General features: G+C 72.6%; 52 protein-coding genes and 1 tRNA gene (2 of these 53 running past the window's edge). 26 read left to right on the top strand and 27 right to left on the bottom strand.

Annotation, left to right across the window (positions count from 1 at the left end):
- The 5 genes from Sdi02f_RS21665 to Sdi02f_RS21645 form a co-directional block, all read left to right on the top strand.
- Positions 1 to 989, top strand: partial view of an MFS transporter gene (locus Sdi02f_RS21665; protein WP_108933859.1) — the 3' portion only. 277 nt of this gene lie to the left of the window's left edge; only the last 989 of its 1,266 coding nucleotides appear in the window; the start codon falls outside the window, past its left edge; the stop codon is at positions 987 to 989.
- Positions 986 to 1,186, top strand: a complete 201-nt coding sequence (locus Sdi02f_RS21660) for a hypothetical protein (RefSeq protein WP_108933858.1) — start codon at positions 986 to 988, stop codon at positions 1,184 to 1,186. Before Sdi02f_RS21665 ends, Sdi02f_RS21660 begins: the two co-directional genes overlap by 4 nt.
- Before the next feature lie 403 nt (positions 1,187 to 1,589).
- Positions 1,590 to 2,927, top strand: a complete 1,338-nt coding sequence (locus Sdi02f_RS21655) for an ABC transporter ATP-binding protein (protein WP_031084570.1) — start codon at positions 1,590 to 1,592, stop codon at positions 2,925 to 2,927.
- A 121-nt stretch (positions 2,928 to 3,048) separates the two neighbouring features.
- A complete protein-coding gene (locus Sdi02f_RS21650; protein WP_108933857.1) occupies positions 3,049 to 4,437 on the top strand; it encodes an aldehyde dehydrogenase family protein in 1,389 nt (462 codons plus the stop codon).
- Between the two features lie 34 nt (positions 4,438 to 4,471).
- A complete protein-coding gene (locus Sdi02f_RS21645) occupies positions 4,472 to 5,569 on the top strand; it encodes a Zn-dependent alcohol dehydrogenase (protein ID WP_031084566.1) in 1,098 nt (365 codons plus the stop codon).
- Between the two features lie 292 nt (positions 5,570 to 5,861).
- Here the strand turns inward: Sdi02f_RS21645 and Sdi02f_RS21640 are convergent, their stop codons facing one another.
- The 3 genes from Sdi02f_RS21640 to Sdi02f_RS21630 form a co-directional block, all read right to left on the bottom strand.
- A complete protein-coding gene (locus Sdi02f_RS21640; protein WP_108933856.1) occupies positions 5,862 to 6,836 on the bottom strand; it encodes a DMT family transporter in 975 nt (324 codons plus the stop codon).
- Between the two features lie 98 nt (positions 6,837 to 6,934).
- Positions 6,935 to 7,648 (bottom strand): ArsR/SmtB family transcription factor, encoded by a 714-nt coding sequence (locus tag Sdi02f_RS21635; protein ID WP_031084562.1) that lies wholly within the window; start codon positions 7,646 to 7,648, stop codon positions 6,935 to 6,937.
- Positions 7,649 to 7,694: 46 nt separating this feature from the next.
- Positions 7,695 to 8,336, bottom strand: coding sequence for a TetR/AcrR family transcriptional regulator (locus Sdi02f_RS21630; RefSeq protein WP_030402877.1), 642 nt, complete (start codon positions 8,334 to 8,336; stop codon positions 7,695 to 7,697).
- 98 nt (positions 8,337 to 8,434) lie between these two features.
- On the opposite strand from Sdi02f_RS21630, the gene Sdi02f_RS21625 reads away from it, so the two are divergent.
- The 3 genes from Sdi02f_RS21625 (at position 8,435) to Sdi02f_RS21615 (ending at position 10,667) form a co-directional block, all read left to right on the top strand.
- A complete protein-coding gene (locus tag Sdi02f_RS21625) occupies positions 8,435 to 9,586 on the top strand; it encodes an acyl-CoA dehydrogenase family protein (protein ID WP_055468341.1) in 1,152 nt (383 codons plus the stop codon).
- A gap of 61 nt (positions 9,587 to 9,647) precedes the next feature.
- Positions 9,648 to 9,962, top strand: a complete 315-nt coding sequence (locus Sdi02f_RS21620; protein WP_030402879.1) for a YiaA/YiaB family inner membrane protein — start codon at positions 9,648 to 9,650, stop codon at positions 9,960 to 9,962.
- Positions 9,963 to 10,022: 60 nt separating this feature from the next.
- Complete coding sequence (locus Sdi02f_RS21615) at positions 10,023 to 10,667, top strand: TetR/AcrR family transcriptional regulator (RefSeq protein WP_030402880.1); 645 nt, start codon at positions 10,023 to 10,025, stop codon at positions 10,665 to 10,667.
- On the opposite strand, the gene Sdi02f_RS21610 is transcribed toward Sdi02f_RS21615, so the two are convergent.
- Positions 10,658 to 11,119: a MaoC family dehydratase gene (locus tag Sdi02f_RS21610; RefSeq protein WP_030402881.1), complete on the bottom strand. Its 462-nt coding sequence runs from the start codon at positions 11,117 to 11,119 to the stop codon at positions 10,658 to 10,660. The two genes, Sdi02f_RS21615 and Sdi02f_RS21610, sit on opposite strands and share 10 nt — an antisense overlap.
- 110 nt (positions 11,120 to 11,229) lie before the next feature.
- Here Sdi02f_RS21610 and soxR point away from each other — a divergent pair, with 110 nt between their 5' ends.
- Complete coding sequence (soxR, locus tag Sdi02f_RS21605) at positions 11,230 to 11,751, top strand: redox-sensitive transcriptional activator SoxR (RefSeq protein WP_031084558.1); 522 nt, start codon at positions 11,230 to 11,232, stop codon at positions 11,749 to 11,751.
- A 257-nt stretch (positions 11,752 to 12,008) separates the two neighbouring features.
- On the opposite strand, the gene Sdi02f_RS21595 is transcribed toward soxR, so the two are convergent.
- Positions 12,009 to 12,746 carry a 3-keto-5-aminohexanoate cleavage protein gene (locus tag Sdi02f_RS21595; RefSeq protein WP_167458226.1) on the bottom strand — a complete coding sequence of 246 codons (738 nt, stop codon included), beginning with the start codon at positions 12,744 to 12,746 and terminating at the stop codon, positions 12,009 to 12,011.
- 95 nt (positions 12,747 to 12,841) lie between these two features.
- Positions 12,842 to 13,444 (bottom strand): hypothetical protein, encoded by a 603-nt coding sequence (locus tag Sdi02f_RS21590; protein ID WP_031084554.1) that lies wholly within the window; start codon positions 13,442 to 13,444, stop codon positions 12,842 to 12,844.
- 221 nt (positions 13,445 to 13,665) lie between these two features.
- On the opposite strand from Sdi02f_RS21590, the gene Sdi02f_RS21580 reads away from it, so the two are divergent.
- Positions 13,666 to 16,473, top strand: a complete 2,808-nt coding sequence (locus Sdi02f_RS21580) for a penicillin acylase family protein (protein ID WP_167458225.1) — start codon at positions 13,666 to 13,668, stop codon at positions 16,471 to 16,473.
- Positions 16,474 to 16,489: 16 nt separating this feature from the next.
- On the opposite strand, the gene Sdi02f_RS21575 is transcribed toward Sdi02f_RS21580, so the two are convergent.
- Entirely contained in the window at positions 16,490 to 17,755 is a 1,266-nt protein-coding gene (locus tag Sdi02f_RS21575; protein ID WP_174843377.1) for an exo-beta-N-acetylmuramidase NamZ family protein, read from the bottom strand.
- 170 nt (positions 17,756 to 17,925) lie between these two features.
- Between Sdi02f_RS21575 and Sdi02f_RS21570 the strand changes: the two genes are divergently transcribed.
- Positions 17,926 to 18,696: an SDR family oxidoreductase gene (locus Sdi02f_RS21570; RefSeq protein ID WP_055468338.1), complete on the top strand. Its 771-nt coding sequence runs from the start codon at positions 17,926 to 17,928 to the stop codon at positions 18,694 to 18,696.
- A gap of 149 nt (positions 18,697 to 18,845) precedes the next feature.
- Positions 18,846 to 19,439 carry a TetR/AcrR family transcriptional regulator gene (locus Sdi02f_RS21565; RefSeq protein ID WP_030402888.1) on the top strand — a complete coding sequence of 198 codons (594 nt, stop codon included), beginning with the start codon at positions 18,846 to 18,848 and terminating at the stop codon, positions 19,437 to 19,439.
- Here Sdi02f_RS21565 and Sdi02f_RS21560 read toward each other — a convergent pair.
- The 9 genes from Sdi02f_RS21560 to Sdi02f_RS21520 all read right to left on the bottom strand — a co-directional run bounded on the left by Sdi02f_RS21560 (position 19,378) and on the right by Sdi02f_RS21520 (position 27,790).
- Entirely contained in the window at positions 19,378 to 20,310 is a 933-nt protein-coding gene (locus Sdi02f_RS21560) for a LysR family transcriptional regulator (RefSeq protein WP_031084546.1), read from the bottom strand. The genes Sdi02f_RS21565 and Sdi02f_RS21560 overlap by 62 nt on opposite strands.
- Positions 20,311 to 20,512: 202 nt before the next feature.
- Positions 20,513 to 21,727: an acyl-CoA dehydrogenase family protein gene (locus Sdi02f_RS21555; RefSeq protein WP_030402890.1), complete on the bottom strand. Its 1,215-nt coding sequence runs from the start codon at positions 21,725 to 21,727 to the stop codon at positions 20,513 to 20,515.
- A gap of 6 nt (positions 21,728 to 21,733) precedes the next feature.
- The gene (locus Sdi02f_RS21550) at positions 21,734 to 22,759 is read right to left on the bottom strand and encodes a phosphotransferase family protein (RefSeq protein WP_108933853.1); all 1,026 of its coding nucleotides are present in this window, start codon (positions 22,757 to 22,759) and stop codon (positions 21,734 to 21,736) included.
- 98 nt (positions 22,760 to 22,857) lie between these two features.
- Positions 22,858 to 23,187, bottom strand: a complete 330-nt coding sequence (locus Sdi02f_RS21545) for a DUF202 domain-containing protein (RefSeq protein ID WP_053663087.1) — start codon at positions 23,185 to 23,187, stop codon at positions 22,858 to 22,860.
- A gap of 2 nt (positions 23,188 to 23,189) precedes the next feature.
- Positions 23,190 to 23,582, bottom strand: a complete 393-nt coding sequence (locus Sdi02f_RS21540; protein ID WP_030402893.1) for a YidH family protein — start codon at positions 23,580 to 23,582, stop codon at positions 23,190 to 23,192.
- A gap of 174 nt (positions 23,583 to 23,756) precedes the next feature.
- Positions 23,757 to 24,272, bottom strand: a complete 516-nt coding sequence (locus Sdi02f_RS21535; RefSeq protein ID WP_167458224.1) for an NUDIX hydrolase — start codon at positions 24,270 to 24,272, stop codon at positions 23,757 to 23,759.
- A 57-nt stretch (positions 24,273 to 24,329) separates the two neighbouring features.
- Positions 24,330 to 25,229, bottom strand: coding sequence for a DMT family transporter (locus tag Sdi02f_RS21530; RefSeq protein WP_030402895.1), 900 nt, complete (start codon positions 25,227 to 25,229; stop codon positions 24,330 to 24,332).
- A gap of 538 nt (positions 25,230 to 25,767) precedes the next feature.
- Positions 25,768 to 27,165, bottom strand: a complete 1,398-nt coding sequence (locus Sdi02f_RS21525; RefSeq protein ID WP_030402896.1) for a GntP family permease — start codon at positions 27,163 to 27,165, stop codon at positions 25,768 to 25,770.
- Positions 27,166 to 27,262: 97 nt separating this feature from the next.
- Complete coding sequence (locus tag Sdi02f_RS21520) at positions 27,263 to 27,790, bottom strand: gluconokinase (RefSeq protein WP_030402897.1); 528 nt, start codon at positions 27,788 to 27,790, stop codon at positions 27,263 to 27,265.
- A 137-nt stretch (positions 27,791 to 27,927) separates the two neighbouring features.
- Between Sdi02f_RS21520 and Sdi02f_RS21515 the strand changes: the two genes are divergently transcribed.
- Positions 27,928 to 28,629, top strand: a complete 702-nt coding sequence (locus Sdi02f_RS21515; RefSeq protein ID WP_030402898.1) for a FadR/GntR family transcriptional regulator — start codon at positions 27,928 to 27,930, stop codon at positions 28,627 to 28,629.
- Positions 28,630 to 28,682: 53 nt separating this feature from the next.
- Here Sdi02f_RS21515 and Sdi02f_RS21510 read toward each other — a convergent pair whose 3' ends face one another.
- Entirely contained in the window at positions 28,683 to 29,057 is a 375-nt protein-coding gene (locus Sdi02f_RS21510) for a YchJ family protein (RefSeq protein ID WP_030402899.1), read from the bottom strand.
- Positions 29,058 to 29,109: 52 nt separating this feature from the next.
- Positions 29,110 to 29,197 (bottom strand) — tRNA-Leu (locus Sdi02f_RS21505).
- A 173-nt stretch (positions 29,198 to 29,370) separates the two neighbouring features.
- Here Sdi02f_RS21505 and Sdi02f_RS21500 point away from each other — a divergent pair.
- From Sdi02f_RS21500 to Sdi02f_RS21490, 3 genes are all read left to right on the top strand, one after another.
- On the top strand, positions 29,371 to 30,696 hold the full coding sequence (locus Sdi02f_RS21500) for a M20/M25/M40 family metallo-hydrolase (protein WP_030402900.1): 1,326 nt from the start codon (positions 29,371 to 29,373) through the stop codon (positions 30,694 to 30,696).
- Positions 30,697 to 30,827: 131 nt separating this feature from the next.
- Positions 30,828 to 31,061 (top strand): chaplin ChpH, encoded by a 234-nt coding sequence (gene chpH, locus Sdi02f_RS21495; protein ID WP_019325258.1) that lies wholly within the window; start codon positions 30,828 to 30,830, stop codon positions 31,059 to 31,061.
- 176 nt (positions 31,062 to 31,237) lie between these two features.
- Complete coding sequence (locus tag Sdi02f_RS21490; protein WP_055468336.1) at positions 31,238 to 31,963, top strand: chaplin; 726 nt, start codon at positions 31,238 to 31,240, stop codon at positions 31,961 to 31,963.
- Positions 31,964 to 32,056: 93 nt separating this feature from the next.
- Here the strand turns inward: Sdi02f_RS21490 and Sdi02f_RS21485 are convergent, their stop codons facing one another.
- A complete protein-coding gene (locus Sdi02f_RS21485) occupies positions 32,057 to 32,245 on the bottom strand; it encodes a DUF5703 family protein (RefSeq protein ID WP_003977152.1) in 189 nt (62 codons plus the stop codon).
- 47 nt (positions 32,246 to 32,292) lie between these two features.
- Between Sdi02f_RS21485 and Sdi02f_RS21480 the strand changes: the two genes are divergently transcribed.
- Positions 32,293 to 33,045, top strand: a complete 753-nt coding sequence (locus Sdi02f_RS21480) for a hypothetical protein (protein WP_030402902.1) — start codon at positions 32,293 to 32,295, stop codon at positions 33,043 to 33,045.
- A 123-nt stretch (positions 33,046 to 33,168) separates the two neighbouring features.
- On the opposite strand, the gene Sdi02f_RS21475 is transcribed toward Sdi02f_RS21480, so the two are convergent.
- Complete coding sequence (locus Sdi02f_RS21475; protein WP_108933851.1) at positions 33,169 to 35,460, bottom strand: helix-hairpin-helix domain-containing protein; 2,292 nt, start codon at positions 35,458 to 35,460, stop codon at positions 33,169 to 33,171.
- Positions 35,457 to 36,443 (bottom strand): aldo/keto reductase, encoded by a 987-nt coding sequence (locus Sdi02f_RS21470; protein ID WP_053663101.1) that lies wholly within the window; start codon positions 36,441 to 36,443, stop codon positions 35,457 to 35,459. The genes Sdi02f_RS21475 and Sdi02f_RS21470 overlap by 4 nt, the downstream gene beginning before the upstream one ends.
- A 113-nt stretch (positions 36,444 to 36,556) precedes the next feature.
- Between Sdi02f_RS21470 and Sdi02f_RS21465 the strand changes: the two genes are divergently transcribed.
- Positions 36,557 to 37,612, top strand: a complete 1,056-nt coding sequence (locus tag Sdi02f_RS21465; RefSeq protein ID WP_030402905.1) for an LLM class F420-dependent oxidoreductase — start codon at positions 36,557 to 36,559, stop codon at positions 37,610 to 37,612.
- Positions 37,613 to 37,848: 236 nt separating this feature from the next.
- Positions 37,849 to 38,637: a hypothetical protein gene (locus Sdi02f_RS21460; protein WP_108933850.1), complete on the top strand. Its 789-nt coding sequence runs from the start codon at positions 37,849 to 37,851 to the stop codon at positions 38,635 to 38,637.
- A gap of 16 nt (positions 38,638 to 38,653) precedes the next feature.
- On the opposite strand, the gene Sdi02f_RS21455 is transcribed toward Sdi02f_RS21460, so the two are convergent.
- On the bottom strand, positions 38,654 to 39,649 hold the full coding sequence (locus Sdi02f_RS21455) for a magnesium and cobalt transport protein CorA (RefSeq protein WP_031185053.1): 996 nt from the start codon (positions 39,647 to 39,649) through the stop codon (positions 38,654 to 38,656).
- Between the two features lie 60 nt (positions 39,650 to 39,709).
- Between Sdi02f_RS21455 and Sdi02f_RS21450 the strand changes: the two genes are divergently transcribed.
- From Sdi02f_RS21450 to mshC, 4 genes are all read left to right on the top strand, one after another.
- Positions 39,710 to 40,396: a histidine phosphatase family protein gene (locus Sdi02f_RS21450; RefSeq protein WP_030402908.1), complete on the top strand. Its 687-nt coding sequence runs from the start codon at positions 39,710 to 39,712 to the stop codon at positions 40,394 to 40,396.
- An 85-nt stretch (positions 40,397 to 40,481) separates the two neighbouring features.
- Positions 40,482 to 41,072: a DUF3090 domain-containing protein gene (locus Sdi02f_RS21445; RefSeq protein ID WP_030187752.1), complete on the top strand. Its 591-nt coding sequence runs from the start codon at positions 40,482 to 40,484 to the stop codon at positions 41,070 to 41,072.
- Positions 41,036 to 41,866, top strand: a complete 831-nt coding sequence (locus tag Sdi02f_RS21440; RefSeq protein WP_051783534.1) for an SCO1664 family protein — start codon at positions 41,036 to 41,038, stop codon at positions 41,864 to 41,866. The genes Sdi02f_RS21445 and Sdi02f_RS21440 overlap by 37 nt, the downstream gene beginning before the upstream one ends.
- Positions 41,867 to 41,967: 101 nt before the next feature.
- Complete coding sequence (gene mshC, locus Sdi02f_RS21435) at positions 41,968 to 43,197, top strand: cysteine--1-D-myo-inosityl 2-amino-2-deoxy-alpha-D-glucopyranoside ligase (RefSeq protein WP_030402910.1); 1,230 nt, start codon at positions 41,968 to 41,970, stop codon at positions 43,195 to 43,197.
- Positions 43,198 to 43,290: 93 nt separating this feature from the next.
- Here mshC and parJ read toward each other — a convergent pair whose 3' ends face one another.
- The 5 genes from parJ to Sdi02f_RS21410 form a co-directional block, all read right to left on the bottom strand.
- Complete coding sequence (gene parJ, locus Sdi02f_RS21430; RefSeq protein WP_030402911.1) at positions 43,291 to 44,301, bottom strand: filament polymerization regulator ParJ; 1,011 nt, start codon at positions 44,299 to 44,301, stop codon at positions 43,291 to 43,293.
- Positions 44,302 to 44,448: 147 nt separating this feature from the next.
- A complete protein-coding gene (locus Sdi02f_RS21425) occupies positions 44,449 to 46,065 on the bottom strand; it encodes a glycerol-3-phosphate dehydrogenase/oxidase (protein WP_108933849.1) in 1,617 nt (538 codons plus the stop codon).
- An 8-nt stretch (positions 46,066 to 46,073) separates the two neighbouring features.
- Positions 46,074 to 47,612, bottom strand: coding sequence for a glycerol kinase GlpK (gene glpK, locus Sdi02f_RS21420; protein WP_030402913.1), 1,539 nt, complete (start codon positions 47,610 to 47,612; stop codon positions 46,074 to 46,076).
- An 84-nt stretch (positions 47,613 to 47,696) separates the two neighbouring features.
- Entirely contained in the window at positions 47,697 to 48,488 is a 792-nt protein-coding gene (locus tag Sdi02f_RS21415; RefSeq protein ID WP_030402914.1) for an MIP/aquaporin family protein, read from the bottom strand.
- Positions 48,489 to 48,871: 383 nt separating this feature from the next.
- The gene (locus Sdi02f_RS21410) at positions 48,872 to 49,636 is read right to left on the bottom strand and encodes an IclR family transcriptional regulator (RefSeq protein ID WP_030402915.1); all 765 of its coding nucleotides are present in this window, start codon (positions 49,634 to 49,636) and stop codon (positions 48,872 to 48,874) included.
- Between the two features lie 388 nt (positions 49,637 to 50,024).
- Here Sdi02f_RS21410 and metH point away from each other — a divergent pair, with 388 nt between their 5' ends.
- The 3 genes from metH to Sdi02f_RS21390 all read left to right on the top strand — a co-directional run.
- Positions 50,025 to 53,537 carry a methionine synthase gene (gene metH, locus Sdi02f_RS21405; protein WP_031084532.1) on the top strand — a complete coding sequence of 1,171 codons (3,513 nt, stop codon included), beginning with the start codon at positions 50,025 to 50,027 and terminating at the stop codon, positions 53,535 to 53,537.
- 127 nt (positions 53,538 to 53,664) lie between these two features.
- Positions 53,665 to 54,366, top strand: a complete 702-nt coding sequence (locus tag Sdi02f_RS21400; RefSeq protein WP_108933848.1) for an HAD family hydrolase — start codon at positions 53,665 to 53,667, stop codon at positions 54,364 to 54,366.
- Positions 54,367 to 54,811: 445 nt separating this feature from the next.
- On the top strand, positions 54,812 to 56,305 hold the 5' portion of the coding sequence (locus tag Sdi02f_RS21390) for an ABC transporter substrate-binding protein (protein WP_030404673.1). It continues 111 nt past the right edge of the window; 1,494 of the gene's 1,605 nt are visible here — the first part of the coding sequence; its start codon is at positions 54,812 to 54,814; the stop codon falls past the right edge of the window.

The raw sequence follows: 56,305 nt of genomic DNA, 5'->3' as shown, positions 1-56,305 counted from the left end.
CCGGATCGCTGTGGGCGATGGCCCTGTGGAGCGGCGTCATGGGCCTCGGGCACCTCTGCTTCGTCATCGGCGCCCAGTCCCTGGTCGCCCGCCAGTCCGCGCCGCACGAACAGGACCGCAACTTCGGCCACTTCACCATCGGCGCCTCGCTCGGCCAGCTCATCGGCCCCATCGCCGCGGGCGCGCTGATCGGGGGCCCCGACATGGCCGGCAGCAGCGCGCTCGCCCTGGTGGTGGCGGGCGCGGGCGCGGCGGTCGCCGTCACGTCCCTGTGGCGCATAGAGCACCCGACGGCGGGCGCCTCGCGCAGGGAACCGGGCCCGCGTGTGCCCGTGGGGAGCATCCTGCGGGCCCGGGGCGTGCCCGCGGGCATCCTGATCAGTCTCTCCGTGCTCTCCGCGACCGACATCCTCACCGCCTACCTGCCGGTGGTCGGCGAGCACCGGGGGATCTCCCCTGCCGTGATCGGCGTCCTGCTCAGCCTGCGGGCCGCCGCCACGATCGCCTGCCGGCTCGTGCTGACGCCCCTGCTGCGGCTGCTCGGCCGCACGGTGCTGCTCACCGTCACGTGTCTGCTGGCCGCCCTGCTGTGCGCCGGGGTCGCGCTGCCGGTGCCGGTGGGGGCGCTGGCAGCGATGCTGATCGTCCTCGGCTTCTGCCTGGGCGTCGGCCAGCCGCTGTCCATGACGACGGTCGTGCAGGCGGCCCCCGAGGAGGCGCGCTCCACCGCCCTCGCGCTGCGGCTGACCGGCAACCGTCTCGGCCAGGTCGCCGCACCCGCCGCCGCGGGCCTCGTCGCGGGCGTCGCGGGCGTGGCCGCACCCTTCGTGATGCTGGGCGGCCTCCTCCTGCTCTCCTCGGGCATCGCGCTGCGGGCCCCTTCGGCGGACGTGGCCGAGCGGGCGGCCGGCCACCGGCGCCCGGCGGTCGGGCAGGATGTCCCGGACCGGGCCGACGACCGCCGGCGGTGCCGGGAAACGAAGGGATGAGCATGGTCCTGCTCCTTCTGGCCGCGGTGCTGCTCCTCGCCGTGGGCGGCTGCGGCTGCGTCGTGTGGGCGGCCCGCGGCGGCCCGCCCTGGACGCGCGCGGTGGCCGCGGCGACCCTCGCGGCCGGCGAACTGGTGCGCGCGTCGGGCCGCTCCCGCGGCAACCGCACCGGCACGGCCGACGATACGGACGGCTGACCCGTCCGACCCGTCCGACCCGTCCGACCCGTCCGACCCGTCTGCCCCGGCTACCTGTCCGGCCTGTCTGCCCCGGCGTCTCGTCCGCCTGCTCTGTCCGGCGGCCTGTCTGCCTTGGCGTCCCGGTGGCCTGTCTGCCCGGTATGTCTCGGCGGCCGTCTGCCCCGGCGGTCCGTCCGCCCCGGCGTACGCTCCGGCGTGATCGCCTCGTGAGACGTCCCGCGCCCTGAATCCGGCCGTCCGCTTTCTCACCAGGTGGACACCCGCACCGAGATGCGGTCCGGTGTCTTCCCCCGCCCGGGCACGGTCCGTTAACTTCCGTGACTCACACGCCCCGTACGACCCGCACGAGGGCGTCCGACCGCGGAGCACCAGCGCTCAGTGAGTCCCCGGGGGCACCTCCATGACACGCGCCATCTCCCTGCACGACGTGAGCAAGACCTACGCGCGGGGCGTCCGCGTGGTGGACCGGCTGTCGCTGGACATCGCGCCGGGCGAGTTCCTCGTCCTGCTCGGGCCCTCCGGCTGCGGCAAGTCGACCGTGCTGCGCATGATCGCCGGGCTGGAGGAGATCACCGACGGGGAGCTGCTGCTGGACGGCGCCCACGCCAACGACCTGCTCCCCGCCGAACGGCGCATGGCGATGGTCTTCCAGAACTTCGCCCTGTACCCCAACATGACCACCCGCGGGAACATCGGCTTCCCGCTGCGCGTCGAGGACCCGCAGGCGGACCACACCGCGCGCGTGGACGCCACCGCCCGGATGCTGGGCATCGAGGACCTGCTCGACCGCCTCCCCGCCCAGCTCTCCGGCGGCGAACGCCAGCGGGTCGCCATGGGGCGGGCCATCTCCCGCCGTCCCACCGCCTTCCTGATGGACGAGCCCCTGTCCAACCTCGACGCCAAGCTCCGCAACCACCTGCGCGCCGAGATCACCCGCCTCACCAGGGAGCTGGGCGTCACCACGGTCTACGTCACCCACGACCAGTCCGAGGCCATGTCGCTGGGCGACCGCGTCGCCGTCCTGCGCGGCGGGGTCCTCCAGCAGGTGGACACCCCGCGCGCCGTCTACGCCCTGCCCCGCAACGTCTTCGTCGCCGCCTTCATCGGCACCCCGCGCATCAACCTGCTGCGCGGGCTCGTGCGCGCCCCGCTGGACGGCGCGATGACCATCAGCCTCGGCAAGCAGTACCTGCGCCTGCCCGAACCGCTCTGCCTGGACCACCAGTTGCTCCGCGTCCAGCAGGGCCGCGAGGTGATCGTGGGCCTGCGCTCGGAGGCCGTACGGATCGCGAAGCCCTCGTCCGCCCGCCCCGGCGAGGTACTGCTCACCGGGCTCGTGGAGCACGTCGAGTTCCAGGGCCACGAGGTCCTCGTGCACTTCAACACCGGTTCCCGGCCGGCCCTCGTGCCCGACCTGGAGGCCCCGCGCCCGGCCACCCGCCCGGTCGGGCGCCGGCGCCGCGACGGCACGGTCCTGGACCGGCTGAGGCACAGGGCGGGTGCCCTGCGCGCCGGACCGGTGGTCGTCATGGACGAACCCCCGGAGCCCGGGCCCCCGGTCGCCGCCCCCGACGGCCGCCTGCCCGGGGACCTGATCGTGCGGACCACCCCCGACATCGACCTCCGCCACGGCATGCAGGTCCCCCTCCTCGTCGACCTCGCCCACCTGTTCGTCTTCGACCAGCACGGCGACCGCATCTGCCCCGCTCCGGCCCGCCTGCCCGACCTGGAGGAGTGATCCCGCGCCGGTCCCGCACACCGGGAGCGTGAGCCGCGCCACCATCGGGGGAGCCCCTGGTGCCGTAAAACTATCGGCGCTAGTTTGGGGCTGACGACGAGGCCCGCCCGGAAGGAACGCGATGAAGGCACACGACGGCATGTACATCGACGGAGCCTGGCGCCCCGCCCACGGCCCGGACACGATCGACGTCGTGAACCCGGCCGACGAGCAGGTGATCGGCCGCGTCCCCGCGGGCAGCGCCCTGGACGTCGACGCCGCCGTACGGGCCGCCCGCGCCGCCCTGCCCGGCTGGGCCGCCACCCCGCCCGCCGAACGCGCCGCCCGCCTGGGCGCCCTGCGGGACGTGCTGGTGGCCCGCAAGGACGAGATCGCCGGGACGGTCACCGCCGAACTGGGCTCCCCGCTGAAGTTCTCGCAGGCCGTGCACGCCGCCGTCCCCATCGCGGTCGCCGGTTCCTACGCCGAGCTGGCGGCGACGCACGCCTTCGAGGAGAAGGTCGGCACGTCCGTCGTCCACCACGAACCGGTCGGCGTGGTCGGCGCCATCACCCCCTGGAACTACCCGCTCCACCAGATCGTCGCCAAGGTCGCCCCGGCGCTCGCCGCGGGCTGCACAATCGTGCTCAAGCCCGCCGAGGACACCCCGCTCACCGCCCAGCTCTTCGCCGAGGCGGTGCACGAGGCGGGCGTCCCGGCCGGTGTCTTCAACCTGGTCACCGGCCTCGGCCCGGTCGCGGGCCAGGCCCTGGCCGAACACCCCGGCGTCGACATGGTCTCCTTCACCGGCTCCACCGCCGTCGGCCGCCGCATCGGCGCCGCCGCGGGCGCCGCCGTCAAGCGGGTCGCCCTCGAACTCGGCGGCAAGTCCGCCAACGTCATCCTCCCGAGCGCCGACCTCGCCAAGGCCGTCAACGTCGGCGTCGCCAACGTCATGTCCAACTCCGGCCAGACGTGCAGCGCCTGGACCCGCATGCTCGTCCACCGCGACCAGTACGACGAGGCCGTGTCCCTCGCCGCCGAGGCCGCCGCAAAGTACGGCGACCGGATCGGACCCGTCGTCAACGCCAAGCAGCGGGACCGGGTGCGCGGTTACATCGACAAGGGCGTCGCCGAGGGCGCGCGCCTGGTCGCGGGCGGGCCCGAAGCCCCGCGCGAACAGGGGTACTTCGTCAGCCCCACGGTCTTCGCCGACGTGACCGAGGAGATGACGATCGCCCAGGAGGAGATCTTCGGGCCGGTCCTGTCCGTCCTGCGCTACGAGGACGAGGAAGACGCCCTGCGCATCGCCAACGGCACGGTCTACGGCCTCGCCGGCGCCGTCTGGGCCGGGGACGAGGCCGAGGCGGTCGCCTTCGCCCGCCGCATGGACACCGGGCAGGTCGACGTCAACGGCGGCCGGTTCAACCCGCTGGCGCCCTTCGGCGGCTACAAGCAGTCGGGCGTGGGCCGCGAGCTGGGCACCCACGGCCTCGCCGAGTACCTCCAGACCAAGTCCCTCCAGTTCTAGCCCGCTTCTGGCCCGTAGGGGAGCCGTCCACGTCATGAGCGTCCGTACCGCAGTCCGCGCCGCCGTCGTACCGGCCGTCGGGGCCCCGCTGGAGGTCACCGGCATCGAGCTGCCCGAGCCCGGCCCCGGCCGGGTCCGGGTGCGGCTCGCCGCCGCCGGGGTCTGCCACTCCGACCTGTCCCTGTCCAACGGCACCATGCGCGTGCCGCTGCCCGCCGTCCTCGGCCACGAGGGCGCCGGCACCGTCGTCGCCGTCGGCGAGGGCGTCACCCACGTCGCTCCCGGAGACGAGGTCGTCCTCAACTGGGCCCCGTCCTGCGGAGCCTGCCACGCCTGCTCGCTCGGCGAGGTCTGGCTGTGCGCGAACGCCCTGGCCGGCGCCGCCGACGTGCACGCCCGCCGCGCCGACGACGGCACCGACCTCCACCCCGGCCTGAACGTCGCCGCGTTCGCCGAGGAGACGGTCGTGTCCGCCTCGTGCCTCCTGCCCGCCCCCGAGGGCATCCCCCTCACCGAGGCCGCGCTCCTCGGCTGCGCCGTCCTCACCGGCTACGGCGCCGTCCACCACTCGGCGAAGGTCCGCCAGGGCGAGACGGTCGCGGTCTTCGGCGCCGGGGGAGTGGGCCTCGCCACCCTCCAGGCGGCCCGGATCGCGGGCGCGTCGAAGATCGTCGCGGTCGACGTGTCCCCCGAGAAGGAGCAACTGGCCCGCGCCGCGGGCGCCACCGACTACCTCCTCGCCTCCGACACCACCGCCCGCGAGATCCGCGCCCTCACCGGCAAGCAGGGCGTCGACGTCGCCGTCGAGTGCGTCGGCCGCGCGGCCACCATCCGCACGGCCTGGGAATCCACCCGGCGCGGCGGCCGCACCACGGTCGTCGGCATCGGCGGCAAGGACCAGCAGGTCACCTTCAACGCCCTGGAGATCTTCCACTGGGGCCGCACCCTGTCCGGCTGCGTCTTCGGCAACGCCGACCCCGCCCGCGACCTCCCGGCCCTCGCCGGACACGTCCGCGCCGGGCGCCTCGACCTCGGCGCACTGGTCACCGAACGCATCGCCCTGGACGGCATCCCGGCGGCCTTCGAGAACATGCTGGCAGGCAAGGGCGGAAGGGCGCTGGTGGTGTTCTAGCCGCCCGCTCCGGCGGCGCGGGGCCGGGGATGTCGTCCGGCTCGTGCCGTTGAGGCGTCCGGCCCGTGCCGGGGTGTCGTCCGGCTCGTGCCGCGGGCTCGTGGCCCCGGCAGGCAGGAGGTCTGCGGCGTGCCCGCCGGACGCCAAGTCCCACCCCCGCTCGGCTTCGCCCCGGCGGGTGACCCCTCACGTTGTCGCCCTCCACCGCCCCGCGGCTGCACGCACCAGGTCCCGTCCGGGTCGGCCGCAGCGCACCGTCGCCCGGGAGCCGCTCTGATCCGGTCGGCACTCCCTAGACCCGGCCGGCGTCCTCCGGCAGGGGTCCGGCGGCGGGTTCCGTGCGTCCCGGGGCCGTGGCGGTGCGCCGGCGCGAGCGGGACACCGCCACGCCCGCCAGACAGAGCGCGCCGCCCGCCAGGGTGAGCAGCCCCGGCACCTCGCCCAGCGCCAGCCACGACATCAGCACGACCAGCGCGGGCACGGCGTACGTGGTCGCGCCCATGCGTCCGGCGGTCGTACGGGCCAGGGCGTACGCCCACGTCGTGAACGCGAGCGCGGTCGGGAACACGCCCAGGTAGACCATGTTGAGCGTGGCGGAGACCGGCGCGCCGGCCGCCTCGTGCACGAGCCGCCCGGCGAACGGGAGGCACAGCACCGCTCCCACCAGGCAGCCGAACGTCGTCACCTGAAGGGCGCTCGCGTGCGCCAGCGCGGGCTTCTGCGCCACCACACCGCCCGCGTACGCCACCGCGGCCAGCAGGCACAGCACCACCCCGAACAGTGAGGACCCGCCCTCGCCCGACATGGACAGGCCCACGGTCACCGCCCCGGCGAACGACACCGCCATCCCCGTCAGCAGCCGCGGCGGCAGGGCGTCGCCCAGCAGCCGTGCGCCGAGCAGCGCGATGAGGATCGGGCCGACGTTCACCACGAGGGCGGCCGAACCGGCGTCGACCTGCTGTTCGCCCCAGTTCAGGACGACCATGTAGAACCCGAACCACAGCAGCCCCGATATCGCGATCCCCCGCCAGGCCGGGCGCGGCGGCAGCCCCTCCCGGCGCAGCAGCCAGATCGCCCCGAGCGCCAGGGTGCCCGACAGCAGCCGGCCGAGCGCCAGCGCGCCCGGCGAGTACACCTCGCCCGCGCTGCGGATCGACACGAAGGCGGACGCCCACAGCACGACGGTGACGGTGGCCGCGCCGGCCGCGAGCACTCCGGGACGACGGTGCCAGGGGGCGGGAGGGGAGGGGCGCGAGGTACTCATCATGCTCCTGAGGGTCGAGGGCGACGACGGATGTGTGCCGGCGGGTTTCGGACCATGTGCCGGTGCCGGTGCCGGTGCCGGTGCCGGCGCGGGAGCGGCGCTCAGCGCAGCGCCGCCGCTCGGATGCCCAGCAGTTCGGACAGCGCCCGCTCACCCGCCGGCGTCACCTTCACCGCCCGCTCCGAGCCGATGCGCACGCACCAGCCCGTGTCCAGGGCGTGCCGGCACAGGGCCGCGCCCGCCACGCCCGCGAGGTGCGGGCGGCGCTCCGTCCAGTCGAGGCAGGCCCGGGCCAGCGGCCGGCGACCGGTGGGCCGCAGCGGGATCCCGGCGGCCTCGAACCAGCCGAGCCCCGCGTCCGTGAGCGCGAAGCCGGTGTCCTGGCGCAGCAGCCCGCGCCCGGTGAGCGCGTCGGTCACCGCGATGCCGAGCCGCCCGGCGAGATGGTCGTAGCAGGTGCGCCCCCGGGCCATCGCGGACCCGGCGCTCGACGCCCGCAGGGTACGCGGACGCCGGGCGGCGGCCTCGGGCGCGACCTGGGCGGCCAGGTCCTCCACGAGCTGCGCGACCCGGTCGTCGGCCAGCCGCACGTACCGGTGCCGCCCCTGCCGTTCCTCGGCCAGCAGCCCGCCCGCGACGAGCTTGCCCAGGTGCTCGCTGAGCGTCGACGCGGCGACCCCGGCGTGCCGGGCCAGCTCACCGGCCGTCCACGCCCGGCCGTCCAGCAGGGCCAGCAGACAGGCGGCGCGCGTCTCGTCGGCGATCAGCCCGGCCAGCCGGGCGAGGCCGGATGCCTCGGCGTCCCTCTCGGTCATGCGTCCAGGATGCGCCACGGACACTTCGGCGGGCACCGAAGCATCCTCAGGTGCCCTGGGCGACCTGCGCGTACTGCTGCGCCAGCCCGTCCAGCAGCGCCGTCAGACCGGTCTCGAAGGCCCGCTCGTCGATCTTCTCCTGCTGCTCGGCCAGGAGATGGGCCTGCTGGAGGTGCGGGTAGTCGGCGGGATCGTAGGCACCGGCGTCGTCCACGAAGCCGCCGGCGAAGGAACCGAGCGCCGAGCCCATGATGAAGTACCGCATCAGCGCGCCGATGGACGTCGCCTGGGCCGGAGGCCAGCCCGCGCGGACCATCGCGCCGTAGACGGCGTCCGCGAGGTGCAGCGCGGCCGGGCGGCGGCCGGGGCCGTGCGCGAGGACCGGGACGATGTTGGGGTGGTCGCGCAGGGCCGCCCGGTACGAGACGGCCCAGTCGTGCAGCGCGGTCCGCCACTCCCGCCCGTCCTCGAACATCGACAGGTCGACCTGCGCGCTCACCGAGTCGGCGACGGCCTCCAGGATCTCGTCCTTGGTGCGGAAGTGGTTGTAGAGCGAGGGCCCGCTGACCCCCAGTTCCGCGGCGAGCCGGCGCGTGGAGACGGCCGCGAGGCCCTCCGCGTCCACCAGCGCGCGGGCCGTCTCGACGATCCGGTCGGTGCTGAGCAGGGGCTTGCGCGGTCGGGCCATGGCGCACATAGTAGGGCTGCACAGAAACTAGCAGTGCTAATTTAAATGTACGGCTTTCAAGATTCCGTCAAGATTCCTTTCCTGTGGGGTGACTCGGCATGAACCTGGAGCTCAGCGAGGAGCAGACCGCCGTACGGCGGCTCGCCCGGGACTTCGTGGCACGGGAGATCACCCCGCACGTCGTCGCGTGGGACCGCGCCGAGGAGGTGGACCGGTCGATCGTGAAGAAGCTCGGCGAGGTCGGCTTCCTCGGGCTCACCGTCGACGAGGAGTACGGCGGCAGCGGTGGCGACCACCTCGCGTACTGCCTGGTCACCGAGGAGCTGGGGCGCGGCGACAGCTCCGTGCGCGGCATCGTCTCGGTCTCCCTCGGCCTGGTCGCCAAGACCGTCGCGGCCTGGGGGAACGAGGAGCAGAAGCGGCGCTGGCTGCCCGGTCTGACCTCGGGCGCGTACGTCGGCTGCTTCGGCCTCACCGAGCCCGGCACCGGCTCGGACGCCGGCCACCTGTCCACCCGCGCGGTGCGCGACGGCGACGACTACGTGATCAACGGCACCAAGACGTTCATCACCAACGGCACCTGGGCCGACGTCGTCCTGCTCTTCGCCCGCTCCACCGACGCGCCCGGCCACAAGGGTGTCTCGGCCTTCCTTGTGCCCACCGACACGCCCGGCCTGACCCGTCGCACGATCCACGGCAAGCTCGGGCTGCGCGGCCAGGCCACCGCCGAACTGGTCCTGGAGGACGTCCGGGTCCCCGCCTCCGCGATGCTCGCGCCCGAGGGCAAGGGCTTCTCGGTCGCCATGTCGGCGCTCGCCAAGGGGCGGATGTCGGTCGCGGCGGGCTGCGTCGGCATAGCCCAGGCGGCCCTGGACGCGGCCGTCGCGTACGCGGGGGAGCGCGAGCAGTTCGGGAAGACGATCGCCCACCACCAACTGGTGCAGGAGCTGATCAGCGACATCGCCCTCGACGTGGACGCGGCCCGGTTGCTGACCTGGCGGGTCGCCGACCTGATCGACCGCGGGCAGCCCTTCGCCGTCGAGTCCTCCAAGGCCAAGCTCTTCGCCTCCGAGGCCGCCGTCCGCGCCGCCAACAACGCCCTCCAGGTCTTCGGGGGCTACGGCTACATCGACGAGTTCCCGGCCGGCAAACTGCTGCGCGACGCCCGCGTGATGACCCTCTACGAGGGCACCAGTCAGATCCAGAAGCTCGTCATCGGGCGTGCGCTGACCGGGGTTTCGGCGTTCTGAGTACGCGACCTGAGTATCTCGGCGGATGTGGCCGGCGCCACATCCGCCGACCCTTGTCCCCATGAGTGACACACCGGTCAAGCAGCAGAACACGGCCGCCTTCTACGGGCAGGCCGTCGCCTCCTTCTCCGTGGCCATGGCCGCCACCGCCATCGGCATCTACCGGCTCCAGGCGGACGCCTGGGTGCGGGCCTTCCTCGCCATCGCCGTCCTGTACCTCGTCACCTCGGCCTTCACGCTGGCCAAGATCATCCGGGACCGGCAGGAGGTCGGCCAGATCGTCAGCCGGGTGGACCAGGCCCGCCTCGACAAGATCCTCGTCGAGCACGACCCCTTCCAGAAGCCGGGCGGCACCCCCGCGGGCCAGCGCCCCTAAGCGATCGCTCACCTTCGGCGGTATGGTGGTGCTCCTGTCACCGAGAGGGGCGAACGAGCGATGAGTACGGCGGCCGAGACGACGGGCGGCGACATCGAGCCGTGGGAAGAGGTCACGCCTGACGCGGCCCGGCGGCTCCTGGTCGCCGCCGTGGAGGCGTTCGCCGAGCGCGGGTACCACGCGACCACGACCCGCGACATCGCCGGCCGGGCCGGGATGAGCCCGGCCGCGCTCTACATCCACTACAAGACCAAGGAGGAGCTGCTCCACCGCATCAGCCGCATCGGCCACACCCGGGCGGTGGACATCCTCCGCTCCGCGGCCCAGGGGGAGGGCGGTGCGACCGAGCGGCTCGCCGACGCCGTGAGCTCCTTCGTCCGCTGGCACGCCGGGCGGCGTACGACCGCGCGGGTCGTGCAGTACGAACTGGACGCGCTCGGTCCCGAGGCCCGCGAGGAGATCCTCGCGCTCCGCCGGCAGTGCGACGCCGCGGTGCGCGGCATCATCGACGACGGCGTGGCGACGGGCGAGTTCGACGTGCCGGACGTCAAGGGCACGACGCTGGCCGTGCTGTCGCTCTGCATCGACGTGGCCCGCTGGTTCAACGTGAACGGCCCCCGCACGCCCGACGAGATCGGCGCACTCTACGCCGACCTCGTGCTGCGCATGGTGGGAGCCGAACCCCCGGGGGCCGCTCAGAGGTAGTAGCGGGAGACCGACTCGGCGACGCACACCGGCTTGTCGCCGCCCTCGCGCTCCACGGTGAAGGCGACGCTGACCTGGATCCCGCCCGTGACCTCCTCGACGCCGGTGATCGTCGCCGTGGCGCGCAGGCGCGAGCCGACCGGCACGGGGGAGGGGAAACGGACCTTGTTGGTGCCGTAGTTGACGCCCATCTTCACGCCCTCGACCCGGATGAGCTGCGGTCCGAAGAGCGGGAGCAGCGACAGGGTCAGATAGCCGTGCGCGATCGTGCCGCCGAACGGGCCCGCGGCCGCCTTCTCCGGGTCCACGTGGATCCACTGGTGGTCCCCGGTCGCCTCGGCGAACAGGTCGATCCGCTTCTGGTCGACCTCCACCCAGTCGGTGTACCCGAGCTGCTCGCCCACCGCCGCCTTCACCTCGTCGGCGGACGCGAAGATCCTCGGCTCTGCCATGTCCCGGCCTCCCAAGTCGCACTGATTGACTAAGCGACTGCTTAGCATGGTGGGCCGTGGAGCCCCTGTCAACGGACCGGACGGGTGAGCGGGTCGGTAGGGTGCGAGGAGTGCCTCAGATTCCCGAGAAGATCCAAGAGCTCACGGTCGGCCAGCTCGCCGCGCGCAGCGGTGCCGCCGTCTCCGCCCTGCACTTCTACGAGTCCAAGGGCCTGATCCACAGCCGCCGCACCTCGGGCAACCAGCGTCGCTTCAGCCGTGACGCGCTGCGCCGGGTCGCCTTCGTCCGCGCGGCGCAGCGGGTCGGCATCCCGCTGGCCACGATCCGCGAGGCGCTCGCCGAACTGCCGGAGGGGCGCACCCCCACCGCGGACGACTGGGCCCGGCTCTCCGCGTCCTGGCGCTCCGAACTGGACGAGCGCATCCAGCAGCTCAACCGGCTGCGCGACCACCTCACCGACTGCATCGGCTGCGGCTGCCTGTCCCTGGAGACCTGCGTCCTGTCCAATCCCGACGACGTCTTCGGCGAACGCCGTGCCGGGTCCCGGCTGCTCGTGGAGCGTCGTGGCTCCACCGTCAGGGGCGGCCCGGGGGCGGTTTCGGCCCGGGAGTCCGGCTGTTGCGGCGACTGAGGTCCACTGGCCCGGGGCGGAGCCCGGGTCTCGGCGTCGTCCTGTCCGGCCGGAGTTGACTGGGGGATGCCTGTCCTGTCGTCGGCCGTGTTCTGTCGTATCCCCGACGGCGTCTTCGGTGGGCGCCGTGCCGGGTCCCGGCTGCTTGTGGAGCGTCGTGGCTCCACCGTCAGGGGTCGCCCGGGGGCGGTTTCGGCCCGGGAGTCCGGCTGTTGCGGCGACTGACGTCCCGGTGGCCCGGGACGCGGTCCGGGGCCTCAGTCGCTGCCCCGGCGGGCCGAACTCCACTCCCGCACCGCCGCCGTGACCAGATCGGCGTTCGAGGCGGCCCGGCTGCCGTCGGGAAGGTGCAGGGTGTCCTCCAGGCCGATCCGGGTCGCCAGGCCCAGCCGGCCGGCCAGCCGCAGCACCGGCCACGCCCCGCCGTCCTCGCCGTGCAGCAGGACGGGGCGGCCGTGAGCCGCGCCGAGCCCGGCCAGCAGGACGCGCGCGGAGCCGGGCGCGGTCGCCGGGTCGGTGTCCGTGACCTCCGCCAGGACACGCAGCACCTTCGGCGCGAGGGGCGAGCGCAGGAACCGGGCCGCCCCGTCCGTGCCGGACCAGATCCCCGCCTCCACCGCCACCCCGCGTTCGAGCAGCGCCGCGGCCGTCTCCTCGGCGCCCGGCTCGTGCCAGTTGACCGACGCGTGGTCGGGCAGGACCGTCCAGCCCCGGATCCGCGCCACCCGGGCCGCGGGGCCGGGTTCGGCCCAGGCGCCCGTGGTGACCCCGACGGGCACCCGGGCGGGCAGCCGGGCCCGTATCGCCTCCAGGACCGCCGCGAGGACGCGCGGCGACAACGTGTCCCGCCCGCACGGCGTCTTCGGGTGGACGTGGACGTCCGTGGCCCCGGCGGCGACCGCTTGGGCCGCCGACTCCGCCAGCGCGTCCGGCGACAGCGGCACCACCGCGCCGTCACCGCTCCCGCGCGCCCCGTTCACACACACCTGCACCATTGCCCCATGGTGCCCGGCACCACCGACAGCGCACCGCGGCCCGTGCCGTACCGGCCGCAGGGAGCGCGGCACCCCCGGCGCACTCCCGCGGCCGGCTACGCGGACATCAGCAGCCGGCCCCGCCGGGCGTCCGCCCGGGCGTCCGGGGTCAGGACGGGCCGCGGCACGAGGATCCCGCAGTCCGTGCAGACGGGGCCCGTCGAGGGCTCGTGGTCCAGGTCGTACTTCCAGACGAGGCGCTCCCCGTCGCACACCGGGCACACCGACCCCGGCTCGCGCTCCAGCGCCGAGATCAGCCGGCGCAGTACCTCCGCCAGCGGCCCGTCGGGGTGGACCCGGGGGTCGTCGCACCAGGCCACGCCGAACCCGCCCCAGGTCAGCCGGTGCCAGTCGTCCACGCTGCCCGGCCTGCGCAGCCCGTCGTGCTTCTCCTTCCTGCGCCGCTCGGCGAAGGCGACCTCGTAGGCCAGCCACACCGAACGCGCCTCCTCCAGCTCCTCCAGTGCGGCCACGAGCCGCGCTGGGTCGGGGGAGCGGTCCTCGGGACCGAACCCGGCCCGGGAGCAGAGATGGTCCCAGGTCGCCCTGTGCCCATAAGGGGCAAAACGCTCAAGGCACTTGCGCAGCGAATAGCGCCGCAGCGCCAGATCGCACCGTGGATCGCGGACCTGTCTCGCCAGACTTCGGAAACCGGCCATCGCCCTGCACCTCCGTCACACCTGCACCTGCACTCCGGTCACTTCGGCGTCGTCGTACGGACGTCGCCGAATAGACGTATCGACAACCGATTCGGCTCCATCCGATTTCCGATGCCTTCCATCAGCCGATCCGCCCGCTGGAAAAAGTGACGCACGTTCATCTTCCAAGTCGGGGATACCGGCGGTAACGTCCCGCCACACCCCCGTCGGGAGGAGCTGCCATGTCACGGCGCACCCCACGCAACGCCCTCGACAGACTGAGAACTCCCCGCGGTCTCCACGGGTTCCTGAAGACCGCATCCGTATGCGCGCTCATTGCCGGAGTTTTGTCACCGCTTTCCCCGGCCATGGCCGCCGGGACCGGGTCCGCCGAGGTCAAGGCCGCCCAAGCCGCCGCCAACGACCACTGCGGCGGGCAGTGTTCCGACATCCTGCCGCCCGGCCAGAACGGCAACGCCACCCTCGCCCAGATCCTCCTCAACCAGGCGTTCGGCACCCAGCCGTCGCACGCCGAGGACCAGCTCGGCCCCTACGCGAAGCTCGCCACCGGGTACCAGGGCCTGAGCAACGACAAGATCAACACCTTCTTCAACGACGCCTCCTTCGGCGTCCCGGACGGCCAGGCCGCCTCCACCGTCCGCCCCGCGGGACGCGACGACGTGACCATCGTCCGCGACAAGAAGACCGGCGTGCCGCACATCACCGGCACCACGCGCTACGGCACCGAGTTCGGCGCCGGGTACGCCGCCGCCCAGGACCGGCTGTGGCTCATGGACCTCTTCCGGCACGTCGGACGCGGCCAGTTGACCCCCTTCGCGGGCGGCGCCCCCGCCAACCAGGGCCTGGAGCAGCAGTTCTGGCGCAGCGCCCCCTACACCGAGGCCGACCTGGAGGCGCAGATCGAGAGCGCCGCCGCCAAGTCGGGCGAGCGCGGCAAGCTCGCCCTCGCCGACGTGGACGCCTACGTCGCCGGGGTCAACGCCTACATCGACGCCTCCGACAAGGGCCGCTACTTCCCCGGCGAGTACGTCCTGACCGGCCACAAGGACGCCATCACCAACGCCGGCACCATCGAGCGCTTCAAGCGCTCCGACCTCATCGCGCTGGCCTCCGTCATCGGTTCCCTCTTCGGCGCCGGAGGCGGCGGCGAGGTCAACAACGCGCTCTCCCTCCTCGCCGCCCAGGAGAAGTACGGCGTCGCCGAGGGCACCAAGGTCTGGGAGTCCTTCCGCCAGCGCAACGACCCCGAGGCCGTCCTCACCCAGCAGGACGGCAGCTTCCCGTACCTGCCCACCCCGGCCGACCCGCAGGGCCGCGCCCTGCCCGACGCCGGGTCGGTCCGGGCGGAGCCGCTGGTGTACGACCGTACGGGCAGCGCCGGGGCGGCGGGCGCGGCCGGTGCCTCCGCCAAGGCCGCGGACGCGGCGGTGACCTCGGCGCGGCGCGGCATGTCCAACGCCCTCGTCGTCAGCGGCGAGCACACCGCGAGCGGCCACCCCGTCGCCGTGTTCGGACCCCAGACCGGCTACTTCGCCCCGCAGTTGCTCATGCTCCAGGAGATCCAGGGCCCCGGCATCAGCGCCCGCGGCGCCTCCTTCGCGGGCCTGAGCATGTACGTCGAACTCGGCCGCGGCCAGGACTACGCCTGGAGCGCGACCACCTCGGGCCAGGACATCATCGACACCTACGCGGTCGAGCTGTGCCAGGACGACTACCACTACCTCTACCGCGGCACCTGCACGCCCATGGAGAAGGTCGAGCGGCGCAACGCCTGGAAGCCGACCGTCGCCGACCCCACCGCGGCCGGCTCCTACACGATGCGCGTCTGGCGCACCAAGTACGGCCCCGTCGAGTCCCGCGCCACGGTCGGCGGCAAGAAGGTCGCCTACACCACCCTGCGCTCCTCCTACCTCCACGAGGCCGACTCGATCATCGGCTTCCAGATGCTGAACGACCCGGACTACCTCAACGGTCCCGAGCGCTTCCAGGGCGCCGTCCAGCACATCAACTACACCTTCAACTGGTTCTACGCCGACTCCGAGCACACCGCGTACTACAACAGCGGCGACAACCCGGTGCGCGCGAGCGGCGTCGACGCCGAGTTCCCGGTCTGGGCGCGGCAGGCGTACGAATGGCAGGACTGGGACCCGGCCGCCAACACCGCCCGGTACACCGGCGCGTCCGCCCACCCGCAGTCGGTCGACCAGGGCTACTACGTCTCCTGGAACAACAAGCAGGCCAAGGACTACCCGGCCGCGTCCTGGGGCAACGGCTCCGTCCACCGCGGCGACCTGCTAGACGACCGGGTGAAGAAGCTGGTCGCCGAGGGCGGCGTCACCCGCACCGCGCTGGTCAAGGCCATGGCCGAGGCGGGCCTCGCCGACCTGCGTGCCGAGGACGTCCTGCCGGGCCTGCTGAAGGTGGTCGAGTCGGCGCCGGTGAGCGACCCGGCGGCGAAGACGGCCGTGGACGGGCTGAAGGCGTGGCTGTCGGCGGGCGGACTGCGCACGGAGACCTCGGCGGGCGCCAAGAAGTACGCGCACGCCGACGCGATCCGCACCCTGGACGCCTGGTGGCCGCTGCTGGTGAAGGCCGAGTTCGAACCGGGCCTCGGCAGCGACCTGTACACCGCCTTCACCCGCAACCTGCCCGTCGACGAGTCCCCGTCCGCCGCCCACGGCCCGACCGGCGCCCACGCCGGCAGCGCCTTCCAGTACGGCTGGTGGAGCTATGTCGACAAGGACATCCGGTCCGTGCTCGGCGAGTCCGTCAAGGGCCCGCTCGCGCACGCCTACTGCGGCGACGGCGACCTCACCGCCTGCCGGAACACCCTGGTGTCCACCCTGAAGGAGGCGGCGGGCCGCACGGCCGCCCAGGTCTACCCCGGCGACGAGAACTGTTCGGCGGGAGACCAGTGGTGCGCCGACTCGGTGATCCACCGCACCCTCGGCGGCATCAAGCACGGCGGCATCGGCTGGCAGAACCGGCCGACCTACCAGCAGGTCGTGGAGTTCACGTCCCACAGGTGACCGGCCGGCCCGACGGTCACCTGTAGAGCAGGTACTGGCGGCGCGTCCCGCGGAACGCCGCCAGTTCCCGCTCCCATCCGGCCACCACCTCGTCGGTGTCCGCGCCCGCGTCGATCATCGTGCGCACCCGTGCGGACCCGGTGAGCTTGTCGATCCAGTTGTCCGGCCGCCAGGCGAAACCGTCCCAGGTGCGCCTGGCGGTCACGAGGAGGGCGACACCGGTGCGCACCGGGTCGAACGCGGCCCGGTCGTGCACGTGGAGCTGCACGCCGCCGACCGTCCTCCCCTGGAACTTGGAGAAGGTGGGCGCGAAGTACGCCTCCCTGAACCGCACGCCCGGCAGACCGACGTCGTTCGCGGCGGCGGCCCAGCTCCCGTCGATCCCCTCCGCGCCGAGCAGTTCGAACGGGCGGGTCGTGCCGCGCCCCTCGGAGAGGTTCGTGCCCTCGAACAGACACGTCCCCGAGTACACCAGCGCGCACTCCGGCGTCGGCATGTTCGGGCTCGGCGGCACCCAGGGCAGCCCGGAGGCGTCGTAGAACTCCGACCGCTTCCAGCCCGTCATCGTCACCGTCTCCAGCGGTACCGGCGACGGGAGGAACTCGCCGTTGAAGAGCAGCGCCAGCTCGGCGACCGTCATGCCGTGGGCCTGCGCGATCGGCTCCCGGCCGACGAAGGTCGCGAACTCCTTGTGCAGGACCGGACCGAGGGCCGCCCGCCCGGTCACCGGGTTCGGCCGGTCCAGGACCACGAACCGCTTCCCCGCGAGCGAGGCCGCCTCCATGCAGTCGAAGAGCGTCCAGATGTACGTGTAGAAGCGCGCGCCCACGTCCTGGATGTCGAAGACGACGGTGTCCACGCCGGAGGCCGTGAACACGTCGGCGAGCGGCTGCCCGCTCTTCAGGTACGTGTCGTAGACCGGCAGCCCGGTCGCGGGGTCGTCGTAGCGCCCCTCGGAACCGCCCGCCTGCGCCGTGCCCCGGAAGCCGTGCTCGGGTCCGAAGACGGCGGTCAGGTTCACCCGGCCGTCGGCGTGCATGACGTCGACGATGTGGCGCACGTCCCGGGTGACGCCGGTCGGGTTGGTGACGACGCCGACCCTCTGCCCGTCGAGCCGGGCGTAGCCGTCGTCGGCGAGGCGCTCGAAGCCGGTGCGCAGCCGGCGGCCCCCGTTCCCCGCGGGCGCCGCGTGCGCCGTCCCCGCCGACGCGGCGGTGGTGGCGGTGGCCCCGGCCGCCACCGCGGCCGTCGTGGCGAGCAGATTCCGTCTGGACAGCGTCATGCGGTGACCTCCGTGATCGCGGCGGGTGTCATGCGCACGCACGCTAACCCGCACCGGGGCCGCAGGGAATGGAGTAGACCGCGGTTCACCTCTTCCGCCGCACATACCGACTGGTTAGTCTGGCGCTGCAACGGGGAGCGAGCCGTGCCGAGCCGTGTCGAAGGAGACCGATGGTGGAAGCCGTGCAGGATGCCGGAGTCGTCGTCACCGGGGCGGGAGGCGGCATCGGCGCCGCGCTGGCCCGGCGCTTCGCCGCCGAGGGGGCCCGGGTCGTCGTCAACGACCTGGACGCCGGACGGGCGAAGGCCGTCGCCGACGAGATCGGCGGCACCGCGGTCCCCGGCGACGCCTCGGCGGTCGTCGGCGAGGCCCGCGACGCGCTGGGCGGCACGGTCGACGTGTACTGCGCCAACGCGGGCGTCGGCTGCGCCGGTTCGGAGGCCGCCGAGGAGTCCGCCTGGGCGCTCGCCTGGGACGTCAACGTCATGGCCCACGTCCGCGCGGCCCACGAACTGCTCCCCGACTGGCTGGAGCGAGGCAGCGGCCGCTTCGTCTCCACCGTCTCCGCCGCCGGACTGCTCACCATGATCGGCGCCGCCCCCTACAGCGTCACGAAGCACGGCGCCTACGCCTTCGCCGAGTGGCTGTCCCTGACCTACCGCCACCGCGGGATCAAGGTCCACGCCATCTGCCCGCAGGGCGTGCGCACCGACATGCTGGCCGCCACCGGCAGCGCCGGCGACCTGGTGCTCCGGCCCACCGCGATCGAACCGCAGGACGTCGCCGACGCCCTGTTCCGGGGCATCGAGGAGGACCGCTTCCTCGTCCTGCCGCACCCCGAGGTCGCCGAGTACTACCGGGCGCGGGCCGCCGACCCCGACCGCTGGCTGCACGGCATGAACCGGCTCCAGCGGCAGTGGGAGGAGACAGCGGCCCGGTGACCGCCCGCCGGTGTCCGGAGCGCGCCGCGGCGCCCTGCCCGACGCGCCGGAGCCGGAGAGTGGGAAGATCCTCCGTCGGGAACGGCGTTCTGGTACCCGGCAGGACCCGACAGTGAACGGACAGTGAAACGGAAAGGCAGGTGACGGCAGTGCCCAGGACCACGGACGGGGACGGCACTCCGGTGCCGCAGCGGCTCCTGGCCGCCGCCACCCGGCTCTTCGCCGAGCAGGGCTACGACCGCACCTCGGTACAGGAGATCGTCGAGGCGGCAGGCGTCACCAAGGGGGCGCTGTACCACTACTTCGGATCCAAGGACGACCTCCTGCACGAGGTGTACGCGCGCGTGCTGCGCCTCCAGCAGGAGCGCCTGGACGCCTTCGCCGACGCCGACGATCCGGTCGAGAAGCGGGTCCGGGACGCGGCGGCCGACGTCGTCGTCACCACCATCGAGAACCTCGACGACGCGTCGATCTTCTTCCGCTCCATGCACCAGCTCAGCCCGGAGAAGAACAAGCAGGTGCGCGCGGAGCGCCGGCGCTACCACGAGCGCTTCCGCGCGCTCATCGAGGAGGGCCAGCGCACCGGCGTCTTCACCAGGCAGACCCCGGCCGACCTGGTGGTGGACTACCACTTCGGCTCCATCCACCACCTGTCCACCTGGTACCGCCCCGACGGCCCCCTCAGCCCGCAGGAAGTGGCCGATCACCTCGCCGACCTGCTGCTGCGGGCGCTGCGTCCGTGAGGCGCCCCGTGAGGTGACCGGCCAGGGCCGCCGCCGCGGGATTGCGCGGCCGCGGCCCGCGCCCGGCCAGCACGACGGTCCGGCCCGGCTCCGGCTGCCTGATCTCCACACACGGCAGGCCGGCGCGCTCACCGATCCGGCGCGGCACGAACGCCACGCCGATCCCCGCCCGCACCAGATCGACCAGCAGCCCGATCTGGGTCACGTCGCAGGTGATACGGCGCTCCAGACCGCAGTGGGCCGCCAGCCGCCGTACGGCGGTCTCCAGACCGGTACCCGCGCGGAAGTCGACGAACGGCTCCTCGGCGAGGTCGCTGACCAGCGTCCGCCCCGCCCGGGCGAGCCGATGGCCCTCGGCGGTGATGAGCACCAGCTCCTCCTGCCAGGACGCGTACGCGGTGAGTCCCTCGGGCAACGCCGCCGCGTCCGGCACGAGATACGCGAGGTCCAGCTCGCCCGCGCGCAGCGCGTCGGTCAGCTCACCGACCGGCGCGTCCCGCACCGACACCTGGACGCCCGGGAACCGGCGGTGGAAGGTGGCCAGTTCGGCGGGCAGGTCGACGCAGGTGAGCGTCTGGATGGTGCCGATGGCCACCCGTCCGGTGGCCAGGCCCGTCACCGCCGCGACCGCCTGCCGGGCCTCCTCGGCGCCGGCCAGCAGCGCGCGGGCCCGCGGCACCAGCGCCCGGCCCGCCTCGGTGAGCACGACCCGGCGGCCGGTGCGGTCGAACAGCTCGGCACCCAGCTCCCGTTCCAGGTTGCGGACCGACGAGCTGAGCGCCGACTGCACGATCAGCTCCCGGCGCGCTGCGGCGGTGAAGCCGCCCTCGGTGACGACGGCCATGAAGTGGCGGAGCTGGCGGATCTCCATCGGCCCACTCTAGAGCCCCGATCGATTTGGGAGATGGGACGCAGCGAAACCATCTGTTGGACCGCTGTCCGGTCCGCGGGCCAGCCTGGAGGCATGTCTCGCAGCCCCTCGCCCTGGACCCGCCTCGTCTCCTTCCTCCGCGCCCTCGCGCGCGCCGACCACCACTACTCGGGCGGCTACTAGCACTCCGCCGGCCGGGTGCTCAGAGGTACTTCTTGATCTCCCGGCGGGCCAGCGAGCGCTGGTGGACCTCGTCCGGACCGTCGGCGATCATCAGGGTCCGCGCGCCCGCGTACAGCTCCGCCAGCGGGAAGTCCTGGCTCACGCCGCCCGCGCCGTGCAACTGGATCGCCCGGTCGATGATGTCGACCACCGCGCGGGGCGTGGCGATCTTGATGGCCTGGATCTCGGTGTGCGCGCCCCGGTTGCCGACGGTGTCCATCAGCCAGGCGGTCTTCAGCACCAGCAGCCGGAGCTGCTCGACGGTGACCCGGGCGTCCGCGATCCAGTTGTGGACCACGCCCTGCTGGGCCAGCGCCTTGCCGAAGGCGTTGCGGGACACCGCGCGGCGGCACATCAGCTCGATCGCCCGCTCCGCCATGCCGATCAGCCGCATGCAGTGGTGGATCCGGCCGGGACCGAGCCGGGCCTGGGCGATGGCGAAGCCGCCGCCCTCCTCACCGATCAGATGGGTCACCGGCACGCGCGCGTGGTCGAAGGTCACCTCGGCGTGGCCGCCGTGGTAGTGGTCCTCGTAGCCGAAGACCTGCATCGCCCGGTCGACCGTCACCCCGGGCGTGTCGCGCGGAACCAGCACCATGGACTGCTGGCGGCGGAGGTCCTCGCCGTCCGGGTCGGTCTTGCCCATCACGATGAAGATCCGGCAGTCCGGGTTCATCGCCCCCGAGATGTACCACTTGCGGCCCGTGACGACGTACTCGTCGCCCTCGCGCTCGATGTGCGTGGTGATGTTCGTGGCGTCCGAGGAGGCCACGTCCGGCTCGGTCATCGCGAACGCGGAGCGGATCTCCCCGGCCAGCAGCGGCTCCAGCCACTGCTTCTTCTGCGCCTCGTCGGCGAACTGGGCCAGCACCTCCATGTTCCCGGTGTCCGGCGCCGCGCAGTTCGTCGCGGTCGGCGCCAACTGGGGGCTGCGGCCGGTGATCTCGGCGAGCGGGGCGTACTGGAGGTTGGTGAGGCCGGCGCCGTGCTCGGCGTCGGGGAGGAACAGGTTCCACAGGCCCTGGCGGCGGGCCTCGGCCTTGAGCTCCTCCACGACCCGCGGGGTCTCCCAGGGCGAGGCGAGCCGGGCGCGCTGCTCGTGGGCGACCTGCTCGGCCGGGTAGACGTACTCGTCCATGAAGGCGAGCAGCCTGCCGCGGAGTTCCTCGGTGCGTGCGTCGTAGGCGAAGTCCATGGCGGGTCAGCCCTCCTGAAGGGTGGTCAGGCCGTGCTCGATGAAGACGGGGACGAGGTCGCCGATGCGGTCGAAGCCGCGGCCGACCGTCTGGCCCAGCGTGTAGCGGTAGTGGATGCCCTCCAGGATCACGGCGAGCTTGAACCACGCGAACGCCGTGTACCAGGCGACCGTGGAGACGTCCCGCCCCGAGCGGGCGGCGTACCGCTCGACCAGCTCGTCGGGGGCGGGGTGGCCGGGCGCCTGGGCGGTGGTGGAGACGGGGGAGTCGGGCATGCCGAGGGGGCTGCTGTACATCACCAGCAGGCCGAGGTCGGTCAGCGGGTCGCCGAGCGTGGACATCTCCCAGTCGAGGACCGCCCGGATCTCGTCGTCCTCGCCGCCGATCAGGACGTTGTCGAGGCGGTAGTCGCCGTGCACGACCGTCGGGGCGGGGGAGCGCGGCAGCTCCCGGCCGAGGGTGGCGTGCAGTTCGTCGATGCCGGCCAGGTCGCGGTCGCGGGAGGCGTCGAGCTGCTTGGCCCAGCGCCTCAGCTGCCGGTCCAGGAAGCCCTCGGGGCGGCCGAAGTCCGCGAGGCCCACCTCGGCGGGGTCCACCGCGTGCAGCCCGACCAGCGTGTCGACGAGGTTCAGCACGGCGGCGCGGGTGCGCCCCGGCCCGAGCGGGGCGAGCTGCTCGGCGGTGCGGTACGGGGTGCCCTCCACGAACTCCATCACGTAGAACGGCGCCCCCAGCACCTCCTTGTCCTCGCACAGCAGCACCGGGCGCGGCACGGGCACGTCGGTCGGGTGCAGCGCGCTGATGACGCGGTGCTCGCGCCGCATGTCGTGCGCGGTGGCCAGGACGTGACCGAGCGGGGGCCGCCGTACGACCCAGCGGGCGGTGCCGTCCGAGACGGCGTAGGTGAGGTTCGACCGTCCGCCCTCGATCAGCCGGCCGGACAACGGGCCGGCGACCAGTCCGGGCCGCTCGCGGTCGAGCAGGGCGCGCAACCGGTCGAGATCGAGTCCGGGCGGGTGGTCGGGGCTCATCGGCTCTCCCTGGGGCGGGCGGACAGTACCCCCACATGATGCCGACCGGTCGGTATGCCGTCCAGTGGGCGGGCGGAACGTGACCGGGGTTACGGGCCTCAGAGGACGAGGACCGCCCCGCAGAGGGCGAGGACGAGCGTGCACAGAGCGGCGGCGACGGCGTGCTGCGGGGTGAGCGCGCGGGGCCGCCTCGCCGCGGCGAGGGTGCTGATACGGCCGTGGGCGATCCGCAGGAAGGCCAGCCAGAGGGCGCAGCACAGGGCGGCGGCCAGGACCGAGACGGCCGTCGCGCCACCGTGCAACGCGGCCTTCGCGGCGAGTACGGCGACGACCGTGCCGGACAGGGTGGTACGGCGCCAGGCGAGCCGGGTGCGCTCGGGCTGGAGACCGGGGTCGCGGTCGGCGGGTGCCGCGTCGGCGCCGCGCACGCTCAGCCCTCCCAGCCGGTGAGGACCACGACGACCATGACGACGGCGACCACGGCCACGACCAGGCTCAGCAGCGCCGGGAAGCGGGAGACGGGGAGGTCCTCGCCCCGGCGCATGGCGCGCTCGCAGCGCGCCCAGTGGTTCACCGCCCGCAGCGAGCACAGCACACCGGCGGCGAGAAGCGCGAGCGCGAGCCCGACCCGCCAGCCCCAGCGCAGGTCGGGCAGGAACTGGTCCACCGCGAACCCGCCGCCGATCAGCGCGAGCGCCGTACGCAGCCAGGCCAGGAACGTACGCTCGTTGGCCAGCGAGAACCGGTAGTCGGGGGTCGCTCCTTCCCGCCGCACCTCCTCGGGCGCCCACCACGACCGAACACTCCGCACGAAACCGATCACTCCGGGACCCTACAACTGCGGGCCGTCGTGCCGCCGGGCGGCACGGGCGGGCCGTGGGGGTACCCCCGGGCCGTTCAGCCACTGGGGGAGACGCCCGCCGCGCCGGACCGCGCACCCCACTCCCGCGTCCGTCCCCGGCCGCCTGCGCAAGAGACGCCGGACCCGCCGGACCCCTCACCCCCGCCGGGCCCGCAGCCGCGCATACGCCGCGACCCCGTCCGGCACGAACTCCCACGCCCCTTCCCCGAGGCGCCGCTCCAGCTCCGCCTCGGAGAGGAACCCGTACCACGCCACCTCCTCCACCTGAGGCGACACCGTCCCCGTTACGCGCACCTCGTACACCGCCGACCACCAGGTCCGCCCGCCCCCGTCGTCGTACAGGAACTTGAACAGGAACGACGGCCGCGGCAGCCCGCTCACCCCCAGCTCCTCCTCCGCCTCCCGCAGCGCCGCGTCGTCGTAGGACTCGCCCGCACCCACCACCCCGCCGACGAACATGTCGTACAGGGCGGGAAACACCAGCTTCGAAGCAGTGCGGCGGTGCACGAAGACCCGGCCCTCCGGATCGCGGGCCCACACGAACACGCAGCGGTGCCGCAGACCCCGGTCGTACACGTCGCCCCGCCGGGCCTGCCCGACCACGCGGTCGTTCTCGTCGACGACGTCGAGGATCTCGTCAGCAGAACTCATCCGCCCATCCAAGCAGCCGGCCCCGCCTCGCCGGTATCACCGGTACCACGAAGCCCGTCAGCTGCGCTCCAGCGCCGGTTCGCGCCCGCTCTCGCCCGTCCCCGTGCCCTGCGGCATCGCCGGGTGCAGACCCAGCAGGACGATGCCCGCCACGACCGCCGCGAGACCGCCCGCCTCCCACGCGAGCGCCCCGGCGTCGGTGTGCAGCCGGTCGCCGAGGAACCCGACCCCGCACGCGATCCCGGCGAGCGGCTGGGCCGCCGTCAGCGCGGGCAGCGACCGGCGCAGCGGTGCCGTCTCGAAGGCGCTCTGGACCAGGACCAGACCGGTGACCCCCAGCACCACCACGGCGTACGGCTGCCACCCGGTCAGCAGGTCCGCCAGGCCGCCCGCGGAGAAGCGCCGCCCGCTGACCCGGGTCAACGCGTCCTGCACCCCGTAGATCAGCCCGGCGGCCAGCGCCAGCAGCGCCGGACCCCAGGTCAGCCGCAGACGCCCGGCGCACAGCGTGAGCAGGACGGCCAGGCCCAGCATCACGCCGACGATCACCCAGTGCCGCACCGGGTCGGTCACCGCGCTGCCGCCGCGCGGCTCGCCCGCCAGGATGAACGCGGTCACCCCGCCCGCGAGCAGCGCGAGGCCCGCCCAGCCCTGAGGCCCCAGCGGCTGTCTGGTCTGGACGCGGGAGAGCGCGAGGGCGAACAGGAGGTTGGTCGCCAGGAGGGGTTCGACGAGGGTGAGTTCGCCGCCGCCCAGCGCGACCGCGCCGAGGACCAGACCGGCCACCATCAGTCCCATGCCGGCCAGCCAGCGCGGCACCCGCACGAGGTCGAGCAGGAGACGGGGCGAGAGGAAGTCGCCCAGCGGGGCACGCTCGGCCGCGTTCTGCTGGAGGACGAAACCGAAACCCAGACAGCACGCGGCGCACACGGCGAGGACCAGAACCAGAACCGACACGCTGCGTACCTCGATCGTCAGTCGGGTCACGGGGGCGTCGGGGACGACTCTAGTGCGGGGGGCCGCCGGACGCCGGGCGGGCGGCGCATTCGGGGGTGCGGTCCGGCCACGGCTGCCCGGCGGGGCGGGCGGAGGCCGTCGCGGACCAACTCCCCCTGGATATAAGCGAGTAGCCCGTGCGCTTCATGCGAGCAGCCCGTGCGGTCCGCGATGCGTGCCGGGCCGCCGCCCTCGTGCCGCACGACCCCGCGCCCCGGCTCGGACCGCTCGTGCCGGAGCGCTCCCTGCCACCCTCGCGGGCCTCGCCCTGCGGGTGATCGCCGGGTCGCACGGTCAAGGACTTCGACGTCCTCGCCGGGCGACGAGGCGTTCCCGCGGGACCAGGCCGCGTCCGCCCGACCCGGAGGAGCGGCCCCGCACGCGTCCGGGCCCCGGCTGCTCGGCAGACCGGGGCCCGGAATCCGCAGGACGGTGCGGTCTCCCGCACCGGCCCGCCGTAGCCGCACTGCGCGGACCCTCTCGGGCCGGCGCAGTGCGGCTATATGACCAGGGACAACAGCAGCACCAGGGCGCCGGCGACCACCGAGATGATGGTCTCCATCGCGGACCAGGTCTTGATGGTCTGGCCGACGTTCAGGCCGAAGTACTCCTTCACCAGCCAGAAGCCGGCGTCGTTGACGTGGCTGAAGAACAGCGAACCGGCACCGATGGCCAGGACCAGCAGGGCGGCGTGCGTGGTCGACATGTCGGCCGCGAGCGGCGCCACCAGACCGGCCGCCGAGACGGTCGCCACCGTCGCCGAACCGGTCGCCAGCCGGATCGCCACCGCGATCAGCCAGGCCAGCAGCAGCGCCGGGATCGACCAGTCCTTGGAGATCTCCAGGATCATCTGGCCCACGCCGGAGTCGATCAGCGTCTGCTTGAAGCCGCCGCCCGCGCCGACGATCAGGAGGATGCCGGCGATGGGGGCGAGGCCCTTCTCGACCAGCCCGGAGAGACGGTCCTTGCCGAACCCGGCGGGCCGCAGCAGCGTGAAGATGCCGACGATCACGGAGACCAGCAGGGCGATCAGCGGGTTGCCGATGACGTCGAAGGCGCGCTGCACCACGTTCTCCGGGTCGTCGACGATGATGTCGACGAGCGCCTTCAGCAGCATCAGCACGACCGGCAGCAGGATCGTGGACAGGGTGGCGCCGAAGCCCGGACGCTTCTCCAGATCCTCCGAGGCACGCTGCGGGATCATGCGGTCGGGGGCCGGGACGTCCACCCAGCGGGCCGCGTACTTCGAGAACACCGGACCGGCGATGATCACCGTCGGGATCGCGATCAGCACGCCCAGCGCCAGGGTCACCCCGAGGTTGGCGTCCACCGCGTCGATGGCGACCAGCGGGCCGGGGTGCGGCGGCACCAGACCGTGCATCACGGACAGGCCGGCCAGGGCCGGGATGCCGATCCGCATCAGCGAGTAGTTGCCGCGCTTGGCGACCATCAGGACGACCGGGATCAGCAGGACGATGCCGACCTCGAAGAACAGCGGCAGTCCGATCACCGAGGCGATCAGCACCATCGTCCACGGCATGGAACGCGGGGTCGCCCTGGCGAGGATGGTGTCCACGATCTGGTCGGCGCCGCCGGAGTCGGCGAGCATCTTGCCGAGGATCGCGCCGAGGGCGATCAGGACGCCCACGCCCGCGACGGTGGAGCCGAGCCCGGAGGTGAAGCTGGTGATGACCTTGTCCAGCGGCGCCCCGGCGAACGCGCCGAGCGCCAGCGACCCGATGGTCAGCGACAGGAAGGCGTGCAGCTTGAACTTGGTGATGAGCAGGACGATGACGGCGATGCCCAGGAGTACGGCGATGCCCAGTTGAGCGTGGCCCGCCGAGGTGATCGGCTCGACGGGGTCCGCTGCCAGCATCTCGACGCTGAGTCTGGTCACGGTGGTTCCCTTGCGGTGAGGGGGATTCGGGGGAGCACGGGGCCGTGCGCGCGGAAGGCGGCACGGCCCCGGGGGAAGTGGGGGGGTGGTGCGGCGGCTACCGCACCGGCTCGGGAAGATCCTTGAGGGCGTCGGCCGCCCGCTCGGTGATCTCCTCGGGGGAGCCGGCGACGTCCACCGCGACTCCCGCCTCGTCCGGCTGCAGCGGCTGGAGCGTGGCGAACTGGGAGTCGAGCAGGGCCGTCGGCATGAAGTGGCCCTGCCGGTGCGACATCCGGTCCTCGATCAGCTCACGGCTGCCCGTGAGGTGCACGAAGACGACACCGGGAGCGGCGGCCCGCAGCCGGTCGCGGTACGACCGCTTGAGCGCGGAACTGCTCACCACCCCACCGAGCCCGGCCCGCCCGTGGGCCCAGCCGCCGATGGCGTCCAGCCAGGGCCAGCGGTCCTCGTCGGTGAGCGGGGTGCCGGCCGTCATCTTGGCGATGTTGGCCGGGGGGTGGAAGTCGTCGCCCTCGGCGTAGGGGACGCCGAGCCGCGCCGCGAGCAGGGGACCGATGGTGGTCTTCCCGGTGCCCGCGACGCCCATGACCACGACCACGTGGGGGGTGTGCAGTTGCTGCATCGCACTCTCGCTGTCTGCTGTCTTCGTCGACACCTGATGTCGAGGCAACTGAAACCCATTAGGTACGACGAATTCAAGAGTCTGTGACATATAAGTCTGACTTTTTGTTCCGGTGACGTGCCCCGTACGCTGAGTGCATGAGCACACCGGGCCGGGGGCTGCACGGCCGCGTACTGGACACCCTCGGCCCCGCGATCACAGCGGGCGCCTACCCCGCGGGCAGCGTCCTGCGCACGGACGAACTCGCCCAGCGCTTCGAGGTGTCCCGCTCCGTGATGCGGGAGGCGGTCCGGGTGCTGGAGTCCATGCACCTCGTCGAGTCGCGCCGCCGCGTGGGCGTCACCGTCCTGCCCGAGTGCGAGTGGAACGTCTACGACCCGCAGGTCATCCGCTGGCGCCTGGCCGGCTCCGAACGCCCCCGGCAGCTGCGCTCCCTGACCGTGCTCAGGTCGGCCGTCGAACCGGTGGCGGCGGGCCTGGCGGCGCGACTGGCCACGTCCGAGCAGTGCGCCGAGCTGACCGAGTGCGCGCTCGGCATGGTCGCCAACTCAAGTGGACACCGGCTGGAGGAGTACCTCTTCCACGACGTGGCCTTCCACCGCGTCATCCTCACCGCCTCGGGCAACGAGATGTTCGCCCGACTCGGCGGCGTCGTCGCCGAGGTCCTGGCCGGCCGCACGCACCACGACGTGATGTTCGAGGACCCCGACCCGGCCGCCGTCACCCTGCACGTCCAGGTCGCCGAGGCGGTCCGCGCCCGCGACGCCGAGCGTGCCGAGCGGCTGACCCGGGAGATCACCGAGGGCGCGCTGCAGGAGCTGGACATCCTGGCGCCGTAGCCCCCGGACCGGCCGGGTGCCCTGCACGAGGACCCCCGGACCGGCCGGGTGCCCTACGCGAGGAACTCGCCGTCCACGTACACCCACGCCCCGTCCACGCGTTCGAACCGGCTCCGCTCGTGCAGCGAGCCACCGCGGTAGGACGCCCGGAACGTCACGGTCCCGGTGGTGTGGAAGGCGGAACCGTCGGCCGTCCCCAGGATCTCCAGGCCGGTCCACCGCATGCCCGGATCGAGGTCGAGCCGGGCCGGCCGCGTGCGCGGGTGCCAGGTGCGCAGCAGGTAACCGGCGTCGCCCTTCACGAAGGCGCTGTAGCGCGAGCGCATCAGGGCCTCGGCGCTGGGCGCGGCGGCGGCCCCGGCGTGGAAGCGGCCGCAGCAGCTCTCGTACGGCTCGGACCGCCCGCAGGGGCAGGAGGGGGAGGTCATGGCGACCACTGTAGAGGAAAGCAGAAAACCCCTGCTCAGCAGGGGTCTCAGCTGGTGTCCGAGGGGGGACTTGAACCCCCACGCCCGATAAAGGGCACTAGCACCTCAAGCTAGCGCGTCTGCCATTCCGCCACCCGGACAAGGTGTCTGTCGCGTGGGGTGCTCCCCTTGGCGACGACGTAAACATTACCAGGCTTTCCGGGGTGGCCGATCACCCCCTCCTTGGGCCCGGACGGCCGCAGGGGGAGGATGAGGGGGACCGACCAGCAGTGACATCAGCAGTGACATCAGCAGTGACAGCGGGAGGAACCACGTGAGCGACTCGGGCACGGCCAGGAGCGTCACCGGCGAGGACGAGGTCGTCGACCTCTGCCGCGAGCTGATCCGGATCGACACCAGCAACTACGGCGACCACTCGGGACCCGGCGAGCGCAAGGCCGCCGAGTACGTCGCCGAGAAGCTCGCCGAGGTGGGACTCGAACCCAAGATCTTCGAGTCCCACCCCGGACGCGCCTCCACGGTGGCCCGGATCGAGGGCGAGGACCCGTCCAGGCCCGCGCTGCTCATCCACGGCCACACCGACGTCGTCCCGGCCAACGCGGACGACTGGACCCACCACCCCTTCTCCGGCGAGGTCGCCGACGGCTGCGTGTGGGGGCGCGGCGCCGTCGACATGAAGGACATGGACGCGATGACCCTCGCGGTCGTCCGCGACCGGCTGCGCAGCGGGCGCAAGCCGCCGCGGGACATCGTGCTGGCGTTCCTCGCCGACGAGGAGGCCGGCGGCACGTACGGCGCCCGTCACCTCGTCGACCACCACCCCGACCTCTTCGAGGGCGTCACCGAGGCGATCAGCGAGGTGGGCGGCTTCTCCTTCACCGTGAACGAGCAGCGCCGCCTGTACCTGATCCAGACGGCCGAGAAGGGCATCCACTGGATGAAGCTGACGGTGGCCGGCACCGCGGGGCACGGGTCGATGATCCACCGCGACAACGCCATCACCGAGCTGTCCGAGGCCGTCGCGCGGCTGGGCCGGCACACGTTCCCCGTCCGCGTCACCAAGACCACCCGGGCCTTCCTCGACGAACTCGGCGACGCCCTCGGCACCGAGCTGGACCCGGAGGACATGGAGGGGACGATCGCCAGGCTCGGCGGCATCGCCAAGCTCATCGGCGCGACCCTGAGCAACACCGCCAACCCGACCCAGCTGGGCGCGGGTTACAAGGTCAACGTCATCCCCGGCGAGGCCACCGCGCACATCGACGGGCGCTACCTGCCCGGGTACGAGGAGGAGTTCCTCGCCGACCTCGACCGCATCCTCGGACCGCACGTGCGGCGCGAGGACGTGCACGCCAACAAGGCCGTCGAGACCACCTTCGACGGCGCGCTGGTCGACGCGATGCAGTCCGCGCTGGTGGCCGAGGACCCGGCCGCGAAGGCGATCCCCTACATGCTCTCCGGCGGCACGGACGCCAAGTCCTTCGACGACCTGGGCATCCGGGGCTTCGGCTTCGCGCCGCTCAAGCTGCCGCCCGAGCTGGACTTCGCGGGCATGTTCCACGGCGTCGACGAGCGGGTCCCGGTGGACGGACTCAAGTTCGGTGTGCGGGTGCTCGACCGCTTCATCGACGCCTCCTGAATCGCCCGTGTGTACGGGGGGTGGCCGGGACGAGTGAATGCGCTCATAAGCTCGTAGCCTCATTACTTCCTCCTCGTTACAGGTGATGCGATCGGCAATTTTGGGATCGCGTTTGCCAACTAGGAGGAACAATGCTCAAGAAGGTCGTCGCCGCTGCGGCTGCCACCGGTGGTCTGGTTCTCGCGGGCGCGGGCATGGCCGTCGCCGACTCCGGCGCGCAGGGTGCCGCCGTGCACTCGCCCGGCGTCCTTTCCGGCAACGTCGTTCAGGTTCCCGTGCACGTGCCGGTGAACGTCTGCGGCAACACGATCTCCGTGATCGGCCTGCTGAACCCCGCCTTCGGCAACGTCTGCGTCAACAAGTGACGTTGTGCCTCGCCCCGTGAGGATCTGATTCCGTCGGCCCCGGAGTGCACGCCATGCGCTCCGGGGCCGACGCCTTTTGGGGGAATTCGAGGCGGGGGGAGGACGGAAGCGCCGGAATTCCGGCACTCTCGGCATTCTCGGTACCACGGGACCAGACAAGGCAGGGGAAACAGCAAATGCGACAGGTCACCCGCAAGGGCCTGATGACGATGGCGGCGGCCACGGGTGTGATCGCCGCCGCGGGCGCCAGCGCCCACGCGGACTCGGGTGCGCACGGCTCGAGTTCGGGTTCGCCCGGCGTACTCTCCGGCAACACGGTGCAGGCCCCGGTGCACGTGCCGGTGAACGTCTGCGGCAACACGGTGGACGTGGTGGGCGTCCTCAACCCGGCGATGGGCAACTCCTGCGCCAACAAGGGCGGCGGTGCCTCCGCGGGACACGGCGGCTCGGGGGGCCACGGCGGGTCGCACGGCGGCTCGCAGGCCGGCGGTCACGCCGCGGACTCGCCGGGCGTCGGCTCCGGCAACCACGTCGAGGTGCCGATCGACGTGCCGGTGAACGTGTGCGGCAACAGCATCGACGTGGTCGGCCTCCTCAACCCGACCACCGGCAACGACTGCGACAACGGGGGCGGAGGACGCACGACGCCCCCCGGCGACCACGAGACGCCTCCGGAGAAGCCGGAGAAGCCGGACAACCCCGGCACTCCCGAGACCCCGGACACCCCGCCCGGTCCGCGCGGCGATACGCCGGACGACGACCAGCCGGGCACCCGGCCGCACGGCAACGCGTCGCTCGCCGAGACCGGCAACGGCCTGCCGCTGGGGCTCGCCCTGCCGGTGGGCGCCGGCGCGCTGCTCGCGGGCACGGTGCTCTACCGCAAGGCCCGCCCCTCGGCGTGAGGCGGGCACACCGGCACACGCGGCGGGCTCCGCATCGGCGGGGCCCGCTCCGCGTCCGCCTCCGTCACTCGCGCCCGACCGGGCGGCGGCGGATCACCAGGTGGCGCGCACCTGGCGGATGATCCGCCGCCGCAACCGCACCTTGCGGCTGCCGTCACGCAGCAGGGTCAGGCGGTACAACTCCCAGTGTCCGTACTCGGCATGGTCCGTCAGTTGACGTGCCGCCTCCTTGCGGGTGACCCCGCGCGGCAGGTACACATCGACAAATTCGTATTCCGGCATCGAATCTATTGTGCGGGCTGGGGCCCGGTACGGATAGCGTCTGCACTATGTCTGATGCTGCGCAGCCCACCGCTGCCGAGGTACGCGCCGCCGCCGAGGCGGTCAAGACCGCGCTCGACCGCCACCTGGCCGCGGTCGAACGCCGGTCGGGAGAGGAAGACCCGGCCGTCTACGACGCGTTCAACGAGCTGGCCGCGGCCGCGGAGGCGTACGACGAACTGCTCTACGACCGGTACGACGAGGTCACGCCCTTCGAGATCCCCGGCGAGGACACGCTGCCGCCGTACACGGGCCCCGAGGAACCCAGTGCGCTCAGCGTCCTGATCCGCCGCGACTACGCCGTCGCCGAGCCGCAGCGCCTGATGGCCCAGGCCCGGCGGGTCGAGGCGGCGGACGAGGAGGGGACGGGTGCGGAGACCTCGGACACGGTGCACGGAGCGCTCGGTCTCCTCTTCGGCGAGTTCGAGCCGGACGAGATCGCCTCCCGGCACAAGGAGTTCGGACTGGAGGAGGGCGACTCCACGCTCTGGGTGACGGCCGCGGACGAAAGCGCCGAACCCGGCGAATGGCTGGACGCCCCCTTCGAGCAGGTCGACCCGCAGCGGGTGGTCTGCCGCTTCGACGTCAGCGCGGTCTTCGACGAGGAGTTCGACGACGACGAAGACGACGAAGACGAGGGCGGCGACGGCGGCCTGGCGGAGCTGGAGGAGGACCTCGACGCCGATCTCGACCCGGACCTGGACGAAGACCTGGACGAGGACGGGGCAGCGGCACGGCTGGAGGCGGACCGGGACCGCTGAGCGCCGGGCCACGGCAGGGGCCCGGAGGGTCTCGCTCGGATCCTGCCGGGGTCGGCCACGGGGCACCGTCGCCCGGGGCCGGCCCGATCCGAACGGCACCCCCTGGGCCGGCTCCGTCCGTGGTCAGCCGGTGACCGGCACCTGCGGTGCGAGCAGGACCGGCAGCCGGGTCGTCCGGGGCTTGGCCGGGATCTCCGCCACGGCGCGCGGGAGGGCCTGGTCCACGCCGTGCACCACGGACAGATGCCGGGCGGCCCGGCCGAACGCCGTGTAGATCCAGGGCCGGCTGAGGGCCTGCACGGCGTCACCGGGCAGGACCACGACCACCGCGGGCCACCGTCCACCCAGCGCCTGGTGGGCGGTGAGCGCCCAGCCGTGCCGCACGGACCCGTCCACCCGGTCCCTGGGGACGATCACGGTCCCGCCCGTGCACGACAGGTGCAGTCCCTCGGCGTCGGCCTTCACCACCCGGCCCGGCAGCACCCGCCCCGGCGCCGGGGTGTGGACGACACGGTCGCCGGGATCGAAGCCGCCGAAGCGGCCGGGGCCGGGGTTGAGGCGTTCCTTGAGCGCGGCGTTGAGCGCGCGCGTGCCCGCGGCGCCGCCGTGGCCCGGTGTGATCACCTGGGTCTCCTCGGCCGGGACGCCGATCGCGCGCGGCACCGAGTCCGCCACGAGCTGGACGGTGCGGTGCACGGCCTCCCCCGCGTCCCGCACCGGCACGATCACGATCTCCTTGCCGGGGGCCTCCACCTGGCCCAGCTCACCGATGCCGATGCCCGAGACCAGCTCGCCGAGCGGGCCGGGGTCGGGGCGCCGCGAGGCGATCTGGGGGCAGACCCGGGCCGCCAGCAGGTCCGCGAAGACCCGCCCGGGACCCACGGACCACAGCACCGCCGGGTCACCGGCCAGCACCAGCCGGGCCCCGTCCGGCAGCGACTCCGCGAGCAGGGCCCCCGCCTCGACGTCGAGCTGCGGCGCGTCGACCACGACGAGCAGATCGAGGTCCAGCGCCCCGTCGGCGTCCCGCCCCGGACCCTCGGTGCCGGTCAGGAGCCCGGTCACGGTGACGGCGGCGGAGGCGTCCGGTCCCGAGGCGGCCGGTCCCGAGGCGTCCGGGTCGGACGGCGGGCCGCCCAGCAGGGCGGCGAAGCGGTCGCGGCCGAGCGGGCCGGGTGCGGCGGCCCAGGCCCGCAGGCCCAGGGCGTGCGCCGCGCGCAGCAGGGCGACGGGCTCGGCCAGGGACGCCTCGCCGCCGGTGTGCAGGACCAGCCCGTGGCCCGCGACGGCGCGGATCAGGTCGGCGGCGGAGCCCGGTGCGGAGGCGGCGGCCTGCTCCCAGTCCGCCGCGGAGCCGTCCTGCTTGGGCGCCGAGTTGACCAGCCGGGCCAGCCCGTCGGCGAGGCTCTCCTCGGCGAGCGCGTATCGCTCCAGACCGATCAGCACCCGGACGGGGCGCTCCTCGCCCTCCTCGCCCCCTGCGTCCTCGCCGCCCGTGCCCTCCGGGCCGTCCGCCGGGGCCCCGGGGCGGGCGCCGGGCTCGTCCAGGGCGTCCTGGAAGGCGAGTGCCTCGCCCTCGGCCAGCGTGCTCTGCACGGCCGCGTCGGGGTCCGGGACGCCCCGCTGGGCCAGCGTGGCGGTGAGCCGCGGCAGCTCCAGCGCCGTGTGCCCGGCCAGGGCCGCCTGCTCCAGCAGCCACACGGTGACGGCCCGGCCGCGCCGCTCGTCGTCCGGGCCGCACTCCGCGCCGAGCAGCGCGCGGGCGAACCCGTCCGCCTGCTCCGGCCGCACCGTGGCGACCCGGAGCAGCTGCCAGGGGTCGGCGCGCAGCGCGTCCTCCGCGCCCTCGCCGAGCAGCGCGGCGGTCCGGGACGCCAGCGCTTCGGGGGCGCCGCCCTCGGCCAGCACACGCCGCACGGACTCCACCGTCCGCGGGGCCGGTCCCGCGGGGCCGGCGCCGGCTGCGCCGGTCGGCTCGGCCGCCTCCGGCCGGGGCCGCCGGACCGGCTCCGGGGCGGGGCGGCGCGCGGGCTCGGGGGTGCCGAACACCGCGGCCGCCGGTTTCTCGCCGCTCTCCACGGCGCGTACGGCGGCCAGCAGATCGGCCGCCGTGCCGCTGAGCTTGCCCCCGGCGTCGATCGGCCCCTGCTTCTCCGCCTTCCGCCGCTCGATCCGCTCCCGCTCGACGCGCTGCGCGGCCAGCTCGGCCTCGCCCTCGGAGACCTGCGCGGCCGTCTCGCCCGCGCCTGCCGAGTCAGGTGCGGCGGTCCCGTCCGCGCTCGCCGAGTCAGGTGCGGCCGTCTCGCCCGCGTCCCCGGCGTCCGGTGCCGGCGCCTGCGCCGTGCCCGGGGTCTCCGGCCCGGGGTCCACGGCGTCCGTGGTGTCCTTCGAGGCGGGCTCGGGCTCCGTACTCACAGCGTGCTCCAGTCGTGATCGGGATAGCGGTGCACGGGCGCCGACACGTCGTCGAGCGCCCGGCAGATCTCGTCAGGAAGACTAAGGGTCTCCACTGACAACGCCGCCGTGAGCTGCTGCGCCGTACGCGGCCCGATGATCGGGGCGACCACGCCGGGCCGGTCGCGGACCCAGGCCAGCGCCACCTGCAGCGGGGTCACCGCGAGCCCGTCCGCCGCCGTCGCCACCGCGTCCACGATGTGCCCGGCCGTGTCGTCGAGGTAGGGCTCGACGAACGGGGCCATGTGGTCCGAGGCACCCCGAGAGTCCGGCGGCGTCGCGTCCTTGCGGTACTTGCCCGTGAGCACGCCCCGGCCCAGCGGGGAGGACGGCAGCAGGCCGATGCCCAGGTCCAGGGCGGCCGGCAGCACCTCCCGCTCGACGCCCCGCTGGAGCAGCGAGTACTCCATCTGGGTGCTCGCCACCCGGTTGCGCACCCCCGGCGCCGCGAGCTGCCAGGTCGCCGCCTTGGCCAGCTGCCAGCCGCAGAAGTTGGAGACCCCCGCGTAGCGCGCCCGGCCGCTGCTCACCGCCACGTCCAGGGCGTGCAGCGTCTCCTCCAGCGGGGTGTGCGGGTCGAAGGCGTGCAGGTGCCACACGTCGACGTGGTCCGTGCCCAGGCGGGCCAGGGAGGAGTCCAGCGCGGAGAGCAGGTGGGCGCGCGAACCGTCGAAACGGCGGTCCGGGTCCGGCACGCTGCCGGCCTTGGTCGAGATCACCAGGTCCCGGCGCGGCACCAGGCCCTCCATCAGGCGCCCGAGGAGGTACTCGGACTCCCCGTCGCCGTACACGTCGGCCGTGTCGACGAGCGTCCCGCCCGCTTCCCAGAAGGTCTTCAAGAGGTCCGCGGCGTCGTGCTCGTCCGTGTCCCGGCCCCAGGTCAGGGTGCCGAGACCGATGCGGGACACACGCAGGCCGGTGCGGCCGAGATGCCTCTGCTCCATGAACGCCGACATTACTGGCCACGGCCGGCACTGTGGGGGCCTGTGGACAACCGATTTCCGCGCGCTAAGGTCGGGGCACCAGCCACGTTACTGATGGGTAAGGGGAATCGGCCATGCAGCTCGGGATCAACCTCGGCTACTGGGGTGCCGGAATGGACGCGGACAACCTGGCCGTCGCCCAGGAGGCCGACCGGCTCGGATACGCCGTGTGCTGGGCCGCCGAGGCCTACGGCTCCGACGCGGCCACCGTACTGACCTGGGTCGCGGCCCAGACCGAGCGCATCGACGTGGGTTCGGCCATCTTCCAGATCCCCGCCCGCCAGCCCGCCATGACCGCGATGACCGCCGCCACCCTGGACTCCCTCTCCAAGGGCCGGTTCCGCCTCGGCCTCGGCGTGTCGGGACCGCAGGTCTCCGAGGGCTGGTACGGCGTCACGTTCGACAAGCCGCTCGCCCGCACCCGCGAGTACGTCGAGATCGTCCGCAAGGCGATGACCCGGGAGCGCCTGTCCTACGAGGGACAGCACTGGACGCTGCCGCTGCCCGGCGGCCCCGGCAAGCCGATCAAGCTGACCGTGCACCCGCAGCGCGAGCACATCCCGCTGTACATCGCGGCCATCGGCCCGAAGAACCTGGAGCAGACCGGCGAGATCGCCGACGGCGCCCTGCTCATCTTCCCCTCCGCCGACCACCTGGAGGAGACCGCCGTCCAGCACCTGCGCGCCGGGCGCGAGAAGGCCGGCAAGACCCTCGACGGCTTCGACATCTGCCCGACCCTGCCGCTCGCCCTCGGCGACGACAAGGACGTCGCGGCCCTCGCCGACACCTTCCGCCCGTACACCGCGCTCTACGTCGGCGGCATGGGCAGCCGCAAGCAGAACTTCTACAACCGGCTCGCCCAGCGCATGGGCTACGAGCGGGAGGCCGCCGAGATCCAGGACAAGTACCTCTCCGGCGACAAGCAGGGCGCCGGGGAGGCCGTGCCGCACGAGCTGATCGACCAGACGACCCTGCTCGGCTCGGTCGACCGCATCGCGGACCGGATGAAGGCCTACGCCGCGGCCGGCGTCACCACCCTGACCCTCGCCCCCGCGGGCTTCACCCTGGACGAGCGGCTCGCCGCCCTGCGCGCCGGCACCGAGGCCCTGGAGCGCGCCGGACTGGCCTGACACCGGCGGAAAGTTTCTGCGGCCGTGGTGGGGGCTCGGGGGTCTTCCCCGCCACGGCCGTCACGAGGAACAACGCGCCCACGCGCGCGGGGTTACGCCCCCTCGTGTGCCCGGTGTCCTTCGTTCGGCGGAGTCGCCCGCCGCACCTGTTGCCGCGCTCCTCTTCCCGCACTTGACTCGTGCATCGCGGAGTGTGCGGATCCTGCGGACCACGCAGCGGCAGAGAGGTGCCACCGATGCTTTCGGCCAAGAGCCTGTTCCAGGAGATCCTGGACAACGACGAATCGTTCCGTCTCTTCTGCTCCATCGCGGCCAGCGGCGAGTCCCAGGGCGGCTGGGAGAACGCGCGCATCGCGGCGCTGGTGCCGGAGAGCGAACGCGTCCTCGCCCCCAAGATCACCCGGCACGGCGCCGACGAGGACAAGCACGGCCGGATCTTCAACGCCCTGCTGAAGAAGCGCGGCCTCGAACCGGTCGACGTGCCTCCCGAGACCGACTACACGATGCTCCTGGAGCGGCACGGCATCGGCCTCGCCCACGAGAAGCTCAAGGCCGACCAGCCGCTGACCGTGCGGGACGTCATCACCTACCTCGCCCACAGCAGGGTCACCGAGCAGCGCGCCGCCGAACAGATGGCGATGCTCCTCAAACACTTCGCCCACCACCCCGACCTGGGCCGGGCGGTCCGGATGATCTCCGCGGACGAGGACAACCACCTCGCCTACTCCCACGAGGAACTGCTGCGCTACGCCGCCGCCGGGCACAGCCCGTACATCCGGCGCACCCTGCGCGCGTGCGCGCGCGCCGAGATCCGCGTCCACCGTGACGTCAGCCTCGCCGTCATGGCCCGCATGGGGCGCATCCTCGGCTGGTCGCGCGCCAGGTCGGCGCTGCTCGCGGCGGGCATCCACGCGGTGTACGCCGCCGAGCGGGCGGCCGGCTGGCGGCGCATGGTGACGCTGCGGGCACCCGAACGGCGCGACGCGCTCGGCGGCCCCGCCGCCCCGGCCCCCGAGGTCGCCTGACCGGCCCGGGCGGCCCCTACAGCCAGCCGCGTCGCTTGAACTGCCGGTACAGCAGCACTTCCAGGGCGGCCATCAGCGCGATGACCGCCGGGTAGCTCCCCACCCAGTGCAGTTCCGGCATGTGGTCGAAGTTCATGCCGTAGATCCCCGCGAGCATCGTGGGGACCGCCGCCATCGCCGCCCACGCGGAGATCTTCCGCATGTCGTCGTTCTGCCGCACGCTCGTCTGCGCCAGGTGCGCCGACAGGATGTCCGACACCAGCCGGTCCAGGCTCTCCACCGACTCGTTCACGCGCGTGAGGTGGTCGCTCACGTCCCGGAAGAACGGCCGCGCCTTGTCGTTCACGAACGGCACCGTGCCCCCGTACACGCCCGTACCGGCCAGCCGCGCCAGCGGGGGCGCCAGCGGACCGGTCGCCCGGCGGAACTCCAGCACCTGCCGCTTGAAGGTGTAGATCCGCGACGCAGTGTGCCGCGAGCCGCCGCCCTCCGGCGAGAAGACCTCCGCCTCCAGCTCCTCCAGGTCCGTCTGGAGCTCGACCGCCACGTCCAGGTAGTGGTCGACGGTGGCGTCCGCTATCGCGTACAGCACCGCGGTGGGGCCCTTGCCGAGCAGCTCCGGCTCGTGCTCCAGCCGCTGCCGCACGGCCTTCAGCGGAGAGCCCCCGCCGTGCCGGACCACCACCGCGAACGCGTCACCCAGGAAGATCATCAGCTCACCGGTGGAGACCGCGTCGCTGTCCGGCTCGTACACCACCGGCTTCAGGACGGCGAAGACCGAGTCGTCGTACACCTCGAGCTTGGGCCGCTGATGCGCCTTGAGCGCGTCCTCCACCGCCAGCGGATGCAGCCCGAACTCCTGGCTGACCAGGGCGAACTCCTCCTTCGTCGGCTCGTGCAGACCGATCCACACGAAGCCGCCCGCCCCCCGCGCGGCGCCGAGGGCGTCGGAGAGGTCCTCGGGCCCGTCCGCGCGGTGCCCGTCCCGGTAGATGGCACAGTCGACGATCACCGAACCCATTCTCCCCTCGCCCCGGCGCCGCCGCGCCCGCCGTACGCCTACCCTGGCCGCATGCCCACGCTGATCCTGGTTAGGCACGGACGCTCCACCGCCAACACCGAGGGGCTCCTCGCCGGCTGGACGCCCGGCGTCGCCCTCGACGAACGCGGCGCCGCGCAGGCCGCCGCGCTCCCCGGTCGGCTCGCCGGTCTGCCGCTCTCCGAAATCGTCACCAGCCCCCTGCAGCGCTGCCAGGAGACCGTCCGGCCGCTGCTCGACGCCCGCCCCGCACTACGGCCCCACACCGACGAACGGATCGGGGAGTGCCACTACGGCGACTGGTCCGGCCGCAAACTCGCCGAACTCAAGGACGAGCCCCTGATGGAGGTCGTGCAGGCCCACCCCTCCGCCGCGGCCTTCCCCGGCGGCGAGTCGATGCGCGCCATGCAGACCCGCGCCGCCGAGGCCGTGCGCGAGTGGAACGCGCGCGTGGAGCGTGACCACGGCGCCGACGCCGTCTACCTCATGTGCTCCCACGGCGACATCATCAAGTCCCTCGTCGCCGAGGCACTCGGTCTCCACCTCGACCTCTTCCAGCGGATCTCCGTCGAACCCTGCTCCGTCACCGCGATCCGCTACACCCGGCTGCGTCCGTTCCTCGTCCGCCTCGGCGACACCGGGGACTTCGCCTCCCTCGCGCCGCGCGAGGAGCCGTCCGGTGACGAAGCCCCGGTCGGGGGTGGTGCGGGCGCACCGTGATCGTCCGCCGCAGTAGGGTGAACCGGTCGCGGCAGTGTCCCCGATCCCGATCTTCCGCTTTCCCCGACTCCCATGGAGACAGGACGTGTCCCGTCAGGTGTTCCTCTACGACCAACCGGAACGTTTCGTGGCCGGTACGGTCGGACTGCCCGGGCGCCGTACGTTCTTCCTCCAGGCCTCCGCCGGCTCCCGGGTGACCAGCGTGGCCCTGGAGAAGACCCAGGTCGCCGCCCTCGCCGAGCGCATGGACGAGCTTCTGGACGAAGTCGTGCGGCGCAGCGGCGGCAGCACCGCCGTCCCCGCCACCGCACCCACCGGACCCGCCGACACGGCGCCCCTCGACACCCCCGTCGAGGAGGAGTTCCGCGTCGGCACCATGGCACTGGCCTGGGACGGCGAGGACCAGCGCATGATCGTCGAGGCGCAGGCCCTCGTGGAGCTGGACGCCGAGTCCGAGGAGGACCTGGCGGAGGCCGAGGAACGGCTCCTCCAGGACGAGGAGAACGGCCCGCCCATGCTCCGGGTCCGTCTCACCGGCGCGCAGGCCAGGGCCTTCGCCAAGCGCGCCCTCGACGTCGTCAACGCCGGGCGGCCGCCGTGCCCGCTGTGCAGCCTCCCGCTCGACCCGGAAGGACACGTATGTCCGCGCCAGAACGGATACCGCCGCGGAGCGTGACCACCGACGCGGCGGCCGCCGAGCTGCTCGCCCTGGGCGAACTGACCGTACGCGGACGCATCCGTGACGCGTCCAACGCGGCGCTGTACTGCACGGTGACGCACGAGGGACGCGAGGCGGCCTGCGTCTACAAGCCGGTCGCCGGGGAGCGCCCGCTGTGGGACTTCCCCGACGGGACCCTCGCCCAGCGCGAGGTCGCCGCCTACGAGGTCTCCGAGGCCACCGGCTGGGGCCTCGTCCCGCCCACCGTGCTGCGCGACGGCCCGTACGGCGAGGGCATGGTCCAGCTGTGGATCGAGACCGTGCCCGACACGGAACTGCTCGCCCTGGTCGACGAGGAGGAGCCCGGCCCCGGCTGGAAGGGGATCGCCCTGGCCGAGGTCGGCGAGGGCCGCACCGCCCTGCTCGTCCACGCCGACGACGCACGGCTGCGCCGGCTCGCCGTGCTCGACGCCGTCGTCAACAATGCCGACCGCAAGGGCGGCCACCTGCTGCCGGCGGCGGGGGAGCGGCTGTACGGCATCGACCACGGCGTCACCTTCCACGCCGAGAACAAGCTCCGCACCCTCCTGTGGGGCTGGGCGGGCGATCCGCTCACCGCGGAGGCCCTGACGGTCCTGGACGGCCTCAGGGAGGCACTGAAGGACGGCGGCGCCCTCGCCACCCGGCTCACCGCGCTCATCACCCCCGCCGAACTCGACGCCACGCGCGCGCGGGTCGACGCCCTCCTCGCCTCCGGCAGGCACCCCGAACCCGGCGGCGAGTGGCCGGCCATTCCCTGGCCGCCCGTGTAGGCGCCCCCGGCACATCGGCCGGTTGCGCGCAAGAGCGCCTTACCGGTCATCCGGCCCGGTCCGGTTCGTGTACGGAACATCCGTCCGGTTAGGCTCATGACATGCATGCCTGGCCCGCTTCCGAGGTCCCCGCCCTGCCTGGTCAGGGCCGCGACCTGAGGATCCACGACACCGCGACCGGCGGCCTGGTCACCCTCGCCCCCGGTCCCGTCGCCCGCCTCTACGTCTGCGGCATCACGCCGTACGACGCCACCCACATGGGGCACGCGGCGACCTACAACGCGTTCGACCTCGTGCAGCGCGTGTGGCTCGACACCAAGCGGCAGGTCCACTATGTCCAGAACGTCACCGACGTGGACGACCCGCTCCTCGAGCGGGCCGTGCGCGACGGGGTCGACTGGACCGCCCTCGCCGAGCAGGAGACCGCCCTCTTCCGCGAGGACATGACGGCGCTGCGGATGCTGCCGCCGCGGCACTACATAGGGGCCGTCGAGGCCATACCCGGCATCGTCCCGCTCGTCGAGCGGCTGCGCGACGCGGGCGCGGCCTACGAACTCGAGGGCGACGTCTACTTCTCCGTCGAGGCGGACCCGCACTTCGGCGGCGTCTCCCGCCTCGACGCGTCCGCGATGCGGCTGCTCTCCGCCGAGCGCGGCGGCGACCCCGACCGGCCCGGCAAGAAGAACCCGCTCGACCCGATGCTGTGGATGGCCGCCCGCGAGGGCGAGCCGAGCTGGGACGGCGGCTCCCTCGGCCGCGGACGCCCCGGCTGGCACATCGAGTGCGTGGCCATCGCCCTCGACCACCTCGGCATGGGCTTCGACGTCCAGGGCGGGGGCTCCGACCTCGCCTTCCCGCACCACGAGATGGGCGCCTCGCACGCCCAGGTGCTCACCGGCGAGTTCCCGATGGCCAAGGCCTACGTGCACGCCGGCATGGTCGGTCTCGACGGCGAGAAGATGTCCAAGTCCAAGGGCAACCTGGTCTTCGTGTCGCGGCTGCGCCGCGAGGGCGTGGACCCGGCCGCCATCCGGCTCACCCTGCTGGCCCACCACTACCGCTCCGACTGGGAGTGGACCGACCAGGTGCTGGAAGACGCCGTCGCCCGCCTCGACCGCTGGCGTGCCGCCGTCTCCCGCCCCGACGGCCCGCCCGCCGAGGCCCTCGTCGAGGAGATCCGCGCGGCCCTGTCCCACGACCTGGACTCCCCGGCCGCCCTGGCCGCGGTCGACCGCTGGGCCGCCCTCCAGCAGGAGTCCGGCGGCACGGACACCGGCGCGCCGGGCGTCGTCTCCCGCGCGGTGGACGCCCTCCTGGGAGTGGCGCTGTAGAAGCTCCCCCGGCCGCGGGCGCTCGCCGTAGCCCGCTCCGAAACGACTGAGGGGCGCTCCCACCAGGGAAGCGCCCCTCACAGTCGGCAAGCCTCAGTCCTCGGAGGACTCTTCGTCCTCCCCGCCCGCCTTCGGCGGCTTCGGGGGCCGGGTCCGCCCACTCGGGTTCTCCCGCAGGAACGGCGTGCCGGCCGGTCCGTCACCGCCGTCCGCCGTGGCATGTCCGCCCGGAGCGCCAGGGGCCGCCGGCCCGCCGGGCCCGCCCCCGTCCCGCCGCCGCAGGTACCGCTCGAACTCCCGCGCGATCGCCTCGCCCGACGCCTCCGGCAGCTCCGCCGTGTCCCGGGCCTCCTCCAGCGACTGCACGTACTCCGCGACCTCGGTGTCCTCCGCGGCCAACTGGTCGACCCCGACCTGCCAGGCACGCGCGTCCTCGGGCAGCTCGCCCAGCGGGACCCGCACGCCGATCAGGTCCTCCAGCCGGTTCAGCAGGGCCAGCGTGGCCTTCGGGTTCGGCGGCTGCGAGACGTAGTGCGGCACCGCGGCCCACAGCGACACGGCCGGAACCCCCGCGTGCGTGCACGCCTCCTGGAGGATGCCGACGATGCCCGTGGGCCCCTCGTACTTGGTCTCCTCCAGGTCCATGCGCCGGGCCAGGTCCGCGTCCGACGTCGTCCCGCTGATCGGAACCGGCCGGGTGTGCGGCGTGTCGCCCAGCAGGGCGCCCAGGACCACCACCAGCTCGACGCCCAGCTCATGGGCGAAGCCGAGCAGCTCGTTGCAGAACGAGCGCCAGCGCATCGACGGTTCGATGCCCCGCACGAGCACCAGGTCGCGCGGTTTCTCACCGCCCACCCGGACCACCGAGAGCCGCGTCGTCGGCCAGGTGACCTTGCGGACGCCGTCCTCGATGAAGACCGTGGGACGGTTGACCTGGAAGTCGTAGTAGTCCTCGGCGTCCAGTGCCGCGAACACCTCGCCCTTCCACTCCCGGTCGAGATGCGCGACCGCGGTGGAGGCGGCGTCACCGGCATCGTTCCAGCCCTCGAACGCGGCCACCATGACCGGGTCGACCAGCTCGGGAACCCCCTCGAGCTCGATCACCCAGCGCCTCCTTCCGACGTGCCCTCGCGTACCCCCCAACCTTACGGCGTGCCGAGGGGCCGCCCGCAGCCCCTTTGCACGGGGCAGTGAACGGATCACTGCCCCGTGCCCGGCGTCCGGACACCCGCCGCCGACGGAACGCGGGGTCTACTTCCCGTCGAGCACGTCCTGCACCCGCGCGCGGACGTCGTCCGTGGCCAGGCCGCGGATCGTCAGCGTCGTACGGCGGCGCAGCACGTCGTCCGCCGTCTCGGCCCACTCGTTGTCCCGGGCCCACACGACCTGCGCCCAGATCTCCGGGGCGTCCGGGTGGACCCGCTGCGCCAGTTCCGGGCTCTCGTTGGCGAGCCGGGCGATGTCGAAGGCGAGCGAACCGTAGTGCGTGGCCAGGTGCCTGGCGGTGTCGGCCGCCATGCGGGGACCGGGGGCCGAACCGTCGACCAGCAGCCGGTGGGCCACCGCGCGCGGGTTGGCGACGCCGGGCAGCGGCAGCTTCTTCGGCAGCGACGCGATCGGCTCGAAGTCGTCGCCCAGCGGGTGGCCCGGCAGCGACTCCAGCTTCTTCATCACCGTACGGCCGATGTGGCGGAAGGTGGTCCACTTGCCGCCCGCGACGGACAGCATCCCGCCCCGGCCCTCGGTGACGACCGTCTCGCGCTTGGCCTTCGCCGTGTCACCGGGACCGCCCGGCAGCACCCGCAGGCCCGCGAAGGAGTACGTGATGAGGTCCCGGTCGAGCTGCTGGTCGCGGATGGAGAACGCGGCCTCGTCGAGTATCTGGGCCACGTCCTTGTCGTTGACCGCGACGTCCGCCGGGTCGCCCTCGAACTCCTCGTCGGTCGTGCCGAGCAGCAGCATGTCCTCCCAGGGGAGGGCGAAGGTGATCCGGTACTTGTCGATCGGGGTGGCCAGCGCCGCCTTCCAGGGCGCCGTGCGCTTGAGCACCAGGTGCGCGCCCTTGGACAGGCGGATGGACGGCGCCGCGGCCGGGTCCTCCATGCGGCGCAGGTGGTCGACCCACGGGCCGGTGGCGTTGAGCACCAGACGGGCGTTCACCCCGAACTCGTCGCCGGACAGCCGGTCCTTCAGCTCGGCGCCGGTCACCCGGCCGTTGGTGAAGCGCAGCCCCGTGACCTCGGCGTGGTTGAGGACGACCGCGCCGGACTCGACCGCCGCGCGGACGGTCATCAGCGCCATGCGGGCGTCGTTCATCTGGTCGTCGCCGTACACGGCCACGGCCTTGAGGTTGTCGGTGCGCAGCTCCGGCACGTCCTGCGCGGCCTTGGCGGGGGAGAGCAGGTGGCCGACGCCGTCGCCGAACGCGGACAGCGCCGAGTACGCGAAGACACCCGCCCCGAGCTTCGCCGCGCCGTGCGGCCCTCCCTTGTACACGGGGAGGTAGAAGGTGAGCGGGTTCGCCAGGTGGGGGGCCACCTGCCGGGAGACCGCACGGCGTTCGAAGTGGTTCTCCGCCACCAGCTTCACCGCGCCGGTCTGCAGGTAGCGCAGTCCGCCGTGGAGCAGCTTGGAGGAGGCGGAGGAGGTGGCGCCGGCGAAGTCGCTGGCGTCGACCACGGCCACCCTGAGGCCGGACTGCGCGGCGTGCCAGGCGGTGGAGATGCCCAGGATGCCGCCGCCGATCACGAGAAGGTCGTACGACGCCTTGGAAAGCTGCTCCCGGGTCTCGGCCCGGCTCGGGTTCGAGCCGGAGGCCGGGTGCGTACCCAGGGCAGGCACGGACTGCAGGGTGGACTGAGTGGTCATTGCGGTTCTTACTCCTCGTCCTCGAGCCAGCCCATGGTCCGCTCCACGGCCTTGAGCCAGCTCTTGTACTCACGGTCGCGGATGTCCGCGTCCATGCGGGGGGTCCACTCGGCGGCCCGCCGCCAGTTGGCGCGCAGGTCGTCGGTGCTGTTCCAGAAGCCGACGGCCAGGCCGGCGGCGTAGGCGGCGCCGAGGCAGGTGGTCTCGGCGACCATCGGGCGCACCACGGGGGCGTCCACGAAGTCGGCGAGGGTCTGCATCAGCAGGTTGTTGGAGGTCATGCCGCCGTCGACCTTGAGGGCGGTCAGCTCCACCCCGGAGTCCTTCGTCATGGCGTCCGCGATCTCACGGGTCTGCCAGGCGGTGGCCTCCAGGACGGCGCGCGCGAGGTGCGCCTTGGTGACGTACCGGGTGAGGCCGGCGATCACACCGCGGGCGTCGGAGCGCCAGTACGGGGCGAACAGGCCGGAGAAGGCCGGCACGAAGTAGGCGCCGCCGTTGTCCTCGACCGTCAGGGCGAGGGTCTCGATCTCGGCGGCGGTGGAGATCAGGCCCATCTGGTCGCGCATCCACTGCACCAGCGAACCGGTGACGGCGATCGAGCCCTCCAGGGCGTAGACCGTGTCCTGGTCGCCGATCTTGTAGCCGACGGTGGTGAGCAGGCCCGAGTAGGAGTTGATCAGCTTGTCACCGGTGTTCATCACCATGAAGGTGCCGGTGCCGTACGTCGACTTGGTCTCGCCCTCGGAGAAGCAGGTCTGGCCGAACAGGGCCGCCTGCTGGTCGCCGAGCGCCGAGGCGACCGGGATGCCGCCGAGCAGGTCGCCCAGGCGGCCGCCCTTGATCTCGCCGTACACCTCGGCGGAGGAGCGGATCTCCGGGAGCATCTGCATCGGCACGCCGATCGACTCGGCGATCCGCTCGTCCCACGCCATGGTGTGCAGGTTCATCAGCAGGGTGCGCGAGGCGTTGGTGACGTCGGTGACGTGCTTGCCGCCGTTCACCCCGCCGGTCAGGTTCCAGATGACCCAGGTGTCCATCGTGCCGAAGAGCAGGTCGCCCGCCTCGGCGCGCTCGCGCAGACCGTCGACGTTGTCGAGCAGCCAGCGGGCCTTGGGACCGGCGAAGTAGGAGGCGAGGGGAAGGCCGGTCTCGCGGCGGAAGCGGTCCTGGCCGACGTTGCGGCCGAGCTCCTTGCACAGGGCGTCGGTGCGGGTGTCCTGCCAGACGATGGCGTTGTGGACCGGCTCACCGGTGTTCTTGTCCCAGACGAGCGTGGTCTCGCGCTGGTTGGTGATGCCGATGGCCTTGATGTCGTCGCGGGTGATGCCGGCCTTCTCGACGGCCCCGGCGACGACCTCCTGGACGTTGGTCCAGATCTCGGCGGCGTCGTGCTCGACCCAGCCGGGCTTGGGGAAGATCTGCTCGTGCTCCTTCTGGTCGACGGCGACGATGCGGCCGTCGCGGTCGAAGACGATGCAGCGCGAGGAGGTGGTGCCCTGGTCGATCGCGGCGATGAAGGGGCCTGCGGTGTGGGCGTCGGTCACTGTGTGCTCCTGGAGTTCCGTGGTGGGTTGCCGGTGCGTACGGCGCGTGGTCTGCGGCTCGATGATCGCCGAGCGGGGGCCCGCTCAGGCGAACGCGACGTTGTAGACACCTCCGGCGATCGCACCGCCGATCAGCGGACCGACGACCGGGATCCAGGCGTAGGACCAGTCGGAGCCGCCCTTGTTGGGCAGGGGCAGCAGGGCGTGCACGATGCGCGGGCCGAGGTCGCGGACCGGGTTGATCGCATATCCCGTCGGGCCGCCGAGCGACAGGCCGATCGAGACGACCACGAACCCGGTGATCAGCGCGCCCAGAATCCCGAGACCGTTGCCCTCGTCGTTGAGGCCCTGGGTGAGGATGGCGAGCAGCAGCACGAAGGTGCCGATGATCTCGGTGGCGAGGTTCTGGACCGTGTGCCGGATCTCGGGGCCCGTGGAGAAGACGCCCAGGACGGGGCCGGCGCCCTTCTCCTGCGCCTCGACGGACTTGGCCGTGTCCTGCGCACCGGGACCGCCGACGATCTCCCGGTCGGTGAGGTGGGCCTGGAACTGGCCGTAGTAGGCGATCCAGACCAGGACCGCGCCGATCATGGCGCCCAGGAGCTGACCCGCGAAGTAGGTCGGGGTGTTGCTCCAGTCACCGTCCTTGATCGCGATGCCGACCGTCACGGCCGGGTTGAGGTGCGCGCCGGAGAGCGGACCCGATATGTACGCCGCCGTCATGACCGCGAAGCCCCACCCGAAGGCGATGGCGACCCAGCCGGCGTTGCGCGCCTTGGAGGCCTTGAGCGTCACGGCGGCACACACGCCGCCGCCGAGCAGGATGAGCAGGGCGGTACCGATGGTCTCGCCGATGAAGATGTCGGAGCTGGACACCCGCGACTCCTTTGTCCTTCGTCCAGGGGAAGCCGAACCCCCGGGTCCCTCCGGGTGTTCCGGCGCCCTCGGTGTGAGAGCGATGGCGGCCCTTGGCACTGCGGACACTCTAACGCGTATTGCCGGTAGGTGTTCGACAATGCCGACCGATGGACGCGAGTCTCGTTCGACGTCACGCGCGCGTCAAGGGCTCTGTTATCGAAAGCACGATCGTTATTGATCGTCAGGGGTTATCGATGCGCGTCGCCGGTCGCCGGTGGCCGATTGCCGGTCGCCCGGTCCGTTCCCGGGGGACGGCGCCCGCGGGAACGCCGAAGGCCGGAACACCCTCGGTGTCCCGGCCCGTGTCAGTGGTGCGCCCCGCCCCTGAAGGCGTCCCGCGCCTAGAACCGCCCCGCGCCCAGGTCCCGCGACACCGCGCGGGCGCAGTCCCGTACCGCCGCGACCAGCTCGGGCCGCAGCTCGCCCTCCCGGCGCAGCCGCTCCACGGCCCCCGTGATGCCGACCGCGCCCACCGGCATCCGCCTGCGGTCGTGGATGGGGGCGGCGATGGAGGCGATGCCCTCCCAGGTCTCCTCGACGTCGGCCGCGTACCCGCGCGCGCGGGTGAGGTCCAGGACGTGCTCGAAGTCGTCCGGCTCGCAGACGGTGCGGTCCGTGAACGCCTTGCGGTCCGCCTCCAGCGCCTCGCTGTGCGCCACCGGGTCGTACGCCGACAGCACCTTGCCCAGCGCCGTCGAGTGCAGCGGCTGCATGGCCCCGATCTCCAGGACCTGCCGGCTGTCGTCGGGCCGGAAGACGTGGTGCACGATCAGCACGCCCTGCTGGTGCAGGACGCCGAGGTGGACGCTCTCGCCGCTGGAGCGGGCCAGGTCGTCCGTCCACACCAGGGCGCGGGCCCGCAGCTCGTGCACGTCCAGGTAGGTCGTGCCCAGGCGCAGCAGCTCGGCGCCCAGCTGGTAGCGCCCCGAGGCGTCGTCCTGCTCGACGAAGCCCTCCTGCTGGAGGGTGCGCAGGATGCCGTGCGCGGTGCCTTTGGCCAGACCCAGCGACGAGGCGATGTCCGACAGGCCGAGCCGCCGCTCGCCGCCCGCGAGCAGGCGCAGCATCGCGGCCGCCCGCTCGAGCGACTGGATGTTCCGTGCCATCGACGTACTGCCTCCGTCCCCTTCGAGTGCCGACCCCGGCGTCGCAGACGCTGTTCGGCAATGCCGAACACTACCGGTCCATGCCGACCTCCCGCTAATGGTCGGCGGGCAACTGTTGCACTTCGGCCACCTCCGAGTGACCGCGGCCGCCCTCCGGGAAGCACGGGCACCGGGCCCGCGCCCCCGCCGCCGGGGGCCGTTCGGGGAGGCGGCACTCGTCCGTTCGGCCGGTATTCACCCCGCCGGCCTCGTCCGTCTCGTGGACGCCCTGACCATCGGCGCCCGGACCCGGCTACCCTGGCGGCGTGCGTTCTCCCCGGGACGTCCACGACGGACGGCACCGGGCAGAGGCAAAGCCGACAGCCGTCGCATCCTAGGGAGCCCATTCATGGCCTCGTCGCCATCCACCCCGCCCGCCGACACCCGTACCCGCGTGTCCGCCCTCCGAGAGGCCCTCGCCACCCGCGTGGTGGTCGCCGACGGCGCGATGGGCACCATGCTCCAGGCGCAGAACCCCACGCTCGACGACTTCCAGCAGCTCGAAGGGTGCAACGAGGTCCTCAACGTCACCCGCCCGGACATCGTCCGCTCGGTGCACGAGGAGTACTTCGCCGCGGGAGTCGACTGCGTCGGCACCAACACCTTCGGCGCCAACCACTCCGCCCTCGGCGAGTACGACATCGCCGAGCGCGTCCACGAACTGTCCGAGGCCGGCGCCCGCGTCGCCCGCGAGACCGCCGACGCGTTCACCGCCGAGGACGGGCGGCAGCGCTGGGTCCTCGGCTCCATCGGCCCCGGCACCAAGCTCCCCACCCTCGGCCACGCCCCGTACACCGTCCTGCGCGACGCCTACCAGCGCAACGCCGAGGGCCTGGTCGCCGGCGGCGCCGACGCGCTGCTCGTCGAGACCACGCAGGACCTGCTGCAGACCAAGGCCTCCGTGCTCGGGGCCCGGCGCGCCCTGGACGCCCTCGGCCTGGACCTGCCCGTCATCGTCTCCGTCACCGTCGAGACGACCGGCACCATGCTGCTCGGCTCGGAGATCGGCGCCGCGCTGACCGCGCTGGAGCCGCTCGGCATCGACATGATCGGCATGAACTGCGCCACCGGCCCCGCCGAGATGAGCGAGCACCTGCGCTACCTCGCCCGCCACGCCCGCATCCCGCTGACCTGCATGCCCAACGCCGGCCTGCCCGTCCTCGGCAAGGACGGCGCCCACTACCCGCTGACCGCGCCCGAGCTCGCCGACGCGCACGAGACGTTCGTACGGGAGTACGGCCTGTCGCTGGTCGGCGGCTGCTGCGGCACGACCCCCGAGCACCTGCGCCAGGTGGTCGAGCGGGTACGGGGCGCCGAGCCCACGCCACGTGATCCGCGTCCGGAGCCGGGCGCCGCCTCGCTCTACCAGAGCGTGCCGTTCCGGCAGGACACCTCCTACCTGGCCATCGGCGAGCGCACCAACGCCAACGGTTCGAAGAAGTTCCGCGAGGCGATGCTGGACGGCCGCTGGGACGACTGCGTGGAGATGGCGCGGGACCAGATCCGTGAGGGCGCGCACATGCTCGACCTGTGCGTGGACTACGTGGGCCGCGACGGCGTGGCCGACATGGAGGAGCTGGCCGGCCGGTTCGCGACGGCCTCGACGCTGCCGATCGTGCTGGACTCCACCGAGGTGGAGGTCATCCGGGCGGGCCTCGAGAAGCTCGGCGGGCGCGCGGTGATCAACTCGGTGAACTACGAGGACGGCGCGGGCCCCGAGTCCCGCTTCGCCCGCGTCACCACGCTCGCCCGGGAGCACGGTGCCGCGCTGATCGCCCTGACGATCGACGAGGAGGGGCAGGCCCGGACGGCCGAGAAGAAGGTCGAGATCGCCGAACGGCTCATCGACGACCTGACCGGGAACTGGGGCATCCACGAGTCGGACATCCTCGTGGACTGCCTGACGTTCACGATCTGCACCGGGCAGGAGGAGTCCCGCAAGGACGGTCTGGCGACCATCGAGGGAATCCGGGAGCTGAAGAAGCGCCACCCGCAGGTGCAGACCACGCTGGGTCTGTCGAACATCTCCTTCGGCCTCAACCCGGCCGCCCGGATCCTGCTGAACTCGGTCTTCCTGGACGAGTGCGTCAAGGCGGGCCTGGACTCGGCGATCGTCCACGCGTCGAAGATCCTGCCGATCGCCCGGTTCGACGAGGAACAGGTCACCACGGCCCTGGACCTGATCTACGACCGCCGCCGCGAGGGCTACGACCCGCTGCAGAAGCTGATGCAGTTGTTCGAGGGCGCGACCGCGAAGTCGCTGAAGGCGTCCAAGGCCGAGGAACTGGCCGCCCTCCCGCTGGAGGAGCGCCTCAAGCGCCGCATCATCGACGGCGAGAAGAACGGCCTGGAACAGGACCTCGACGACGCCCTGACCGAGCGTCCCGCGCTCGACATCGTCAACGACACCCTGCTCGACGGCATGAAGGTCGTCGGTGAACTCTTCGGTTCCGGACAGATGCAGCTGCCGTTCGTGCTGCAGTCCGCCGAGGTCATGAAGAGCGCGGTGGCTCACCTGGAGCCGCACATGGAGAAGACCGACGACGCGGGCAAGGGCACGATCGTGCTGGCCACCGTCCGCGGCGACGTCCACGACATCGGCAAGAACCTCGTCGACATCATCCTGTCCAACAACGGCTACACCGTCGTCAATCTCGGCATCAAGCAGCCCGTCTCGGCCATCCTGGAAGCCGCCGACGAGCACAAGGCCGACGTGATCGGCATGTCCGGCCTCCTGGTCAAGTCCACCGTGATCATGAAGGAGAACCTGGAGGAGCTCAACCAGCGCAAGCTGGCCGCTGACTACCCCGTCATCCTCGGCGGCGCCGCCCTCACCCGCGCCTACGTCGAACAGGACCTCCACGAGATCTACGACGGCGAAGTCCGCTACGCCCGCGACGCCTTCGAGGGACTGCGTCTGATGGACGCGCTCATCGGCATCAAGCGGGGCGTGCCCGGCGCCAAGCTGCCCGAACTGAAGCAGCGCCGGGTGCGGGCGGCCACCGTCGAGATCGAGGACCGGCCCGAGGAGGGCAGCGTCCGCTCCGACGTGGCCACCGACAACCCCGTCCCCGAGCCGCCGTTCCGCGGCACCCGCGTCGTCAAGGGCATCCAGCTCAAGGAGTACGCCTCCTGGCTCGACGAGGGCGCCCTCTTCAAGGGCCAGTGGGGCCTCAAGCAGGCCCGCACCGGCGAGGGACCGTCGTACGAGGAGCTGGTGGAGTCCGAGGGCCGGCCCAGGCTGCGCGGGCTGCTCGACCGGCTCCAGACGGAGAACCTGCTGGAGGCGGCCGTGGTGTACGGCTACTTCCCCTGTGTCTCCAAGGACGACGACCTGATCGTCCTCGACGACGACGGCAACGAGCGCACCCGGTTCACCTTCCCGCGCCAGCGCCGTGGCCGGCGGCTGTGCCTGGCGGACTTCTTCCGCCCGGAGGAGTCCGGCGAGATCGACGTGGTCGGCTTCCAGGTCGTCACCGTCGGCTCCCGCATCGGCGAGGAGACGGCCCGCATGTTCGAGGCCAACGCCTACCGCGACTACCTCGAACTGCACGGCCTGTCCGTCCAGCTCGCCGAGGCCCTCGCCGAGTACTGGCACGCACGCGTGCGCTCCGAACTCGGCTTCGCCGGGGAGGACCCGGCCGACATGGAGGACATGTTCGCCCTGAAGTACCGCGGCGCCCGCTTCTCCCTCGGCTACGGCGCCTGCCCCGACCTGGAGGACCGCGCCAAGATCGCCGCCCTGCTGGAGCCGGAGCGCATCGGCGTCCACCTCTCGGAGGAGTTCCAGCTCCACCCCGAGCAGTCCACCGACGCCATCGTCATCCACCACCCGGAGGCGAAGTACTTCAACGCCCGCTAGGCGCGCCGCCACCGCTCCACCGGTCACACCAGGCATTCGCGTCCCGCACGACGTACACTGGTCGGTCCACCGCAGGCCGGCTCCCTTCGTGGGAGCCGGCCTGATCGTCCCTCAAGGAGGTACGTGGATGACCAGTACGGTCCCCGCGCTCGGAACCCGTACGGCCGAAGGCTCCGCCCTGCAAGCCGTGCTCCTCGACATGGACGGCACCCTGGTGGACACCGAGGGCTTCTGGTGGGACGTCGAGACGGAGGTCTTCGCCTCCCTCGGCCACACTCTGGACGACTCCTGGCGTCACGTCGTGGTCGGCGGCCCCATGACCCGCAGCGCGGGCTTCCTCATCGAGGCCACCGGCGCCGACATCACCCTCGCCGAGCTGAGCGTGCTCCTCAACGACGGCTTCGAGGAGCGCATCGGCCGCGACCTGCCGCTCATGCCCGGCGCCGCCCGGCTGCTCGCGGAGCTGTCCGCCCACGACGTCCCCACGGCCCTGGTCTCCGCCTCGCACCGGCGCATCATCGACCGCGTCCTGAAGTCGCTCGGCCCCGAGCACTTCGCCCTCACCGTCGCCGGCGACGAGGTGCCGCGCACCAAGCCCCACCCCGACCCCTACCTGACCGCCGCGGCCGGACTCGGCGCGGACCCGGCCCGCTGCGCCGTCGTCGAGGACACCGCGACCGGGGTCGCCGCCGCCGAGGCGGCCGGCTGCCACGTCGTGGCCGTGCCCTCGGTCGCCCCCATCACCCCCGCCGCCCGGCGCACGGTGGTCACCTCCCTGGAAGAGGTCGACCTGACATTTCTGCGCGGCCTGATGACACAAATGCGCTAGACGTTCACCGAGCGTGCAGCCGCGTTAAGCGGCAATTCCGGGAAGGGGCGCCCCGCGCGGCCCGGCCGGTGTTCCCACGGCTATTTCCGCCCCCGTGGCCTGGCCGAATTCCAGCACCGACGGCCGAAGCGCAACTGTGACGTTCGCCACGTGCGCGGGGCTCGACAGGGGGTCCGAGGGTGTGCCGCACCCCCTCTGGCCAACGTTGTCGAGGGGGCTTTGTGTCCTGATTGGTGAAACCCTGCACTAATCCTTCCACTGTCGGGTTTTCGGTGTGTCCACACCCGGTTTCGCTCCGTGATGAGCCCTCAACTCCGGTGGCTGCGAACCCCCGTGCGGGCGCGGACTAATCTCGTCGCGAGAACATCGGCCACTACCCCCGTGATCCGCCGCGACACCCCTGCATGCCGGATACACGGACCGACAGCTCTGGAGAAACTCGAGCATGAACCGCAAGACTTTGGTGCTGCCGGCCGTCGTCGGCCTGCTCGCGCCGGTGCTCGCCGCCTGCGGAGGATCGGACAGCGGCAGCGGCGACGGGGACGCGATCGTCGTCGGCACCACGGACCGGTTCAGCGCCTCCGAGGAGACGCCCGCGCCGCTCGACCCGGCATACGCCTACGACGTCGGCCTCTGGAACGTCCTGCGTCAGACCACGCAGACGCTCATGGCGCAGCCCCGCGGAGGCGGCGAACCGGTGCCGGACGCCGCGCAGAAGTGCGGGTTCACCGACACCGGAAACGAACGGTACGCGTGCACCCTGCGGGACGGGCTGAAGTTCGCCAACGGCGACCCCGTCACCGCCGAGGACGTCAAGTACTCCATCGAGCGCGCCCTGGCCATCGACGCCGACACCGAGGTGGCCTCGCTGCTCAACACCGTCGACACCGTCGAGACCCAGGGCGACCGCGAGGTCGTCTTCCACCTCAAGACGGCGGACGCCACCTTCCCGTACAAGCTGTCGACGCCGGTCTCGGGCATCGTCAACCCCGACCAGTACCCCAAGGACAAGCTGCGCGACGGCTGGGAACTGGACGGCTCCGGCCCGTACACCATGAAGGCCGAGGTCAAGGACAACGAGCTCACCAAGGCCGTGTTCACCAAGAACCCCACCTACAAGGGGAGCGCGAAGGTGAACAACGACAAGGTCGAGATGGTCTTCTTCGACGACGCGGAGGCCATGGGCGCCGCGATCGACAAGGGCGACATCGACGTCATGACCCGCGCCATGACGCCGGAACAGGTCCAGCAGCTCGCCAAGGCCACCGACGGCGACGTCAGCCTCGTCGAGGTGTCCGGCCTGGAGATCCGCTACCTGGCCTTCAACACGGAGGCGCCCGTGGTGAAGGACAAGGCGGTGCGCCAGGCGGTCGCCCAGGTCATCAACCGCAGCGAACTCGTCTCCACCGTCTACGGCTCGCAGGCCCAGCCGCTGTACTCGATGGTCCCGGCCGGCATCACCGGCCACTCCAACTCGTTCTTCAACACGTACGGCGACCCGAGCGTCGCCAAGGCGAAGGCGACGCTGGAGGACGCGGACGTCACCACGCCGGTCAAGCTGACGCTGAACTACACGACCGACCACTACGGCGCCGCGACCAAGCAGGAGTTCGAGCAGCTCCAGAAGCAGCTCAACGACAGCGGCCTGTTCGACGTCGACATCAAGGGCACGCCCTGGAGCAAGTTCCGCAAGGCGGAGCTGAATCGCGAGTACTCCGCCTTCGGCATGGGCTGGTTCCCCGACTTCCCGGACGCCGACAGCTTCATCGCGCCGTTCCTCGACAAGGGCAACACCCTCAACTCGCCCTACCAGAACCCGGACATCATCAACAAGCTGATCCCCGAGTCCCGTGGCGAGGCCGACCGGCTCTCCGCGGTGGACGTCCTCACCAACATCCAGGACATCACCGCCGACGACGTGCCGATGATCCCCCTGTGG

Origin of the sequence: Streptomyces ardesiacus (assembly GCF_003112575.1) — a bacterium.
In the GTDB taxonomy this organism is placed as follows: Bacteria; Actinomycetota; Actinomycetes; order Streptomycetales; family Streptomycetaceae; genus Streptomyces; species Streptomyces ardesiacus.
The sequence above is the reverse complement of the archived record's forward strand: the minus strand, read 5'-3'. Positions and strand labels throughout refer to the sequence as shown.

Coding starts and splice junctions, on each gene's coding strand:
- Sdi02f_RS21660 (WP_108933858.1), top strand. CDS start 986: ATGAGCATGGTCCTGCTCCTTCTGGCCGCGGTGCTGCTCCTCGCCGTG.
- Sdi02f_RS21655 (WP_031084570.1), top strand. CDS start 1,590: ATGACACGCGCCATCTCCCTGCACGACGTGAGCAAGACCTACGCGCGG.
- Sdi02f_RS21650 (WP_108933857.1), top strand. CDS start 3,049: ATGAAGGCACACGACGGCATGTACATCGACGGAGCCTGGCGCCCCGCC.
- Sdi02f_RS21645 (WP_031084566.1), top strand. CDS start 4,472: ATGAGCGTCCGTACCGCAGTCCGCGCCGCCGTCGTACCGGCCGTCGGG.
- Sdi02f_RS21640 (WP_108933856.1), bottom strand. CDS start 6,836: ATGATGAGTACCTCGCGCCCCTCCCCTCCCGCCCCCTGGCACCGTCGT.
- Sdi02f_RS21635 (WP_031084562.1), bottom strand. CDS start 7,648: ATGACCGAGAGGGACGCCGAGGCATCCGGCCTCGCCCGGCTGGCCGGG.
- Sdi02f_RS21630 (WP_030402877.1), bottom strand. CDS start 8,336: ATGGCCCGACCGCGCAAGCCCCTGCTCAGCACCGACCGGATCGTCGAG.
- Sdi02f_RS21625 (WP_055468341.1), top strand. CDS start 8,435: ATGAACCTGGAGCTCAGCGAGGAGCAGACCGCCGTACGGCGGCTCGCC.
- Sdi02f_RS21620 (WP_030402879.1), top strand. CDS start 9,648: ATGAGTGACACACCGGTCAAGCAGCAGAACACGGCCGCCTTCTACGGG.
- Sdi02f_RS21615 (WP_030402880.1), top strand. CDS start 10,023: ATGAGTACGGCGGCCGAGACGACGGGCGGCGACATCGAGCCGTGGGAA.
- Sdi02f_RS21610 (WP_030402881.1), bottom strand. CDS start 11,119: ATGGCAGAGCCGAGGATCTTCGCGTCCGCCGACGAGGTGAAGGCGGCG.
- Sdi02f_RS21595 (WP_167458226.1), bottom strand. CDS start 12,746: ATGGTGCAGGTGTGTGTGAACGGGGCGCGCGGGAGCGGTGACGGCGCG.
- Sdi02f_RS21590 (WP_031084554.1), bottom strand. CDS start 13,444: ATGGCCGGTTTCCGAAGTCTGGCGAGACAGGTCCGCGATCCACGGTGC.
- Sdi02f_RS21580 (WP_167458225.1), top strand. CDS start 13,666: ATGTCACGGCGCACCCCACGCAACGCCCTCGACAGACTGAGAACTCCC.
- Sdi02f_RS21575 (WP_174843377.1), bottom strand. CDS start 17,755: ATGACGCTGTCCAGACGGAATCTGCTCGCCACGACGGCCGCGGTGGCG.
- Sdi02f_RS21570 (WP_055468338.1), top strand. CDS start 17,926: ATGGTGGAAGCCGTGCAGGATGCCGGAGTCGTCGTCACCGGGGCGGGA.
- Sdi02f_RS21560 (WP_031084546.1), bottom strand. CDS start 20,310: ATGGAGATCCGCCAGCTCCGCCACTTCATGGCCGTCGTCACCGAGGGC.
- Sdi02f_RS21555 (WP_030402890.1), bottom strand. CDS start 21,727: ATGGACTTCGCCTACGACGCACGCACCGAGGAACTCCGCGGCAGGCTG.
- Sdi02f_RS21550 (WP_108933853.1), bottom strand. CDS start 22,759: ATGAGCCCCGACCACCCGCCCGGACTCGATCTCGACCGGTTGCGCGCC.
- Sdi02f_RS21535 (WP_167458224.1), bottom strand. CDS start 24,272: ATGAGTTCTGCTGACGAGATCCTCGACGTCGTCGACGAGAACGACCGC.
- Sdi02f_RS21520 (WP_030402897.1), bottom strand. CDS start 27,790: ATGCAGCAACTGCACACCCCCCACGTGGTCGTGGTCATGGGCGTCGCG.
- Sdi02f_RS21515 (WP_030402898.1), top strand. CDS start 27,928: ATGAGCACACCGGGCCGGGGGCTGCACGGCCGCGTACTGGACACCCTC.
- Sdi02f_RS21510 (WP_030402899.1), bottom strand. CDS start 29,057: ATGACCTCCCCCTCCTGCCCCTGCGGGCGGTCCGAGCCGTACGAGAGC.
- chpH (WP_019325258.1), top strand. CDS start 30,828: ATGCTCAAGAAGGTCGTCGCCGCTGCGGCTGCCACCGGTGGTCTGGTT.
- Sdi02f_RS21490 (WP_055468336.1), top strand. CDS start 31,238: ATGCGACAGGTCACCCGCAAGGGCCTGATGACGATGGCGGCGGCCACG.
- Sdi02f_RS21485 (WP_003977152.1), bottom strand. CDS start 32,245: ATGCCGGAATACGAATTTGTCGATGTGTACCTGCCGCGCGGGGTCACC.
- Sdi02f_RS21480 (WP_030402902.1), top strand. CDS start 32,293: ATGTCTGATGCTGCGCAGCCCACCGCTGCCGAGGTACGCGCCGCCGCC.
- Sdi02f_RS21470 (WP_053663101.1), bottom strand. CDS start 36,443: ATGGAGCAGAGGCATCTCGGCCGCACCGGCCTGCGTGTGTCCCGCATC.
- Sdi02f_RS21465 (WP_030402905.1), top strand. CDS start 36,557: ATGCAGCTCGGGATCAACCTCGGCTACTGGGGTGCCGGAATGGACGCG.
- Sdi02f_RS21460 (WP_108933850.1), top strand. CDS start 37,849: ATGCTTTCGGCCAAGAGCCTGTTCCAGGAGATCCTGGACAACGACGAA.
- Sdi02f_RS21450 (WP_030402908.1), top strand. CDS start 39,710: ATGCCCACGCTGATCCTGGTTAGGCACGGACGCTCCACCGCCAACACC.
- Sdi02f_RS21440 (WP_051783534.1), top strand. CDS start 41,036: ATGTCCGCGCCAGAACGGATACCGCCGCGGAGCGTGACCACCGACGCG.
- mshC (WP_030402910.1), top strand. CDS start 41,968: ATGCATGCCTGGCCCGCTTCCGAGGTCCCCGCCCTGCCTGGTCAGGGC.
- Sdi02f_RS21425 (WP_108933849.1), bottom strand. CDS start 46,065: ATGACCACTCAGTCCACCCTGCAGTCCGTGCCTGCCCTGGGTACGCAC.
- Sdi02f_RS21410 (WP_030402915.1), bottom strand. CDS start 49,636: ATGGCACGGAACATCCAGTCGCTCGAGCGGGCGGCCGCGATGCTGCGC.
- metH (WP_031084532.1), top strand. CDS start 50,025: ATGGCCTCGTCGCCATCCACCCCGCCCGCCGACACCCGTACCCGCGTG.
- Sdi02f_RS21400 (WP_108933848.1), top strand. CDS start 53,665: ATGACCAGTACGGTCCCCGCGCTCGGAACCCGTACGGCCGAAGGCTCC.